Origin of the sequence: Pararobbsia alpina, from assembly GCF_965118125.1 — a bacterium.
Taxonomy (GTDB): Bacteria; Pseudomonadota; Gammaproteobacteria; order Burkholderiales; family Burkholderiaceae; genus Pararobbsia; species Pararobbsia alpina_A.
This window is the reverse complement of record NZ_OZ221288.1, coordinates 2,421,019-2,478,433: the sequence shown is the minus strand read 5'-3', so window position 1 is coordinate 2,478,433 and position 57,415 is coordinate 2,421,019. Positions and strand designations below refer to the sequence as shown.

The following is a 57,415-nucleotide window of genomic DNA, read 5'->3' as shown; positions in this document are numbered from 1 at the left end:
CAGCCTCGGCCAGCACGAGCGCGGCAAGACCATCCTTGACGCTCGTGCGCGCGGGCTTGCCCGTCGCGATCACGTCGAAGAAGTGCGCCATCTCGACGGCGTACGCGGCGCGATACCGTTCGAGGAAGAACGCCTCGGGCAGATCGGTGCCGACCGTCTTGCGTCCGTAAGCCGTGACTTCGGTCGGGCGAACGTTGCCGGCCTGCAGCATGCCGTCGCTGCCCATCACTTCGAAGCGCTGGTCATAGCCATACGCAGCGCGACGCGAGGTGTTGATCTGACAGATACGCCCGCGGCGTGTCGTGATCGTGACCGCGGTCGTGTCGATATCGCCCGCATCTGCAATCGCCGGATCGACCAGGCAGCTGCCGCTTGCATAGACGGTCTGCGCTTCGTCGTCGAGGATCCAGCGGAAGATGTCGAAGTCGTGAATCAGCATGTCCTTGAACACGCCGCCCGAATGCTTGATGTAGTCCACCGGCGGCGGACCCGGATCGCGGCTCGTCACGACGAGCAGCTCGGGCGTGCCGATCTCGCCCGCATCGATACGCGCCTTGAGTGCGGCAAAGGTCGGATCGTAGCGGCGCTGAAAACCGATCAGGCAGGTGACGCCCGCCTTCTCGACGGCCTGCGCGCACGCACGCGCCCGCTCGATCGTCAGGTCGACCGGCTTTTCGCAGAAGATATGCTTGCCCGCTGCCGCGGCGCGCATGATCAGGTCGGCGTGCGTGTCGGTGCTCGAACCGATCACGACGGCCTTGACCGACGGATCGTCGAACACGGTCTGCGCATCGACGACCTTCGCGCCGTGCTTCGTCGCGAGGTCCTGTGCGAACGCTGCGTTGACGTCGACGACGTATTTGAGCGACGCACCCGGCTGTCGCACGAGGTTGCCCGCGTGAATCTTGCCGATACGTCCGGCGCCAAACAATGCAACGTTGACTGCTGCCTCACTCATCGTATCCTCCTGGGTCTCTCATCTCTTCGGGCGCCAGCTCGAGCCGGTAGGCCAGTGCCACAAACAACGCCTGGCACAGGCAGACCGTGCTGGTCAGTGAACGGAATGCAAAAGCGCTGCCTTCCTTGACCGTCAGCAATGCACTCGCATAACGGGCAAGCGGCGACAGCTGGCTGTCGGTAATCACGATTGCCTGCGCACCGTGCATATGCGCCACGCGCACGCACGCCTGCGTTTCCTTGCCATATGGCGTGAAACTGATCGCGATCACGATGTCGTTTTTCTTGATGCTGCGAATCTGCTCGTGAACCATGCCGCCGAAGCCCGAGACCAGATGGACCCGCTTGGCGGTGTGCTGAAGCGCGTAGCTGATGTAGCTCGCGACGCTGAATGATCGGCGCACGCCGATCACGTAGATGTTCTCGGCCTTGACGAGCAGATTGACGGCCGCTTCGAATTGCTCGTCGTCGAAATCGTGCTCGAGCTCGTCGAGACCCGAGCGGCTCGCGGCAATGAATTCACGCGCGAGCGCGCCGCCCGACAGCTTGTTCGGCTTGCCGTCGATCAGCTTGCGAATGCGCTGCTGGTAGCTTTGCGTCGGCGCCGATTGCTCGGCAAACGCCTGCCGGAACACGGCCTGGAAATCGGAGAAACCCGTAAAGCCGAAACGCTGCGCGAAGCGCACGACGGCCGACGGATGCACACCGCACTCCTCGGCGATATCGCTGGTCCGGTCGACCATCACGCTGGCGCGATTCTGCTCGACGTACTTGGCGATATTCCTGAGCTGGCGCGGCAACGTATCGAACTCCTCGGCGATGCGCTTCATCAACGCGTCGATCGCCGCCGAGGTCCGCTCTTGCTCGGCCGTATGGCCCGCGGCGCCTGCCGTGTGCTGCTGCATTCCCACTCCTCCGTATTTGCCCTAACACCGTGGGCGCTTGTCGTAACTGTCGCCTCGACCCGAACGCCTGCAGACCGTTGTCGTGTAGGCAGTATAAGCAACTGTCACGAAAATGGAATGAATTTTCCATTTTGCAGTGCAATGCAATTTTTTTTGCAAAATCCCAAAACGTGCGCTACGCTGATTTCCACTCGGACAGGTCATCGCGATCTGCCCGCGTGACAGATGCACATGCAAAAAAGCAATGAAGCAGCAGTGCAGCAGAAGCGAAGCAGACGAGAAGTAGAAGTGAAGCCGTATCACACACAGGCGAATCACAACAAAGGTGGAGACATGAGACATTCGACAGGCGGTAAGCGCTGGCGTAAGGCATTGAGCACGAGCATCGGCGCCGCATGTATCAGCTTTGCAGCACTCGCGGGCGGTCTCGCAGCAAGCTCGGCAGCCCAGGCCGCCGACGCACATTTCGTGCTGATCAGCCACGCACCCGACTCCGACTCGTGGTGGAACACGATCAAGAACGCAATCAAGCAGGCCGACGAGGATTTCAACGTCGAAACCGACTATCGGAACCCGCCGAACGGCGACCTCGCCGATATGTCGCGCCTGATCGAGCAAGCCGCCGCGCATAACTACGACGGCGTGATCGTGACGATCGCCGACTTCGACGTGCTGAAGAGCTCGATCGGCAAGGTCACGGCCAAGCACATCCCGCTGATCACGATCAATTCGGGTACCGAAGAGCAAAGCGCGCAACTCGGCGCGGTCATGCACGTCGGCCAGCCGGAATACGCAGCGGGCAAGGCCGCGGGCATGAAGGCCAAGGCCGCAGGCGTGACGTCGTTCCTCTGCGTGAACCACTACGCAACGAACCCGGCGTCGTTCGAACGTTGCCGCGGCTTTGCCGAAGCCATCGGCGTCGACTTCAAGTCGTCGACGCTCGATACGGGTGCCGACCCGACGCAGGTGCAGACGAAGGTCAGCGCGTATCTGCGCAATCACCCTGACGTCAAGGGCATCCTGACGCTCGGACCGAACTCGGCTTCGCCGACGATCAAGGCGCTCCAGCAAAGCGGTCAGGCCGGCAAGATCTGGTTTGCGACGTTCGACTTCTCGGATGACATCGCCAAGGCCATTCAGGACGGCACGATCCAGTTCGCGATCGACCAGCAGCCCTACCTGCAAGGCTATATCCCCGTTGCCGTCCTTTCGATCATGAAGAAGGACAAGACGACGGATATCAACAAGATCCGCACCGAGCTGCAGAACAACCCGAAGTTCAAGGCACGTCTGGCCGAGTATGGACTCGAGCCGGTCTATGGGCCGAAGAACATCGGCTCGGGCCCGGGCTTCATCACGAAGGACAACATCGACAAGGTCGTCAAGTTCGCGGGTCAATACCGCTAAGCCGCCAGGCTTCAATGACTTGAACGACGCAGACCGGGCAACACGGACGGGACGAGTCCACCACGATCGTCCCGCTCCGTCCGGTCCGCTTATTCCGGGTACTTCTGCCCGGCATTGCATCCCCCACCCCGTTAATTGCAGCGCTGCACGCATCCGCGCATTCCGCAACACGTAGAGGAGAAGTCATGGGCGTCCTTTCTCATCGCGCACGCCACGCGCACGAGTCGACCGAAGCGAATGGAGCGGAAGCTCCGGCCGGCGCCACCGCCGGCAGGTCCGATGAACGGGTTCGCAAGGAAACCTGGTTCAGTACCCTGCTCGGCCGCCCCGAATTTGCCGCGATTTCCGGCGCCGTGCTGGTCTTTATCGTGTTCGTGCTCGCCGCAGGCAGCTCGGGCATGTTCGCCCTCGACGGGGTCATGAACTGGTCGCAGGTCGCTGCGTACCTGGGCGTGCTCGCTGTCGGCGCCTGTCTGCTGATGATTGCCGGAGAGTTCGACCTGTCGATCGGCTCGATGATCGGCTTCGCCGGCATGATGGTGGCCATTCCGTCCGTCTATTGGCACTGGCCAATTTCGCTCGCGATCCTCTTCGCGTTCGCCGGCTCCATGGCGCTCGGCGCGCTCAACGGCTATCTCGTGATCAAGACGAAGCTGCCTTCGTTCATCGTCACGCTGGCCTTCCTGTTTATCCTGCGCGGCCTCACGCTCGCGTTGTCGATACTGTTCTCCGATCGCACGATCATCTCGGGCGTCGGCGACATTGCAGCCGCTGACCCGATCGCAAACTTCCTGTTCAAGGGCGTCGCGCTCCACGGCTTCTTCCAGTGGCTCGGCCACATTGGCCTCGTCAAACTGCTCGACAACGGAGAACCGCTGGTGCCGGGCATTCCGAAAGTCCTGCTCTGGTGGGCCCTGATGGCGATCTGCGGTGCATTCACGCTTGCCAAGACGCGCTTCGGCAACTGGATCTTCGCTGTCGGCGGCGATCAGGTCGCAGCCAAGAACGTCGGTGTGCCGGTTCGCCGCGTCAAGATCTCGCTGTTCGTGCTGACCGCATTCTGCGCGTGCCTCTTCGCTGTGCTGCAGGTCTGCGATATCGGTTCGGCTGCGGCGGATCGCGGCTTGCTCAAGGAATTCGAAGCGATCATCGCCGCGGTCATCGGCGGCGCGCTGCTCACGGGCGGCTACGGTTCGGTGGTCGGCGCCTGCTTCGGCGCACTGATCTTCGGCGTCGTGCAGATCGGCATCACCTATACCAACGTCGATTCCGACTGGTTCGGCGTGTTTCTCGGCGTGATGCTGCTGCTCGCCGTGATCTTCAACAACTACATCCGTCGCCGCGTCGCGGAATCGAAGTAACAGGGAGACGACGATGAACACGACGACTTCAAAAGACGATTACATCCTCGAACTCGACCACGTCAGCAAGTTTTTCGGCAAGGTCATTGCGCTCAAGGACGTCACCCTCAAGCTGCGCCGCGGCGAAGTGCATTGCCTGCTCGGCGACAACGGCGCGGGCAAGTCGACCCTGATCAAGACGCTCGCGGGTGTCTGGACGCCGAACGAAGGCCAATACCTCGTCGACGGCAAACCCGTGAACTTCGATTCGCCGAAGGACGCACTCGATATCGGCATCGCGACTGTCTATCAGGACCTTGCACTCGTGCCGCTGCTGTCGGTCGCGCGCAATTTCTTTATGGGCCGCGAGCCGCAAAAGAAGCTGTTCGGTTTTCTCAATGTGATGGACCTCGATCTGTGCGCGACGACCGCACGCGCCAAGCTCGCCGAAATGGGCATCAATGTGCGTGACGCGCATCAGGCAATCGGCACGATGAGCGGCGGCGAGCGTCAGTGTCTGGCCATTGCCCGCGCGATCCACTTCGGCGCACGCGTGCTGATTCTCGATGAACCGACGGCGGCACTCGGCGTCAAGCAAAGCTTCAACGTGCTCAAGCTCATTCACCTCGCGCGAGCAAAAGGCATCTCGGTGATCTTCATCACGCACAACGTGCACCATGCCTACCCGATCGGCGACACGTTCACGCTGCTCAATCGCGGCCGCTCGATGGGCAGCTTCGCGAAAACGGACATCAGCAAGAACGAAGTGCTCGACATGATGGCGGGCGGTGCCGAAATGCAGCAGATGATGAGCGAGCTCGAGGACGTCACGGTCTAGCCAGGGAGTCACAATGAATCACCCAAACAGTCGTTTTGCATCGGGGCGTGAGCACGATCTGATCTGTATCGGCCGGCTCGCCGTCGATCTCTATGCACAGCAAGTCGGGGCGCGCCTCGAAGATGTCACGAGCTTTGCCAAGTACCTGGGCGGGTCGTCGGCCAATATCGCATTCGGCGCGGCGCGCCTGGGCCTCAAGTCGGCGATGCTCACGCGGGTCGGCGATGATCATATGGGGCGCTTCCTGACGGAGTCGCTCGAACGTGAAGGCTGCGACACGCGGCACGTGGTCGTCGACAAGCAGCGGCTTACCGCGCTCGTGCTGCTCGGCCTCAAGGATCGCGATACGTTCCCGCTCGTGTTCTATCGCGACAATTGCGCCGACATGGCGTTCGACGTCGCCGATGTCGATGAAGACTTCATCGCATCGAGCCGCGCGCTGTTGATCACCGGCACGCACCTGTCGACGCAAAAGGTACTGGCAGCGAGCACAAAAGCACTCGAAGCCGCGCGCCGTCATAACGTGCGCACGGTGCTCGACATCGACTACCGCCCGGTGCTGTGGGGTCTGACGGGCAAGGCCGACGGCGAAACGCGCTTTATCGCCAATGACGATGTGACGGCCCACTTGCTGCGCGTGCTGCCGATGTTCGATCTCGTGATCGGCACCGAAGAGGAATTCCGCATTGCCGGTGGTGGAGGCGACGATCTGATTGCGTCACTGCGCAAGGTCCGCGAAGTCACGCGCGCGACGCTCGTCGTCAAGCGCGGCGCGCTGGGCTGCAGCGTCATTGAAGGCGCGGTGCCCGCGAAGATCGACGATGCGCCGACCTTCGGCGGCGTACAGGTCGAAGTGCTCAACGTGCTCGGAGCGGGCGACGCATTCGCCTCGGGTTTTCTGTCGGGCTGGCTGCGCGACAAGTCGTATGCCGACTGCGCCTCGGTCGCCAATGCCTGCGGCGCGCTCGTCGTCTCGCGTCATGCATGCGCACCGGCCATGCCGACGCCGACCGAACTCGACTATTTCCTCGGCAAGGCCAAGGAAGATCCGGACGCGATGCGGCGTCCCGATCGCGACGCCACGCTCGCACGCCTGCATCGTGTGACCGTGCCGCGTCCGCAGTGGGATGAATTGTTCGTGTTCGCGTTCGATCATCGGAGCCAGATGTTCGAGATCGCGCGCGAAACGGGTTGCGACGAACGCCGCATCGAAACGCTCAAGCAATTGTTTGTCGAAGCGGTGGCAGAAACCGAGAAGGCACCGAACAACGCCGGCCATATGGGGCTGCTGTGCGACGGACGCTATGGCCAGGACGCGCTCAACGCCGCTACCGGGCGCGGCTGGTGGATCGGCCGTCCGATCGAGTTTCCGGGCTCGTCGCCGCTGGTCTTCGAAGGCGGACGTTCGGTCGGCACTACGCTGCTCGACTGGCCGCGCGAACACACGATCAAGTGCCTCGTGCACTACCACCCCGACGAGCCGTTCGAAACGCGGCTCGAGCAGGAGCAGCAGATTCGCGCGCTGTACGACGCCGCTCAGGCAAGCGGCCATGAGCTGCTGCTCGAGGTCATTCCGCCCAAGCACCTGCGCCAGGGTCCGGATGTCGTGTACCGGGCGCTCAAGCGCCTCTACAACCTCGGCATCTATCCGGAGTGGTGGAAGCTCGAGCCGATGCCCGCCGAAAACTGGAAGGCCATCGACGCGCTCATCGCCGAACGCGATCCGTATTGCCGTGGTGTCGTGCTGCTCGGCCTGAGTCAGCCCGTCGACGTGCTCGCCGAAGGCTTCCGCGACGCGGCCGCATCGACCCAATGCAAGGGCTTTATGGTCGGACGCACGATCTTCGGCGAACCCACCCGCGCATGGATGGCGGGTGAGATCGACGATGCGACGCTGAAAGCGCGCGTGCGTGAGATATTCGAATCCCTGATCGAACACTGGCGCGCGGCGCGCCATACACCGGCTGCCAAGCCGGCGGTCGCCAAAGATACGGAGCGCGTGGTATGAGCGAAACCATTGAATATGCACGTTCGGTCGCGCTGCATTCGACAACGGATGCGCGCGGCAAATCGGGCAAGACGGTCACCCTGACCGCCGCGCAGGCTCTCGTGCGCTATCTCGCGGCGCTGCGCGTCATGGGTGACGACGGCACGCCCGAGCCGCTGTTTGGCGGTGTATTCGCGATCTTCGGGCACGGCAACGTCGCCGCGCTCGGCGAAGCGCTCTATCGCTATCGCGAGTCGATTCCGACGCTGCGTGCCCATAACGAGCAGGCGATGGCGCATGCAGCGATCGCGTATGCGAAGGCCAATTTCCGCCGTCGCATGATGGCGGTGACCACGTCGATTGGCCCCGGCGCCACGAATCTCGTCACGGCTGCCGCACTGGCTCACGTGAATCGCCTGCCGGTGCTCCTGTTGCCCGGCGATATCTTTGTCTCGCGCGCACCCGATCCGGTGCTTCAGCAAGTCGAAGACGCGCAGGATGGCGGCATCTCGGCCAACGACTGCCTGCGGCCCGTGTCGCGTTACTTCGATCGCATCGTGCACCCGGCGCAATTGCTGACCGCGTTGCCGCGCGCGATCTCGACGCTGACGGATCCCGCCCAGTGCGGCCCCGTCACGCTTGCCCTGCCGCAGGATGTGCAGGCCACGGCGTACGACTACCCCGAAAGCTTTTTCGAGCCGCGCCTGGTCGAGTTCCGCGCGACACCGCCCGACGCGAGCGAACTGCATGCGGCGGTCGAGGTGATTCGTCAGGCAGAGCGCCCGTTGCTCGTCGCCGGTGGCGGTGTGCTGTATAGCAAGGCCGGTCAGGCATTGACCGCGCTTGCCGCGAAATACGGCATCCCCGTCGCCGAAACGCAGGCCGGCAAGAGTTCGGTCAAGTGGAACGATCCGCTGAACCTCGGTTCGATCGGCGTGACAGGCTCTCCGGCCGCGAACGATCTCGCACGCGAGGCCGATGTCGTGATTGCCGTCGGCACACGGCTTTCGGACTTCACGACGGGATCGAACAGTCTGTTCCTTCAGGCACGCGTGATCGGCATCAATGCGCTGGTCGGCGATGCGCTCAAGCACGACGGCCTGCCGCTGATTGCCGACGCGCGTGTCGCGCTCGAGACGCTGATCGATAGCCTGTCGGGCTGGAAGCCCGCAGAAACCTGGACCCGTCGTGCACGCGATGCCGCGGCTCACTGGGTCGCTCAGGTCGACACGCTGACCGCGGGCAAGGAAAAGCGCCTGCCGTACGATGCCGATGTCATCGGTGCGATCCAGCGCTCGACGCCGGACTCGCCCGCCAACGATATCGTCGTGTGCGCAGCTGGAACACTGCCTGCGGAGCTCCACAAGCTGTGGCGCGCAGGCGCACCGGGTGCCTATCACGTTGAATACGGCTATTCGTGCATGGGGTACGAGATCGCCGGTGCGGTCGGCGTCAAGCTCGCACGGCCTGAACGCGAAGTCATCGCGACCGTCGGTGACGGCAGCTATCTGATGATGAACAGCGAAATCGCCTCGTCGATCGCGCTGGGCGCAAAGCTCATCATCGTGGTGCTCGACAACCGTGGATATGGCTGTATCAACCGGCTCCAGCAGTCGTGTGGATCTCCGTCGTTCAACAATCTGCTCGATGATGAAGCCCCTCATGTCGACTTCGCGCTTCACGCGCGCTCGCTCGGCGCGGAGTCGGAGCACGTCGACGATATCGCGGGCCTCGAAGCCGCCATGCTCCGTGCGCGCGCGTCCCGTCGCACGTATGTGATCAGCATCGATACAGATCCGGCGAAGACCACGGACGATGGCGGCTGGTGGTGGGAAGTCGCCGTGCCCGAAGTGTCGGACCGCGAAGCGGTGCGCGAGGCGCGCGCCGCCTATGAACAAGGCAAAACGCAGCAGAAGGAGCGTCATTGATGAGCGCGACTCAAACCGCACGTCCGGTCGGCCGCACGACCGGCAATCCCGAAGACTTCAACGTCCGTATCGGCGTGAACCCGCTGTCATGGATGAACGACGACCTGCCTTCGCTCGGTGGTGAAACGCCGCTGTCGGTCGCGTTGACCGAAGGCAAGCAGATCGGCTATCAGGGCTTCGAGCTCGGCAACAAGTTTCCGCGTGAACCCAAGGCGCTGAACGCACTGCTGAACGACTACGATCTCTCGCTCGTGTCGGGCTGGTATTCGGGGCGTCTTGCGCAGCGTTCGGCTCAGGAAGAGATCGACGCGGTCGGGCCGCACCTCGATCTGCTGGCCAAATGCGGCGCGACGGTCATGGTCTACGGTGAAGTCGCCGATTCGATTCAAGGCTCGCCGGTGCCGCTGTCGAAGCGCCCGCGGTTCTTGCGCGACGAGCAATGGGAAACCTATGTGGAGCGTCTTAACGCGTTTGCCGCGCATACGCTCAAGCATGGCGTGCGTGTCGCCTACCACCACCATATGGGTGCGTATGTCGAGGCGCCCGCGGATATCGATCGCCTGATGTCGCTGACGAACGACGATGTGGGCTTGCTGTTCGACACCGGTCACGTGACGTTCGGCGGCGGTGATCCGCTTGCCGTGCTCGACAAGCATATTGCGCGGGTCTGCCACGTTCACTGCAAGGATGTACGTCCCTCGGTGATCCGTCAGGCGCGCAATGCCGATTGGACCTTCCTGCAGTCGGTGATCAACGGCGCGTTCACGGTGCCCGGAGATGGCGCAGTCGATTTCGAGTCGGTGATCGGCAAGCTTGCGAAGCACGGCTACCAGGGGTGGCTCGTTGTCGAAGCCGAGCAGGACCCGGCGGTCGCACCGAGTTACCAGTATGCGGATCTCGGTTTCCGCACGCTGCGTGATTTATCGAAACATGCCGCTGATGCAAGCGTGCACGCTATTTGATGACTGAGGCATTCAAATGAGTTTGCTCGTCAAAGCTTCACAGGCCGATCGTCAGATCGTGCAGGTCACACCCGCCTCCGCTGGCTGGCGTTTTGTGGGTTTCTCCGCGTATCGCCTCTCACCGGGTGCTTCGCCGGATGCAGGACTCGATTTGTTTTTTGCCGATCGAGAAATGTGTGTGGTGGTGCTGACCGGGAAGGTTTCGATCGAAGCCGGTGGTCAGCGCTGGTCGGCGATTGGCGACCGGAATTCCGTGTTCGACGATGTGTCGCCGTACGCGCTGTATGCGCCTCCGGGCACGAAGGTCAGGGTCACGGCAGCAGGCACCGGCGCGCCGGCCGAGGTGGCGGTATGCGATGCCCCAGCGACGGGTCTTTACCCGATGCGCATGATCGAGCCGTCGCAGGTCAAGGCCAGCGTGCGTGGACAAGGCGCGAATACGCGTTACGTCCGCGATATCCTGCCGCAGACTGAAACCGCCGAGTCATTGCTCGTCGTCGAAGTGCGCACGCCGTCGGGGCATTCGTCGAGTTATCCGCCGCATAAGCACGATAACGACAATATCCCGCTTGAGAGTTCGCTCGAGGAAACGTATTACCACCGGCTCAATCCCCCGCAGGGGTTTGCGTTCCAGCGTGTTTATACGGATGAGCGCGATATCGACGAATCGCTGGCCGTTGAAGACCACGACGTCGTGATGGTGCCACGCGGCTACCACCCCGTCGTCGTGCCCTACGGCTACGACTCGTACTACCTGAACGTGATGGCAGGCCCGAAGCGCGTCTGGCACTTCAAGAACGACCCTGCCCACGAGTGGATGCTGGCGGCACGTTGACCGTACCGCAGGCAACTCGGGAACCGCTTCAGTTCCCGGCGACGTCTTCGCTTTCTTCGCCCTCGGTGACGGTTTCGCCGAGGGTGGTGTTGCGTTCGATGAAGGTGACGGGCTCGAGGACGCTGAGCGGTTCGGTGTCGTGGCTCAGCAGCAGTTCGACTGCGGTCTCCGCGAGGTGGGCGACGTCGACGACCACCGTGCTCAGTGACGCATCGCGCGCGGCGGCGCTGTCGTCGAAGCCGACCACGGCGATGTCTTCCGGCACCCGCAGCCCGCGCCGCACGCACACATCGAGCGCGGAAAGCGCTGCCACATCGTTGAATCCGAACACGGCATCGGGCGGCGTTTCGAGCGCGAGGAGCTCCTCCATCGCCACTGCGGCGCCATCCCTGGCATCGAGGCCGGCGGGAATCGTGATTTCGAGCGCGGGATCAAGCGGCAGCCCGGCTTCGAAGTACGCCCGGCGGAAACCCAGCGCACGTTGCGACACCCCGTAGTGCGCCGGTGAACCGCCAATAAACGCAACGCGGCGGAATCCACGCTCGAACAGGTGTTTCATCGCCAGTTCGGCGCCACGCGCGTTGTCGATATTCACGCAGCGGAAACCCGGCGCCCATTGGTCGATCAACACCATCGGACGATTGAGCGCCGCCAGTTTGCGCAAATGCGCATGGTCGACGAGGCCGGTCACGGCAAGCGCATCCGGTGCGTGGCGGCGTAGCTGATCGATCAGGTCTTCGGTCGGATCGAACGCGAGCACCGTCGACGTCACGCCCATGCCGCGACCCGCTCGCTCAATGTTCGACCGCAAGTGCTCGGTGTAGTCCGCACTCGAAAAGCTGGTGTAGTCACGTGGACCGACGAGCGTGAGCCTGCGCACGCGTGTGCGACGCAAGTTGCTGTGATCGTAGCCAAGCTGCTGAGCAACCAGCAATACGCGCCGCCGAGTTGCGTCGGACAGCCCAGGCTGGTTCTTGAGCGCACGTGACACGGTCCCGATCGACACGCGCGCGACTCGCGCGATATCCCGTACAGTGGTTCCCATCTATTACCTGACGACCAAAAAAACCCATAACGACAGCCGGCCACACGGCCCCAGGCTGTTATAGGAAGGTCAATGCGCCAACGGTGAATATTTTTCTGCTCTTAGCGCATAAGCCTCCCTTCATCACAGGTTAACGGCAGATATTGCAAGACTTAAATATGCATAGAGGTATTAGTCAGAAATATTTTTGCAACACGCAATGTTTAGCGATTCAATCGCTCGTTTAACTAAACAATCTGTTGTTTTTAAGTGCCTAATTGCCAATATTAATCATCTGAAATAACGACTTACCAGGTCATTTTTGCCGTTTCGAAATGCGGATGACTTGAAGAACGGCTACGGGCGCAGGACAGGCCCGGGAATGGCGAAAAGGCGGGGCTGGGCACGCCCCGCCGGGGCAGCAGTCAACGCGGCGTCAGCGACACGCCTTATTCATGCGCGTGAGCGTTGAGTTTTTCCTGCAACGCGGCGTCGTAACTCGAATGCACATGTGTCCGTTGTTTATCGGGCCGCGCGTACGTATAGGCCTTGCGCAGCGCCAGCGATCCTTCGTGAAACCCGGACAGGATGAGTTTCTGCTTGTTGTCATACAGCGCGATGTCGCCGATCGCGAAAACGCCGGGCAGCGCGGTTTCGTAGTTGGACGTATCAACCGGAATGCGCCCCGCGCGCGCCCTGAGCGGCCAGCCCGCGAGCGGCCCGAGGTCCGGTACGAGACCGAACAGGGCCACGAGGTCGTCGAAAACGAGTTCGCGATCGCCCTGCAGCGTCTTGACGCGCGCGCCGCTCAATACGCCGTGCGATTCGTGCAGTGCGTCAAGCGTACCCGTGACGATTTCAATTTGACCGGCCTCATGTGCAGCCATCACGGCTTGTGCGGTCGCCGGCGCGGCGCGATAGGCGGTGCGCCGGTGCAGCAGCACGACCTGCTCGGCGATACCGCGCAAGGCCAGCGCCCAGTCGAGCGCCGAATCCCCGCCGCCTGCGATCAGCACGCGGCGACCTCGAAAGCGCTCTGCCTGTCGAACCGCATAATGCAGCCCGCGCCCTTCGAATCGCTCGGCCTCAGGCAGGCCGACGCGCTGCGGCACAAACGCACCGTTGCCCGCCGCGATGAGCACCGCCGCCGCGTTGATGACGCGGCCTTCGCTCGTCGTGAGCTCCCAGCGTTCGCCCGCGCGCTCGAGCGTTTCGGCGCGCTCGCCGAGGTAGATCGGATAACCAAACGGTTCGCATTGCTCGAGCAGCCGGTCGACCAGCTCCTGCGCGGTGCATCGCGGCACGGCAGGGATATCGTAGATCGGCTTGTCGGGGTAAAGCTCCGTGCACTGACCGCCCGGGCGATCGAGCGCATCGATCGTGATGCAGTTCAGCCCGATAACGCCGGCTTCGAACATGGCAAACAAGCCCGCTGGCCCGGCGCCGATGATCGCGACGTCGGTCGATTCGACCGATTCGCCTGCGCTGCTTCCCGCCTTCTGCGGCTCGTTCATGCGTTGCCCATTCCCTGCGTTGACTGCGTTACCCGTATTGCCTGCGTTACCTGCGTTTCCCGCCTGGTTCCGTTGCGCGTCGTGATCCCGTTGCGACATCGTGCTGTTCCGCTCCATCTTTACCGATACATAAGGCCGAGTATGCGCCGCAGCGACGCTCGATGCGTCAGTGCCCTTGCTCGGCACACGTGAATGCACTAGATCCAATACGCGCGCAATGCAATGCGTTTCGCCCCGAGTTGGCCCACGCGGGGCGCCGTGTCAGGATCGCATCCCTGCACCCACCGGTGCACACCGACTGCGGACGTCGCGGCTATCCAGCCCGGCTCGCGCAGCACGGCATGGACGTACGCGCGCTGAAGCGCCTCTCGACCAGGGGACTCAATGCAAAGCCATCATGTGGATGTCGCCATCATCGGCGCGGGCACGGCCGGCCTCGCTGCATATCGCGCGGCACGCGCAGCCGGACAACGTGTGCTGCTGATCGAAGCCGGCAAGCTCGGCACGATGTGCGCCCGAAGTGGCTGCATGCCGTCCAAACTGCTGCTTGCAGCGGCCCACGGCCTGCACGACGCGCAGGCACTGGCTCCACGGGGCATCCAGGGTGGCAAGGAGGTGCGCGCCGACGGCCGGGCCGTCATGGCCTACGTGCGTGCGGAGCGCGACCGCTTCGTCGCCGGCGTCATCGACGATTTGCACGCCTTTCCTGAAGGCACTGTGCTGCGCGGACTGGCCCGTTTCGTTTCCGACCATGTACTGGTCGTCAATCATTCCCACGAAGTCCATGCGCGCAGCGTCGTCATCGCGACCGGCGCTGCACCTTCAATTCCGACCGCGCTCGACGTGTTCGGCGATTTCGCGATCACCAGCGAAGCGATTTTCGAGTGGGACACGCTGCCGCAAAGCGCGGCCGTGCTGGGTGCAGGCCCGGTCGCGCTCGAACTCGGGCAAGCGCTTGCACGCCTCGGCGTGCGCGTGCAGATTTTCGGCCGCAACGGCGACGCCGCGAACCTCACCGATCCCGTTGTCCGCGATGCGCTCGTGCTGACACTGCAGGAAGACATCTACCTCGACACCGATGCCGAGATCCTCGAAATGAAGATGCACGAGGGCAAACCCGCGATTCGCTATCGCGTACTCGACGGCGACGAAGCGACCTCGCGCTTCGATGTGGTGATCGCGGCGACCGGCCGGCAACCCGCGCTCGATCACCTTCAGCTCGAGAACACCACGCTCCGGCTTGATGCCCGCGGCATACCCGAGCACAACCCTGCCACCCTGCAATGCGGCATGAGCTCGATCTTCGTCGCCGGCGATTGCGACGGTACGCGCCCGTGGCTCGCCGACGCGAGTGACGAAGGCACGATTGCCGGCACCAATGCGGCGCGCTACCCCGATATCAAGCGGTATCCGCGCAAGACACCGATGTCCGTCGTGTTCTGCGAGCCGCAGGCGGCCCAGGTTGGCGCTTCCTTTGCATCGCTCGATCCGCGTCGGATTGTGATCGGCGAAGTTGCATTTGCGAATCAGGGACGCAGCCGCATCATGCGGCGCAATCACGGCAAGCTTCGCATCTATGCGGACGGCGACACGGGCCGCGTGCTCGGGGCGGAAGGCTGCGGCCCGGATATCGAGCATCTCGCGCACTTGATTGCCTGGGGCGTGCAGCTCGAACTCACGATCGATCAAATGATTGCGATGCCCTACTACCACCCGGTCGTCGAAGAAGGCCTGCGCAGCGCACTGCTGCACGCGCGCAAGCAACTGGGAGCGCGCCGGCCCTTGCCCGAACTGCTGTTTGCCACGACATTCCACGCATAAGTGCGCCGTGATGCGCGATATGGCTCATGAGCCATACAGAAAAAATAAACTCCACCTATACTTTGAGCGCCCTTACCTTGAGCGCTCTTCCGGCTCGATATCCGCAGGGCCCACGCGCTACACGCCGGCACAACATATCGACATCCGCGACCGGATGTTTACTTCACGGCACGCAAGTCTTTCTCTCGACTCCTAACCAGAACGAAGGACGGGCCTCTTATGCTCAAACACACTCTGAGTGCCATCACCGCGCTGAGCGTCGCCGCCGCAGCTGCCATGCTGCCCGCGACCGTGCGCGCCGACGACGACAGCTTCGCGCAGGGCGACAATGGTTCGCACGGTCGTCATGTGAAGGTCATGATCATCTCGATGTTCGGACCCGAAGGTCAGGTCTGGCTCGACAATCTCGGGCCCTGGCAGCAGATCACCGTGCCGGGTCTCTCTCCCGACTATCCGACCGTGTCGTGCAATCGCCAGGACGTCTGCGTGATGACGACGGGCATGGGGCACGCGAACGCGGCCGCGTCGTTGATGGCACTGACGTTCTCGCCCAAATTCGACCTGCGCAAGACCTATTTCATGATCGCCGGTATTGCGGGGATCGATCCTCAGCAAGGCACCGTCGGCTCCGCCGCGTGGGCGAAATGGCTTGTCGACTTCGGCATTCAATGGGAAATCGACGGACGTGAAATTCCTCCGGGCTGGACCACCGGTTATCTGGGGATCAACACAACCAGCCCGACGCAAAAGCCGCCGCTCGACTATCGGACTGAAGTGTTCCAGCTGAACGGCAAGCTCGCCGATATCGCGTACGGATTGTCGAAACACGTGACGCTGACCGACGATGCGCAGGCGATTGCTGCGCGCGCGAAATATCCGAATGCGCCGGCGAACCTGCCACCGACGGTGATCCAGTGCGACACACTCGCGGGCGATACCTGGTGGTCGGGCAACGACCTCGGCCAGCGCGCGCGAGACTGGACCAAGATTCTGACGGACAACAAGGGCACATACTGCACGACGCAGCAGGAAGACAATGCGACGTATGAGGCGCTCACGCGCGCCGCCACGGTCAATCGCGTCGATCTGAGCCGTGTCGCCGCGTTACGTGCAGGTTCGGATTTCGATCGGCCCTATCCAGGACAGTCCGCCTCGGACAATCTTCTGAACTACGCCTCACAGGGCGGCTTCACGATCGCGATTCAGAATCTTTATCTGACAGGCAATCCGCTCGTTCAGGACATCGTGAATCATTGGAGCGAGTGGAAGGATGGAGTGCCGCGCCGGTAAGCGGCAAGACGATCGGCCTGTTGTTCTGGTCGATGCGAAATCGTCGTGACGCGTTGCTGCGGATAGCCACACCATCCACAGCAACGCTCGCGACAACACACCGCCCATTCGTCAGCGCCTATGCCCCTTCGCCTGACCACATGACTCACGCACGATCAACGGCACCTCGCTCGTCGAATGCAACGTCGACGGGCGTTCGCCCGCGATGAGGCGTACAAGAAGATTCGAGGCCTCGCACCCCTGTTCATACGGCGACGTTCGGATCGTCGTCAAAGGCGGCGACGCATAAGCGGCGAGTGGAATATCGTCGTAGCCAACGACCGCCACGTCTCCGGGCACATCGAGTCCCGCCTCGCGAAGCGCCGCGATTGCACCGAAGGCGATGGTGTCGTTACCCGCGAAAAGCGCCGTCAACGATCGTTCGCGTTCAAGCATGCCTTTCATGCCTTCGTAGCCACTCTGAGCGCTGAAGTTTGCGAAGGCGATGAGCGTGTTGTCCATCTCGACGCCAAACTCACGCAGTGCATCGCGATAGCCGTATAGACGTTCGCTGACGCCGTGATATTCGTTCGGCGCGAAGCCGATATGCGCGACACGACGATGGCCGAGCGCAAGCAGATGACGCGTCGCCACGCGTGCAGCTTCGCGCGTATCGACGTCAATACTGTAGATTCCGGCGTGCTCGTCGAGGTTCGATCCGAGCACGACAAGCGGGAACCCTTCGGCGGCCAGATGCGCGAGATGCACGTCTTCGCTGCGCGGCACGTTGAGCACGATCAATCCGTCGATGCGACGGCTATCGACGAGATCGAGAAACCCCCCGGGCCGCCCCGCTTCGACCATCGGCTCGAACAACACCTTGTAGCCGTGCGAGTGGCACGTCTCGTTGACGCCCGCGAGCATGCGCGGGATGAACGCGTCGACCCTCAGATGCTCATTGTGCGGCACGACCAGCGCGACCGTGCGCGTCGCTCCGCTCACGAGTGAGCGTGCGGCGGCGTTGGGCACATAGCCTAGCTGACGCGCAGCGAGCAACACTCGCTCGCGCGTTTCTTCGCTGATGCCCATCTGTGGCACATCGTTGAGCACGAACGAAACCGTCGTGCGCGATACGCCTGCGAGTTTCGCAACCTGACTGCTGGTCACGCGCGGTGTCGTTTTAGGTCGATTCAATGGCGAGTCCACGGCAAATTCGCTGCAAGGCCGACCAGGCCCGACCTTGCTCCATGCGATCCGCGCCGCATCCGTGCGCGCCTGCGACGGCAGTCACTCTCAAGCCGCCAGCCCGATTCGCTCCGCTCTCGTCAGGCTTTCGGGCAGCCGGTCGCGATGGGCTTCGAGCAAATCGTCCACCAATGAAACGATCTGCTCGATATCGAGCTCGGCCGCCGTGTGCGGATCGAGCATCGCCGCATGATAGACGTGTTCCCGCCGCCCTGTCAGCGCCGCTTCGACGGTCAACTCCTGGACACCGATATTCGTGCGCATCAGCGCAGCCAGCTGAGGCGGAAGCGCGCCGATGCGCGTCGGCTGCACGCCATTCGCATCGACCAGGCACGGCACCTCGACGCAGCAGCCCTGCGGCAAGTTGTCGATCAGGCCCGTGTTGGGCACGTTGCCGTAGATCACCTTCGGCTCGCCCGTTTCGATCGCACGGATAATCGTCGCGCCGTATTCGACCGAACGCCGGATCGTACGCAGGCCTTCGAGATGACGCACGGCGCCGTCGTGACGTTTGTCCATGACCTTGATGCCGCTCGAGAGCAACGCCGCACGCAGGGCCTCGGGATCCTGTGAACCCGGATTGCGAAGCTCTTTATCGATGAACTCCCACGACGCTTCATAGACCTGGCAACGGCCTGGATACTCGTCGAGCGGGATGTTGTACTTCTCCAGCAGTTCCTCTCGGCCGCGCTTGATGAACCAGGGCACGTACTCGCTGAAGTGCTCGCTCGATTCAGTCGGAAAGTACCCGAGCCGATTCAGCATTTCATAACGCACCCGGTTCCAGTCCGGCACACGTCCTTCCTTACGCACGCGACGCAGCTCCGGATACAGGTCCTGTCCATTGCGCTCGAACTTCAGATAGAACGCCATGTGATTGATGCCGGCGCACGTATAGTGAATCTCGTCGAACGGCACACCGAGATCTTCAGCGAGTTCGGCAGCGGTGCCCTGCACGCTATGACAGAGACCCACCGTGCGGATCGACGACGCGCGATTCATCGCCCAGCATACGATCGCCATCGGATTCACGTAGTTCAGATGCACGACATCGGGACACAGGCGCTCCATGTCGGACAGCATGTCGAGCATGACGGGAATGGTGCGCAGGCCGCGCATGATGCCACCGATGCCCAGCGTATCGCCGATGGTTTGCTCGAGACCGTATCGCTTCGGGATATCGAAGTCGATCACCGTGCTCGGCTTGTAACCACCGACTTGAATCATATTGAGCGCATAGTCCGCGCCGTCGAGCGCCCACGCGCGATCCGTCGTCGCAACGATGCGCGGGCTGATGCCGAGATGACTCGCAACACGATGCGCGACGAGCTCCGACAAGCCGAGCCGCTTCTCGTCGATGTCGTAAAGCGCGATCTCCGCGTCCGCCAGTTCGGGGTACGCGAGGATATCGCCGAGCAGATTGCGGGCGAATACCGTGCTGCCTGCGCCGATCAATGTGATCTTGACGGGCCGTTTCGATGCCATGAGAAAGTTCTCCGTTGCGTGTAGTGAGGTGCGAGCCTAGTGCTGCGCCACTTCATTGACCTTGGCGTTCGCTTCCTTGAGTGCCGTTGCCGCATCAGCCTGGCCGAGCAGGATCGATTCGATTGTCGCGTTCATGATCGAGTCGATCTGGGCACCGCCCTTGGCGATCGGCGGCTGGAACGTCGTGGCTTTGGTCATATCGAGGAAAGCCTGGGTATCGATGCCGCGTTTCGCGTGAGCATCGACGGCGAGCTGGTCGAGCTGACGGATGGCCGGGAACACGACGCCACGCTGGCCAACGATCGTCTGGCAGCTCGTGGAGCCAAGGAATTTGACCCACTTCCACGACTCTTCCTTGTGCTTGCTGCCGCTCCAGATCGAATCGGCGAGGCCGTTGAACATCGTCGCGCGTCCGTTGGGCCCTTGCGGAAGCACTGCGTAGCCCACATCGAACTTCGCGTTCTCGGCGTACCAGTTCACCATCCACGAGCCGTCGGCGACCATGGCCGTCTTGCCCGCGGCGAACAGGGCCTGGTTGCCGAGCTTGCTCGCCTCGTCAAAGCGCGCGGAATAGCCCTTCTTGCTGAGATTCGCGATCCATTGCAAGGTGCGCGCGAGACGCGGATCGTCGTAGTGATAGTGCGTCGTCCACGGGCCATCGTTGAACTTGAAGCCTTCGGACACAGCGAACGGACTCCATTCACTCTGTCCCATCATGCCGCCGGTCGTTGCGATCTGATAGCCGCGGACCTTCACGTGCTGCGCATCGAACTTCGGTGAGTCCCCTCGATTGCCGTTGTCATCGACACTCAGCTTCGCAATCGCGTTCTGGAACGTGCCGCCGTCGCGATCGTTCCACGTCCAGCCCGGTATCGTCGACGGGTCGATGCCCGCGTCCTTGACCATCTGCTTGTTATAGACGAGCACGATCGTGTCCCAGTCTTTAGGCAAGCCGTATTGATGACCGTCCTTCGCCCAGTTCGTCAGCAAGGTCGGGTAGTAGCCGTCGGTCGAAACCTTGTCGCGCTGAATGTACGGTGTGAGATCGACGAGCTGTCCGTTGGTGACCATCTCCGGATACTTCATCAGGTGATTGGTGATCACATCGGGCGCGGTGCCTGAGACGAATTGCGTCGTCAGCGCAGTCCAATAGTCGGCCCAGCCGACCTGCGAGATCTTGATGTGGATATCCGGGTTTTCTTTTTCGAATTGCACGGCGCAGGCCTGGTATGCGGGACGCTGATTGGCATCCCACAGTACATATTTGATTTCGACCGGACCGGCTTGCGCGGCGGTCGCGAATACAGTGCATGCCGCTGCGGCGCCAACGGCCGCGGCCAGCATCGGGAGTCGCATGCGAACTGGAAAAAGGCTTTTCATCGGGGTGTCTCCGTTTGGCGTCTTCAACGCCTTGTGGACGGCCTTGTATCAGGCCTTGAAATAAATCTTGCTCACTTGCCTCCGCTGAACTGAACGGATTCCACGACGCGCCGGCCAAAAGCAATCAGCAGGGCCAGGGTGGGCAGCACCGTCAGAAAGGCGGCGGCCATGAGACCCGTCCAGTCAGGCGCGCCCTGAGGGGTCTGCGATTTAAAGGCTTGAAGCGCAACGGTCAGCACCTGCATGTCGTCACCGTTCGCGACAATGAACGGCCAGAAGAACTCGTTCCATGCGTTGATGCCCGACAGGATCGCGACCGTCGCGAGCGGCGTCGCGCTGATCGGCAGCACGATGCGCCAGAAGATCGCGAAATACGATGCACCGTCGAGTCGCGCGGCCTCTTCGAGTTCATACGGAATCGACAGAAAGAATTGTCGAAGGAAGAAGATCGAAAACGCCGACACCAGGCAGAACGGCGCGACCATGCCCGCGTATGTGTTGAGCCAGCCCAGGTCCTTGATCAGGATGAAGTTCGGAATGAACAGGACGATGTTCGGCAGCATCATCGACAGCAGAAACAGCGCGAAGAGCGGTTTTTTCCCGCGAAAACGCAGGCGTGCGAAGGCATAAGCGGCCATGGCGCTGAACACGACCTGCCCTGCGACGACGACTCCGGCGAAGACGAACGAGTTGAGCAGCGACTGAGAGAAGTTGATCTCGCTGCCGGAGCCGCCGTCGGCGAGCGCTGCATCACCCGTCACAAAACCCAATACGCGACGGAAGTTGTCGAGCGTGAAAGAAGGCGGCATCAACGCACCGGCCGACGAGTAGAGATCACGCGTCGGCGTGAGCGCGGTGCGCAGCACAATCCAGAGAGGGATCACGGTAATCGCGATCATGGCCGCAAGCGCGCACCAGGCGAGGCAGCGCCCCACACTCCAGTGCTTGCCGGCCTGCGCGCCGATCGCACCGTGAGGTTCACCGCTCAGTACATCAGTCGTCACGTCAGACATTGCTCGCTCCTCAGGCATCGTTCGCCAGGGCGTGGTTCGTTGGGGCGTGGTTCGTTGGGGCGCGGTTCGCTTTCACGTGGCTCGCTTACGCAAGATCGGTGCGGGCGGGTCAAGCGTAGGCAAGGTCCGCTCAGGCAAGGTCGGACTCCCCCGCTCTGAACACGCGCATCTGTACCGCCGTATAGACGATCATGATCAGCAGCAGAGCCATGGACATCGCGGACGCGTAGCCCATCTTGTAGAACTTGAATGCGTTCTCGTAGATGTAATAGACGATCACGCGCGTCGATTCGGCGGGGCCCCCATTCGTCGTGACCGCGACCGTATCGAAGATCTGGAACGAGCCCGTGATGCTCGTCACGAGCACAAAGACCATCACCGGACGTAGCAGCGGCAATGTGATGCGACGGAACATCTGCCATTCACTCGCTCCGTCGAGCGCGGCCGCCTCGTACAGGCTGCGGGGAATGCCCTGCATGCCCGCGAGAAACAACAACGAGACCATGCCCATGTAGCGCCAGATATTGACGGCAGCGACGGTCGCCAGCGCCTCCACCGGTGAGCCGAAGAAAGACTGGTTTGCGATGCCCAGCGCATGAAGCCAGGCATTGACCCAACCCAGAATCGGGTCGAGCAGCCAGACCCACATCAGTGCGACCAGCACGTTTGACAGCAGATACGGCAACAGCAGGATCGCGCGGATCGAAATGGCGCGAATCAGCCGATCCATCAGCGAGGCGAGCAACAGGCCCAGCACGGTCTGCAGCGGGATGTTGAACAACACGTAGTACGCAGACAGCTTGAGCGCGTGCCAGAACTTGCCGTCTTCGAGCATGGCCCGATAGTTGTCGAGACCTACAGGGCGAGGCGGCGACATCAGGTTCCAGTCGCTTGCGCTGATGCCGATCGCGCGGATCGCCGGGATCAGATAGAACACGACGAGCCCAACCAACGACGGCAGGATCAGCAGCCAGGCGGTCGCTGCCTCGGGGTTGCCGAACCAGCGGATTCGACGTTTCGGGAATCCGGCTGCCTGTTCGTCGGCTGTCTGGACCGTCGCCATGCTGTCCCTCCGCAGACTACTAACTCGTGTTAGTAACGTATTCAAAAAAAGACGCCAACTGTGAATGACGTCACGCAACGGAGCAAATTCAATGCAAGAAACAAGCGAGCATCACCCACTCCGATCTGAAGGCTATCGATTGCGCGTCTCACCTAACTCGCGTTAGCAGATTAGACAAAGTTCGCGATGCGATCAACCCGTGATCGCCCCGTAGTTTCCCTAACGCGCCACTCCTGCGAACCGACCTTTGCGGTGTACATACCGACGTCAACTCGTACCAACCGCGTCGAACATCGCTCGCGAAAGCGAGTCGCGTCGGCCATGACTTCCGGGTGCCATTGCCGATAATCGATCAGGCAACAGAATCGTGAATCACGCCGATGGCCTCGTCGTTGCCTGCGCGATCCACCCCTTGAGATCGAACGCGTCATCGCTGACTTGCTGCTGCGTAGGATGCAGGTCGCCCGCGAGCAGTTTGCGCGCGAGCATGTGCTCCTGGGGCCGATTGACGCTGTCGACCGCAAGCAGCGCATCGCCGCGAAAATAGAACAACGAAAACTTGCGGGCCTCCAGCGATCCGCGCAAGGCATAGTGAGTCCAGCCGGTGTTGAGGCCAGCCATCTGAAGCTTGAGGTCGTACTGATCGGACCAGAACCACGGCACCGCGCGATACGGCTCGAGTCGACCGACGATCGTGGCGGCCGCGGTCTTCGCCATATCGTTCGCGTTTTGCACGGACTCGATGCGCAGCGCGCTCGCATCGGTCGCGTCGGTCGCGGAACCATGCGGAACAAACGAAGCGCAGTCTCCCGCAGCGACGATCGCCGGATCGCTCGTGCGTGCGTAGGCATCCACGGCGACCCCGCCACCCGGAGTGCTTGCCATGCGCAAGCCGCAGGATTGAGCCAACTCGACGTTCGGCACGACCCCGATGCCGACAACAACAAGGTCACACGACAATCGAGCACCATCGTCAAGTTCGATCGTATCGATGTGGCCCGCGCGCGCATGGAGCGCAGCGACCTTGCGATTCAATCTGAATTGCACCCCTTGCGCCGTGTGGGCTTCAAGGACAAACGTCGAAAGCGGCTCTGACGCGACACGCGCGAGCACACGCGATTCGGCCTCGACGACGGTGACTTCCGCGCCCGACTGGCGCAGCGAGGCCGCGACTTCGAGGCCGATATAGCCCCCGCCGATCACCACGACCGATCGCGCTGTCCGGCTCGCTTCGGCAAGCCGTCTTGCGTCTGCGAGATCGCGCAAATAGAACGCACCTTCAATCGCCAGCGTGCGCACGCGTGCTCCGGTCGTCAGCGCAAGATGGTCGTAGCGCAGCGACGTCCCGTCGTGCAACACCACCTCACGACGATCCCGGTCGATCCGTGTCACACGTGTCGACGGCCGCCATTCGACGCGCTCCTCGTCGAAGAATGCGGGCGAGCGCAAGGGCAAACGCGCCTCGGCAAACTGCCCGGTCAGGAAAGACTTCGAAAGCGGCGGACGTTGATACGGCGCGTCAGGCTCTTCGCCCAGCAGCACGATTCGCCCGTCGAATCCATACTCGCGCGCCGACGCGGCAAGCTGCGTCCCCGCATACGACGCTCCGATGATCACCAGCGTGGGCTTCATGACCTTACCCTTGTCTCGATGGAATTCGCACGACCAGCCCGGCGGTGTCGGGGGTCACGACGATCTGGCAGCTGAGCCGGCTTTCGGGCCGTCGTTCATCGGCGACGCCGTCGAGCATATCGAGCTCTTCGGCTTCCGCGGGCGCGAGCGTCGCGCTTGACGCATCGTCGACATAGACGTGGCACGTCGCGCACGACAGGCAGCCTCCGCATTCGGCGTCGATGCCACGCACATTGTGCTGTATCGCGGCCTCCATCACGCTGGTGCCGATGGGAATATCGATCTCGCGACGGCTGTCGTCGCGAAGAATATAAGTAACGATGGGCATCACAGTTCCTTCACACTATTTCTACGAGTGGGGCTAAAACGTGTCGAAATACTCGCGATGTTCCCACTCGGTGACTTCGAGGTTGAAGCGCTGGATCTCGGCGTCCTTGAGCTTGCAGAAGTAGTCGACAAACGCGTCGCCGAAGCCTTTGCGCAAACACGTGTCCGCGCGCAGCGCGGTGATCGCGTCACTCAACGTGCGCGGCAGTGCGTCGGCCTGCGTCTCGTATGGCACGTCGGCCGACGCCGGCGGCATGAGCTTGCGGCGGATGCCGTCGAGCCCCGCAAGCACTTGTGAGCCGAAATACAGATAGGGATTCGCCGTGGGTTCTCCGACCCGGTTTTCCAGCCGCGTCGCCGGGTCATTCACCCCGCCGAGCACGCGCACCATCACGCCGCGGTTGTCGCATCCCCAGTTCGCGCGATCCGGCGCGTTCGAATACGGCCGATAGCGCTTGTAGCCGTTGATGGTCGGCGTCGACAACGCCGTCGCGCCCTGCGCGTGGGCCAGCAATCCGGCGAGATAGTGACGGCCGATGTCGGAAAGCGGTGTATCCGCGACATCCTCGCGCATAAACACATTCTTGCGACTCTCCCTATCGATCAGCGACTGATGAAGGTGCCACCCGCTCGACACGACGTTCGGGATTTTCGGCCGGCACATAAACGTCGCGTGATAGCCGTGACGCTGGCACACCTGTTTGACGGCGCTGCGAAACAAGACCATGTCGTCGGCGCTGCGCATGCCTTCAGCCGGCGCGAACGTGAACTCGAACTGGCTGGGACCGTATTCGATTTCAAGCGAGCGCACGCCAAGCCCGAGACCGTCGATATGCGTGCGCAGCAGTTCCATAACGTCGTCGACCGCGTCGTACCGCAGCTCGGTCAGATATTGATACCCATGCGTCAACAGATCGACATCAGGCGGCTCGCCGGGCTGGCCCGCATGCTCAGGCTTCATGCGCGGGTCGGTGACCCGGAAAACATGAAACTCGACTTCGAGCCCGGAGACGAACGTGAAACCTTCGTCCGCGAGATCCGCCAGGGCACGACGGAACAGATGCCGCGTGGCGAACGGCACCGGCTGGCCCGTTGCGAAACACACGTCGCAGAGCACCCATCCCGTGTGCGGTGCCCATGGCAACACGCGAAACGTTTCGGGGTCGGCGATCATCAATGTGTCGCCGGCGCCCTGCATCTCGGGCATGCCGAAACCACCCCCCGCGCTGTAGACGGGAAAGACGCTCCGATGCGAGGTGTCCTTGGCAAACAGCGTCGACGTCAGCGTCACACCGCTTTTGAAGGCCTTGATCGCTTCGTCGACAACCAGCGTCTTGCCGCGCAACAGGCCGTGCTGATCGGGAAACGAGAAGCGCACCACGCGCACATCGCTGGCCTTCAGGCGCTCGAGCACCGCGTGATAGGCCGTCCATTGCGAGTCGGTCCACAGACCGTGAGTTTCAACGAATGACATGTTCGTGTGTGGCGCAAGACGCGTCGCATGACGGTCCCGCGCACTCCGTGTGAAGAGTGAAGATGCGTGGGTCAGCGATCACGCGCGCGGTGCTTGCCATGGCGCGGCATCGCGGCGTTTGATATCGGACTCCTTCCAGTACGCATCCCACCCTTCGGCCGGACCGATGCCGTCGATCGACGCAGGGCCGGTCAATCGGGATGCCTCTTCGGCATCGAGGACCATCAGCGTGCGTTCGCCCGCTTGCGCCTTTTCGATCGCGTCAATCAGGAGACGCCGGTACGCGATGATGCCCTTATCCGTGGTGCCCAGATGTTCGCGCGTGCGGTCCTGAATCGGACCTTGCGACTCGACGGCCCACTGGTCATGCACGTTGATGTCGAAACCCATGCCCGTGTAGGTCTCCTTGAGCTGCTCATCAAGACTGAAACCGTACTGGTTACGCTTGTTGCGGCGCGACGTGTAGTCGGGCAGTTCGTAGAGCTCGAGACGCTGCTCGCGCATCTGTGCCTTGTTGGTCGGCGCGCCGAAGCTCGTGAAGATCGCGTACCAGTAGCAGTGATGGTCATCGACCGGCACGTGCCATTGCGTGATGGTCATCTCCGAACTCATCGGGATCACAAACGCTTGCGGGAACACGACGTTGGTCACGCGCACATGGGTTTGCGTCTCGCTGATCGCGCGCCGGGCGATCAATCGCAGCCCGTAGTCGGTAGAGCCAACCTGGATATCCGGGGTTTCGTATTCGCGCAGGACTTGTGTGATGGGCATCGTCGAGTCGGCCGACGCGCCGCGAAACTGCTTGCCGTAGCTGTCGCTCACATCCTCGTCTTCAAAGAACCGGTGCAGAAACGATGCGTGCGCCGGATCGATGCCGACTTCGAGCGCCTGCAGCCAGTTGCATTCGAACAATCCCTTGAATGCAAACGTGTACTCACCGGGCGCCGCAAAACAATCGAAGTTCGGAAAGGCCGGGGGTTCGCCCTTTCCGATGTAGGCGAACAGGATGCCGCTACGCTCGACGACCGGGTATGCGCTCTGCCGGACCTTCTTGCACAGCGTGCTGCCCACGGGTTCGCCGGGTGTGGACAGGCAGGTGCCGTTCACGTCGAACAACCAGCCATGAAACGCGCAACGCACGCCACCCGCTTCGAGCCGACCGGCTGCGAGATCCGCGCCGCGATGCGGACAGTCGCGATCGAGCATGCCGTAGCGGCCCTGTTCGTCACGGAAGACGACGAAGTCCTGCCCCATCAGGCGCACCGCGCGGATGGGGCGCGCAACGGGCAATTCATCGACCAGCGCGACCGGTTGCCAGTACTGGCGCAGTAACCCGCCGGCGGGCGTACCCGGTCCGACGCGCGTGATCAGGTCGTTTTGCTGGGAACTCATCATGGCTCTATCTCCGCATGGGAAGGGACGGTGACCGTGTCTCAATGCATGCAGAACGACGGCCTATGAATGCAGAGATTAGATGTTGGAATTCAATTTCGCAATGACTGCATGCAAACTAATGTTCACGACAACCTTTGCCAACTTACTTTCGATGTCTGAATAATCAACATATGTATTTGTTTTTATGCATATTTAGTCGTCATATCGGTGTTTTCACCAAGTTCCAGTGGAAAGTAGCGGAGATGGTGATTTGATGTGTTTTGCATGCAATCAAGTACATTGTTGAGGATTTCACGCACCGAACGAGCGTGCGTCCGCTAGAATTCCGACATACGCGTCGCCGGATCACTGACGCCGTCGCGAATCACCCCTTCGCAGCTTGCAGCCCTGACGGGACGCTGGAGACAACCATGGAATCCCAACAAGAGCGCGTGCTCGTTCAACTACGCGACCTGATCCTCAAGGGCGCATTCGCACCGGGTGAGCGTCTCGCGGAAGTCGCATTGGCCGAGCGGCTCGAGGCGTCGCGTACGCCCGTGCGCCTCGCGCTGGCCAGCCTTGACCAGGAAGGACTCGTCGAACCTTCGCCCGCCGGCGGTTATGTCATGCGGCGAATCACGTCGGCGGAGATCACGGATGCGATCGCGGTACGCGGGCACCTCGAAGGGATGGCGGCCCGGCTTGTGGCCGAACACGGGGTGCCGCGGCAGCTATCGATCGCGTTGAACGAATGCCTGCGCGCGGGAGATCGGCTGCTCGCCAAGACCGAGCTCGATCTCGACGACTATGCGGGCTACACCGATATGAACAACCGGTTTCACAAGCTGTTCGTCGAGGGGTCGGGCAATGCCGCGTTGATCCGTGCGATCGACGTCAACAACCGCCTGCCGTTCGCCGCGGCAAGCGCGATGCTGCCGATGCAGTCCGCGCTCGAGGAAGGGCGCCAGTGGCTGATCATTGCGCATCAGCAGCATCACAGCCTGGTGCAAGCGATGGAGCGCGGCGAAGGCACGCGTGCGCAATCGCTCGCGACCGAACACGTGCAGATCGCTCAACGTAACCTGACGTACGCACTCGAACGTCCGGAGGTGTATAGGAAGCTTGCGCCCGCGTTGCAGCTCGTGTCGGAAGCGATTCTGTAGAGCGAAGGCCGACGGCTTCGAACGCAAGCTTTCGGGCTTTCGGGCTTTCGGGCTTTCGGGCTTTCGGGCTTTCGGGCTTTCGGGCTTTCGGGCTTTCGGGCTTTCGAGCTTTCGAGCTTCCGAGCCCCGGGTTTCCCAGGCGCTTCAGGGACGACGTTTGGACCACATACGCCGCTCCGACGTGCCGGGTGACTCAGTCCAGAAACTCGGAAGCCTTGCGGCGAAGCGCCGCGCTGAAGTCATCGAGCCAGCCAATCGACAACCGCCAGCTTTGCCAATAGAGGTCGACGTCGAAGGGCCGCCCCTCCGACAGCTCGACGAGCGCGCCCGTCTTCAGATGCGGCGAGATCATTCGTTCCGGGCACATGCCCCAGCCCATGCCCGCCACACACGCACGCTCGAAGCCCTCGACGTGAGGAATCCAGTGCCGCGGCGGTTCGATCTCGGCGCGTGTGATGCGGCGGATAAAGCGCTGCTGCAATTCGTCCTTCGGATTGAAATCGACGCACGGCGCGACGCGAAGCGTGTCCCGTTTCACGCCATCCGCGAAATAGCGCTCGAAGAACGCCGGCGAACACACGGCCCGATACCGCATGCGCCCGAGCCTCACGGAGCGGCAGCCTTGTACGGGCTCGGCCAGCGTCGTGATCGCACCTTGCACGCTGCCGTCACGAATGCGCTGAACGGTATGGTCCTGATCGTCGATCACGATATCGAGCAGCATGCGGCGCTCGGTACAAAACTCCGCCACCGCATCGATAAACCACGTCCCTACACTGTCGTCGTTGACGGCCACTCGCAACGTCGGCCATTCCGCCGGTAGCGTATTCGATGACAGGCGAGCGGTCGGCATCTGGCCGCCGAGTTCGGACTCGAGCATCTGAACCCGCTCCGTATGCCTGCACAGCAGCGCGCCGGACGGCGTGGCAACGCAAGGCTGGCCACGCGTGACGAGCACGCTGCCGACACGCTCTTCAAGCAGTTTCACGCGCTGCGATACGGCCGACGGCGTCACATTGAGCGCGCGCGCCGCGCGGCCAAAAGATCCGTGCGTGACCACCGCGGCCAGCGCCTCGAGCAAGGCGTAGTCGAGCATTAGATTTGCTTAACTCGGTTAAGGAGATTGAGATTTTCTGATGCGACGATTCGCGGCAGACTACGCCCATTCGAAGTCTCCGTCCAGCTTCAGACTGTCTACACCATGAATCAAATCGCTTTCCTGCACGGCGCTGCGCTGTGCGCTTCGCTGATCGTCACCATCGGTGCGCAGAATGCCTATGTGCTCCGGCAAGGCATCCTGCGTTCGCATGTCGCCAAGATCGTCGTGCTGTGCACCTTGTCGGACTTTGCCCTGATCGCGGCGGGCGTCGGCGGCGCTTCGGCATTGATGACGCAGTATCCGCGGTTCGTCCACGTGATGCTGTACGTGGGGCTCGCTTATCTGCTGTGGTTCGGTGTGATGGCGTGGCGTCGCGCGCTCAAGCGGGGTCACGACGTCCTCGGCGACACGCAGCAAAGCGAAGCAACGGGATCGGCTCAGTCTCCCGTTCGCGCCTTGCCGATCATCCTGACGACCCTTGCCCTGACATGGCTCAACCCTCATGTGTACCTCGACACGTTCCTGCTGATCGGAACCGCGGGGGCGCGTGAGCCCGAGGGCGCGCGCGTGGCATTCGCCGCTGGCGCGATGGGCGTCAGCGCGATCTGGTTTATCGGGCTTGGCTACGGCGCACGCATGCTGGCGCCCCTCTTCCGGCGCGCGACGGCGTGGCGCATTCTCGACGGCGCAATCGGCAGCATGGTCATGCTCGTCGCGTTTTCGCAGCTTCGATAGCGGACCAATCTCGTGTCGTCAACTCTTCCTTATACATGCGCGGATAACCTCTGCGCACACGTCGGCCCAAGTGACGAATCTTGCTAGAGTATTTTAAAAGCCCGTTCGCTGATTCCGTCGCAACGTGCTTAAACGAAAGGTCGTCTCACCAATCGCTCCGGAGCGACGGTCTAAGGAGTGCGTTTGAGCGAATCCACCAACCAGTCGGCCAGTCGCTGTGCGCCGTCGGGAAGCTCAGCATCCGTGCGCCAGCAGAGATAGTAATGACGCCCGTCGTCGAGCTCGTGGTCGAACAGCTTTTTGAGCGCGCCCGCCCCCAACTCCCGCTGGATCAAAGGCTCGCGCAACAACCCCGCACCCAGATCGGCAAGCACGGCATGCAACGTCAATTGCCCGTCCTCGAATAGCGGCCCGACTGCGCGAGGTACATTGCGCACGCCTGCGCCCTGCAGCCAGTTGACCCACGTGCTGCGGTCTTCGTCGTGCACGAGCGGTGCCTTCGCGAGATCGGCCGCTGAACGAAACGGTCCATACCGTTTCGCAAATCGCGGCGTGCACACAGGCACCACCACACCGGAGAGCAACGGCATGCTGGTGTAACCCACCCAATCACCGGTGCCAAAACGGATCGACAGATCCGCCGCGTCGCTGCGGTAGTTGCGGTGATTGGCGTAAAGCACCGTGACGTCCACATCGTCGTTGTCCGACAGAAACGTCTGCAAGCGCGGAATAAACCAGCCCATGCCGAACAACGGTATCAGGCTGATGGTGATCTGCCGGCGTGTCGAACGCTCGCGCACGAATCCCGTTGCACTACGCAGCACCGAGAACGCGGTGCTGATCGAACGATAGTAGTCGCGGCCTTCGTCCGTCAGGATCAGCGCGCGGCCGTCGCGCGCAGTCAGCGGCGTCTGCACGAACGCCTCGAGCACCTGCAACTGGTGACTGACCGCCGACGGACTGATCTCGAGTTCGAGCGCCGCCGCGCGCACCGAACCGCGGCGCGCAAAGGCTTCAAACGCACGCAGCGCGCGCAACGGAGGATCCTCGGTTTGTTCTGTTTTATTCATGTATCAAATTTCATCCACGGCTTTTCCCGAATCGCATCAAAACGATACACCTTAAATATCAACGACTTGATCGCCAACCAACTACAACGCATATGGATCATTCAATTGGTCATTTAGGCATCCAGGTACACAATCATTAACGTTCGATGCACGCGTGACAACACGCAACACCTTTCTACTTCCGCTCACTGGTGCTTCGATGAAAAACCTTCACGCATTCGCAGTTCGCCCGATCGCCGCGGCGCTCGCCGCCGTCCTGTTGACCGCCGGCCTTAATGCATCGGCCGGTGCCGCAGAACCGCGCGTCGTGCTGATTGGTCTCGCCGCGCCGCTGACCGGCGCATCGGCACGGATCGGCAAGGATCTCGAGAACGGCGCACAACTCGCGATCGATGAAGCGAATCGCAATCACCCGACGCTCGACGGACAGCCGGTCACGTATCGTCTCGTCCCCGCCGACGACCAATCCGACCCGCGTACCGCCGTCACGGTCGCGCAGCAGCTCGTCGACCAGCACGTCGTAGGCGTCGTCGGACACTGGAACACCGGCTGCAGTGTGCCTGCCGCGCGCGTCTACCATGACGCCGGCATTCCGGAGCTCGCCCCCGCATCGACGGGACACCAGTACACCCAGCAAGGCTTCGATACCGCATTCCGCGTGATGGGCCACGACGACGGTAGCGGCGCCTACACCGGTGCCTATGCCGTCAAGACGCTCAAGGCGAAACGCATCGTCGTGATCGACGATCGCACATCGTTCGGCAGCGGGCTGGCGACGCAATTCGAAAAAGGTGTCCAAGCCAATGGCGGCACGGTTGTCGATCATCAGTACATCACCGACAAGACCGTCGACTTCAGTGGCGTACTCACCGAAATCAAGTCGAAGCAACCCGATCTGATTTTCCTCGGCGGCATCGATATCGAAGCGGCCCCGCTCGCGCGACGCATGCATCAGCTCGGCATCCACGCGACGCTGCTCGGCGCCGGTGGCTTTGTCAGTCAGACCTTCCTGAAGCTCGCCGGCACGGACGGCGACGGCGTCACTGCGCTGGAACCCGGACTGCCGCTCGAACGCATGCCCGGTGGTCCCGCATTCGATGCGAAGTACCAGGCAAGCTTCCATCAGCCGATCGAGCTGCATGCGCCGTTTGCATACGATGCAACGGCCACGCTGATCGAAGCGATCGGACAAACGAACTCGACCGACCCGCACAAGCTGACGGCGGCACTGCATCAGATCGAGCACAAGGGCATCACGGGCACGATCGCCTTCGACAACGAAGGCAACCTTAAAAACCCCGCTTATACGATTTATCAGGTCCGCGGCGGCAAGTGGGTTGTCGTCGACGTGCTGGGCGGAACGACACAGACGGCATCGAAATGAATCAACATGCTTTAGGCGGTGAGGCGGCTTCGCCCGCTGAGGCCGCTTCATCCGCTGCAGAAGGCGAACTTGGCATCCTGGCGCGCCGCCGGATCGAGGCGCAGATCATCAAACCGATCTACGAGATCCTCAAGCGCGACTTCGGCACGCAACGCGCGCAGGCCGTGATCGCCGAAGCCATCCGCGAGGCCGCCATCGACAGCGGCCGCCAGTTTGCCGAACGCGAACCCGACGGCCCGAGCATTCGCTCGTTTGTCGCGCTGCAGGTGCTCTGGGAAAAAAACGACGCGCTGGATATCGACATCCTTCGCTCGGACGACACGCACTACGACTACGACGTGAAGCGATGCCGCTACGCCGAGATGTATCACGAGATGGGGCTTGGCGAGATCGGGCACTTGCTCAGCTGCGCACGCGACAGTGTCTTTATCGAAGGATACGATCCGCGGGTGACGCTCGAGCGGACCACCACCCTCATGCAAGGTGGCCCACGCTGCGACTTTCGCTATCGGGCGGCCGCGTCGGCCGCTGATGCAGGTCAGTCTACAAGCACCGGGAATGGCGAGGCCGTTCCCTCCACCAAGGCACCACAGCGATGAGCGAATCCACGACGATGTCGGCAACCCGGCGTGTGCCATTGCGCACGGATCTGCGTGTCGACGGCGCCCGGCTCTGGGCTTCGCTCGAACGCATGGCGGAGATCGGCGCGACGCCGCGCGGCGGCGTGTGCCGTCTCGCACTCAGCGAGCTCGATCGCGAAGGCCGCGATCTGTTTGTTCAATGGGCGCGCGACGCAGGCTGCACGATTCGCATCGATCAGATGGGCAATATCTTTGCGCGACGACCCGGGCGCGATCCGGATGCGGCGCCCGTGCTCAGCGGGTCGCATGCCGATACGCAACCTACGGGCGGCCGCTACGACGGGATATATGGTGTGCTGGGCGCGCTGGAGGCCGTGCGTGCGTTGAACGATGCTCAGGTCGTAACGCAGCGGCCCATCGACGTGGTCGTCTGGACCAACGAGGAAGGGTCGCGTTTCGCGCCGGCCATGATCGCGTCCGGCGTGTTTGCGGGCGCGTATCCGCTCGAATACGGGCTGTCGCGCACCGATACGGCAGGGACGACCATCGCCGACGCCTTGACGCAAATCGGCTACAACGGTACGGAGCCCGTCGGTGGCTATCCGATCCATGCAGCCTACGAGCTGCATATCGAGCAAGGCGCGATTCTCGAGCGCGCGGGCAAGACGATCGGCGTGGTCACGGCGGGCCAGGGACAGCGGTGGTACGAGGTCACGCTCACAGGCATCGACGCGCACGCGGGCACCACGCCGATGGATCTGCGACGCGACGCGCTCGCAGGCGCGGCCGAAATCATTGGTCTGGTCGAATCCCTCGGCCAGGGTGCCGCGCCGAATGGCCGCGCGACGGTCGGCATGATCAACGCGCATCCCAACTCGCGCAACACGGTGCCCGGGCGTTGTTTCTTTACGGTGGAGTTCCGACACCCCGAATCAGACACGCTGGCAAAGCTCGACGCCGCGCTACGTGAAGGTGTTACCGCCATCGCGGCAAAGCGTGGCCTGACTGCGCATGTCGAAGCAATTTTCGACTACGCGCCGGTGCCTTTCGCACCCGAGTGCGTCGGCACCGTGCGAAGTGCCGCGCACACGCTTGGCCTGCCCGCGATGGACATCGTATCGGGTGCCGGACACGACGCATGCCACCTCGCACGCATCGCTCCCACCGGCATGATCTTTATCCCGTGCATCGACGGGCTCAGCCATAACGAAGCCGAGGCCATCACCCCGCAGTGGGCTGAAGCAGGAGCAAACGTACTGCTGCAAGCGATCGCGGCGAGTGCGGGCGCTGACGAGCTTTAATGCGCGACGGCTTGCGTCGTACCCTTCCAGACGATGTCGGCGACGTGGATCTTTGAGGGAAGCACTTTCTCCGCATAGAACGCGTCGGCGATCGTCTGCTGGATGCTCGTGATCTCGTCGTCGACCGGCACAATGCCGAAGCGCGAACGACTCAGGAACAAGGTCACGGTCGGCCGGTCGACGCCGATCTGCGACGCGAACAGCTGCACGGCTTCGTCCTGATGCGTCGCCGCCCACTGGTCGCTCTTGGCAACTTCCTCGAAGACGACATGCACAAGGTCAGCGTGCTCCGCGGCAAAAGCCGGCGACCCGAGGAAGAAGCCGTGCGGCTGCACGAGGCCCTGGCCCCAATCGGCGAGTACGCGTGTCGGCACGCTGCGCTGCGCGACTGCGAGGTACGGATCCCAGATCACCCAGGCGTCAACCTTGCCGGCTTCAAAGGCCGCGCGCGCATCGGCAGGCGTCAGCGATACGGGTTGAATGTCACTGATGCGCAGCCCGGCTTTTTCGAGCGAAGCCAGCAACAGATAGTGCGAACTCGAGCCGCGCTGGAATGCAACAGTGTGCCCCTTGAGATCCGCAACGGAATGAATCGGTGAATCAGGTCGCACGAGGATCGCTTCGTTCTGTTTGCCTGCAGGTTCCGCCGCCAGATACAACACGTGTTTTTGCGCGGCCTGCGCGAAGATCGGCGGCGGAGCCCCCGTATACCCCAGATCGATGCTGCCAACGTCCATCGCCTCGATCAGTTGCGGACCGGCGGGGAACTCCGTCCAGCTCACGCTATAGCCCAGCGGTGCAAGCCGCTTCTCGAGGGTGCCCTGCGCTTTGAGCAACGTATACGGTGTGCCCTTCTGATAGCCGATGCGCACGACATGGGTTGCATCGGCCGCATGCGCAGATGCGATGCCCGACACGGCGAGCACCAGTGCCACACCGACAACACGGATCAGGGGAAACAAGGGAAATTTCATCAGGCGCCTCAGGTCTGCCATCAATAAAAGTCTTTGCGAAGATCGATACCCACGTAACGACCCGCATCACGCGGCACCGTAATCAGGACGTAGCCCGAGCCGGTGGCCATGGCGCCGACGTACGACTTGTCGAACAGGTTCTTCGCGATCAGCGCGACGTGCCAGCCGTTTGCGTAGTTCAGGCCGACACTGGCGTTGAAGATGCCATAGGCCCCTTGAATCGTATAGGGCGACTGGCCGATATCGTATTGCTCACGGGTCTGGAAAGCATAGTTGCCATAGAGCTCAAGCTCCGGGCCGATCGGCAATGGCACGCGATAGTCCGCGGACAGATTGGCCTTGAACGTCGGCGAAAACGGCAAGGTCTTGCCGTTGACGTTGCAGTTGCCCTGCGCGCCCACGGGGCACGTGAACGAGTCGATATGCGCATCGGTCAACGCCAGTCCGCCGTTGAAGGTCAGACCGTCGATCGGGCGTGCGCGCGTATCCAGTTCGATACCGCGGGTCGATACGGAACCCGCGTTGATCAGGCGCGTGACAACCTGCCCTGCGACCGTGTCGTAGAAGTTGGCCTGATAGTTCTGATATTTGGTGTAGAACAGCGCGATGTTGGCCACATAACGATGGTCGGCGCTCTGCGTCTTTGCGCCGATCTCGAATGCGTTGGATTTTTCCGGTTTGAGCGCCAGCTCGTCACGCGCCTGCATATTGAAGAACGTATTGAAGGCCGGTCCCTTGTAGCCACGCGAATACGTCGCATAGAGCATCGCCGTCGACGTGAGGTCGAACTCCAGACCCGTGCGGCCCGACAAGCCGTTTGCATCGGTAAAGCCCGATGCCGCGAACGACGGATTGATCCCGGGCACCGCGACCGGCGAACTCGACACCCGCGTTTCGTCATACCCCACAACGTCGTGCGTGACGCGCGCACCGAGAATGGCACGCAAACGTGGCGAGAAATGGATCGTGCCTTCGCCGTACGCCGAATAGCTGTCCGTCAGCGTATTGAAGACCGCGTCGCCATGCGTCGCGTGCAGGGTCGATTCGCCGGGCTCGCATGGGGTCAGGCCTGCGGCCACGTTAGGCAACGTCGACGCTGAGCACGTCACCGCATCGCGCTGATAATTCTCGCGATCCTGCGTATGCATGAAGTAAAGGCCGGCGACGTAGTCGAACCATTGTCCCTTGGGCGACGTGATGCGCAGCTCCTGCGAAACTTGCGTAAAGCCGAGGTCGCCATGGTCCTTGGAACTCGGGATTTGCTCGTAGATCGTCGGTACCCAGGCTTCGTCGGTGACCTGCGTATTGTCCCAGTGCCGCAGGGCGGAGATCGACGTCAACGTGTAGCCGCCGGCGAGCGACCAGTCGATCTGGGCCGAGCCGCCCCAGTTCACGTCGTCGACCCACGGCGAGTCCGTCACATTGATATGTTGATTCGACAGGCTCGCCGTGACAGGCAGCAGTGCCGTGTTGTAGATCGGGTTCGTCACCTTGCCGATCACGCCCGACGCGTACGTGTCGCGCGAATGCATGTAGTCGAACGCAAACGTCGCCTTGAGGTCGGCATTGGGTGTCAGCACGAATTTGGCGCGCACCCCCGTATGGTCGTAGCCGTTGACCTTGTCGTCGTTGAACGCGTTGGTCACGTTGCCGCCGTAGTGACCGACGAGTGCCGTCAACGAACCCGTCAGCACACCGGGCACGATGGTGCCCGAGATGCCTGCACGCACGCGCTGCTCGCCGCCGGAAAAGAACTGCGTGTCGATGTATCCCGTGGTCTCGTGTGACGGATCCTGTGTCACGACGTTGATCACGCCGGCCGATGCATTCTTGCCGAACAGGGTGCCTTGCGGGCCTCGCAACACTTCAACGTGATCGACATCCAGCAGATCGAGCGTGGCTTGCCCGGGGCGCGCATAGACGACACCGTCGACGACGGTCGATACCGAGGGTTCGACACCGGGCGAGGTCGAGTTGGTGCCGACACCGCGAATCGTCAAGGTCGTGTCCTTGCTCGACAACGACGGCTTGAAGGTCAGCGCAGGCACTTCAGTCACCAGCGATTCAATCGAGTTGTTGTAAGCCCGATCCATCTCTGCGCCGCTGACCACTGTCACCGCCACCGGTACCTTTTGTACCGATTCGCTACGCCGCGTCGCCGTGACCACCACGGTCGGCAGAGCGGTGACGCCGGTCTTACCGTCGGACGCAACCGCTGCACCTGAGGCCGGTGATGCCGCTTGGGCTGTCGCTGTTGCTGTCGCTGTCGCCGCGCTTGCGTCCGCGGGGTTGCTGGTTTGTGCGTGCACGACAAACGGCGCGCTCGTCAGCGCTGCGCCAAGGGCAACCGCGGCCCAGGGCGTGTGACGGCGGCGAGAGACGAACGGATACCGAGCGCGCGCCCCCGCGCGCTTGCGAGTGTGTCGATGAATCACGGTGTTTCCCCGGTTGAGTGTTGTTGTGTGGCGATGGGCAGAGCTCACGCAGGAATCGGCCTGCGTGCGGGCGCGGGCCGTGCAAGGCCCAGGTGATCGCGCAATGTGCGACCTTCGTAGTGCGTGCGAAACAGGCCCCGGCGCTGAAGTTCGGGCACGACAAGCGCACAGAAATCGTCGAATCCGCGCGTATATTCGGCGGGCATGACATTGAAGCCGTCCGCCGCGTCGCGCTCGAGCCACTCCTGCATGGCATCGGCCACCGTGACGGCGTCTCCCACGACGCTGAAATGCCCCCGGCCGGCGGCGATGCGCAGGTAGAGCTGCCGGATCGTGAGTTGTTCGTTGCCGGCGAGTGCACTCAGCAGCTTCTGGCGGCTTTGCTGGCCGCTTTGCGTGAGCGGCAAGTCCGGAAGGGGTCCATCGAGGGGAAACGCGCTCAGATCGAAGTTGCCGAGCATGCGTGCGAGCAATGCACGGCCCGCCTCGGGATCGACCAGCGACTGCAACTGCGCATGCCGGTCTTCGGCCTCCTGGCGCGTCTTTGCGACGATCACCGACAGACCGGGCATGATCCTGATCGAATCGCGAGTGCGCCCGGCCGCTTGTGCACGGTCCTTGATGTCGGCGTAAAACGCGCGTGCTGATTCGATCTCGGGATGCGCCGTAAACACCACCTCGGCCGTTTGGGCCGCCAGTTCGCGCCCTGCCGGTGACGCACCGGCTTGCACGACGACGGGGCGTCCCTGCGGCGCGCGCGAAATATTCAGCGGGCCTTTGACGCTGAAGTGCGGGCCTCGATGATCGAGAACGTGAAGTTTGCTTTCGTCGTAGTAGATGCCGCTGTGCTGATCGCGTACGAACGCGTCGTCGTCCCAGCTGTCCCACAGCCCGGTCACGACGTCATGAAACTCACGTGCACGCTCGTATCGCTCGGCGTGCGAGAAATGTGCGGTCCGGCCAAAATTGCCCGCCTCGGCGGCGTTGTCCGAGGTCACGAGATTCCAGCCTGCGCGGCCGCCGCTCAGATGATCGAGCGAGGCAAACTTGCGCGCGACATGGTAGGGCTCGTTGAAGCTCGTGGTTACTGTCGCGATCAGCCCGATACGACTCGTCACCGCGCTCAGTGCCGCGAGCAAAGTCAGCGGTTCGAAGCGGTCAGAACGATTGGCCCGATGCGCACCATGCCCGACGTTGGCCGCCACGCTGTCTGCAATAAACACGGTATCGAAACACGCACGCTCGGCAGTCTGCGCGATCCGGACGAAGAACGGCAGGCTCAAGCCGTCGCGCGGATCGGCGTCAGGCAGTCTCCACGCCGCGAGGTGGTGGCCGGTCTCCATGAGAAAGGCGCCGAGACTGAGCTGGCGCGCATGTCGGGTCATGCTTAAGTCCTTTGCGTTGTGATGTGTGAGTTCGGCGCGTACATTTGGCAATGCGCTGTCACGGTGAACTTCGATGTGCGCTGGTCAAGTTCAATGGTTAGCGCTAACATAGGCACGCAGTCTCACGGCATCGCGACACGTGGTCAAACAATAAAAACGCCTCTCGTTATTCGTCCCCGGACTAAAGACCGGGCATCAAGGAGTCCAGCAGTGAGTGATATGCCCGCGCGCAAGCGCAGGAATTCGGGTCGTGCGACGCTGCAGGATGTCGCTCAGCGGGTTGGCGTCACGTCGATCACGGTGTCGCGCTATTTTCAGCAGCCCTCCCGCGTATCGGCTGAAATGCGCGAGCGCATCGCCACGGCGGTCGCCGAGCTGGGCTATGTGCCGAACCTGGTCGCCGGGAATCTCGCGTCCGCGAAGAGCCGCGTCATCGGCATGGTGATCCCCAACATCTCAGGGCCGATCTTCGCGAACACGATTCAGAGCTTCAGCGATGTGCTGACCGCACACGGCTATCAACTGTTACTCGCGTCGAGCTATTTCTCCGCCGAACTCGAGGAAAATGCGGTAAGGGCGTTTCTAGGCTGGTCCCCTGCGGCGCTTGTCCTGACGAGTCATCATCACTCTGCGGGCACCGAGCGCATGATTGCGCGCACCAAGGTCCCGGTCGTGGAGACCTGGGACTATCAACCCCATCGCGCACCGATGCAGGTGGGTTTCGCGCATCATCAGGTCGGCCGCATGGCGGCGCACTATCTGATCGAGCGTGGCTACCGTCGCATCGCTTTCGTTCAGAACCATGCCGCCGGCGACATCAGTGCGCTCGATCGCCGCGATGGCTATGTCGAAGTGATGAATGCACACGGGCTCAAACCGTGGGTCTTCGTGCCGAAGGCGGAGGCACCGTTCGAGGCCGGCCAGCAGGCGCTCGAAGCGCTGACCGCGCGACGATACCCGGCCGATGCGATTGCATTCGCCAACGATAACCTTGCCGCCGGGGCCTTGCTCGCCGCTCAGCGAGCCGGCATCGACGTGCCGACGCGCTGCGCGATCATGGGTTTTGGTGATTACGCGTTCTCACCGCTGCTGAGTCCGAATCTCACGACGATTCGCCCACCCGCACGGGCCATCGGCGAGATTGCCGCGATGCGGGTTCTGCATCGGCTCGGCGTCGTCGACGACGACACGCAAGCCGGCTTGCCCACAGGTGAACTGGAGTGCGAACTCGTCGCGCGCGAAAGCGCGTGAGTGCCCGGTGAGACTTCGGAGGCGCTCGGGTGATTATCCGGGGCGCCTTCGTCGCCTAGTTCGCCCGACTACATGGCCCTGATGCGGTTCACCAACCCGGCCACGGCCTGGCTCATGAGCTGGCTCGCCGCGCGGCTAGCCGGACGTACCGCGCCCGGGCGATATCAGGCCTTACCCGGCGCCGGCTTCCAGAAGCCGACGCGGCGCGTGTCGATCGCCTGAGGGATGAACCCTGCCGCAAAGAACGTATCGGCAATCGACTGCTGTTCGCCGAAGTTTTGTGCCTCGACGAGGCGCACGGCATAGCTGCGACGACCGTTCGCGCGCTCGACGGTCGCGTCGTCGAGCCCCCAGACCGGCGCGAGCAAATGCGCGGCGTCCTGCGGGTGAGCCTTGACCCAGACACCGGCCGCAACCAGCTGCTCGTAAAGCACGCGCACGACTTCGGGGTGGGCGTCGGCGAAGGGCTTCGAGGCGAGGTAGTAGCGCTGATAGGACGCCAGGCCGGTGCCATCGGAGAGAATGCGCAGACCCGGTTCACGCTCGACGCTGGCCACGTACGGATCCCAGGTGACCCACGCATCGACACGTCCTGTCTCGATCGCCGCGCGACCGTCGGCCGGTGCGAGATAAACGATCTCGACATCCTTCGCCGTCAGACCAGCGCGTTTCAGCGCAGCCAGCAACAGGTAGTGTGCGCCGGCCGCCTTGGCCACAGCGATGCGCTTGCCCTTCAGGTCGGCGAATGATTTCGCTGGCGAGTCCTTCGGCACAATAATGGCCTGCGCCGTGGGCGACGGCGCTTCCTGCGCTACATAGACGAAGTCCGCGTGCGCGGCCTGCGCAAAAATGGGCACGGTGTCGGCCACGTCGGCACTGAAATCCACGGCGTTCGCGTTCAGGGCTTCGGCAAGCGGCAGACCGCTCGCGAACTCGGCCCACTTGATGTGGACGTTGAGGGGCGCGAGCGCTTTCTCGAGCGTGCCCTGCGCCTTGAGCGTCACGATCAGCGTCGACGATTTCTGGTAGCCGATCCGAAGCTCGGTCGCAGCAGGCGCCGCGCTATCCGCGAGCGCGGCGGTACTTGCGCCGAACAACACGGCGCCAAACGTAAGCGAAGCCAATACAGTCTCTAAAAGGCGGCGGCGCCCGTGATTCATTCCGAACATCGTTGATACGTCTCCGTCGAGCGGCAAGCTAAAAGAAAGGTCATGTCGAAGCGGATGCTAGCGGACGTCATGACATGGGCTAAACGACAAAACAACGAATGCATATATCCGAAGGTGGAAAGCGCGCCCCCTTCGCGTCGTTCGCGTGCGGCAATCTGCCGGGACACCGCATGAACAGTGCGCAAGGCGTGCGAAACGGTCATCGGCGGACGAGCGGCTAGACCCCCTGCTCCGCAAGGGCATATGCAAATGACATTCGGATCGTTCACGCGGCGCCGTGGCTGCGAGACACTAAGCCGTTTTAGTGGATTGCCGACGGGCATATCGCGCATGACGCCGCAGACCGAACGAATCGTCCATTGGTTGCTCTCGGGCCTTGAGCTCCAGAGCACGGTGTTTCACGTCGGTCAGTATTGCGGCCGCTGGCAGGCGTCGACCTCGGGACGGGGTCTGGCGAGCTTCCATGTCGTGCTCGAAGGCCGCTGCTGGTTCAAGCGCCCCGATACCGGCGAAAGTATTGCGCTCGAAGCCGGCGACACGGTGTTCCTGTTGCGCGATATCCCGCACGTACTCGCACCCGACCCGGACCGCCTGCTTGCCGGCGCACCGATCGAACGTATCGGCGCGATGGGGCCGCTCGGTACGACCGAGCCCGACGGCACCGGACTCGCTTGCGGCTTCTTTGAGTTCGCGGCGATGCCCGGCGAATTGCTGCTCTCGCTGCTCCCCGACACGCTGATCGTGCGGGCCGGCGACGCATCGTCGGACAGCGCACGTGCCGTGTTCGATCTGATACGAGCCGAAGCACTGCGCGAATCGATCGAGCCTTCGCCCCTGATCGCCCGCCTGACCGAATTACTGTTCTTCTACGCACTGCGAGAGATTGCCGAGCGCGATGATGTCGCCGCAGGTCTGTGGTCTTTGCTCAAGGGACATGAATTCTCCGGCCTCGTGCACGCCCTGATCGAACAACCCGGGCGAGCCTGGTCGACGGACGCGATGGCCGCGCACGCCCATATGTCGCGCGCACGGTTTTTCAAGCGCTTCGTCGAGGCATGCGGTCAGCCACCCGCCCAGTTCCTCACGCTGATTCGCATGAAGGTCGCCACCGAGCTGCTGCGCGACGGCGCCAGCATCCTGGCCACGGCCGAGCACGTCGGATATCAATCGGAGTCGGCCTTCGCACAGGCTTTCAAGCGCGTGACCGGGGCACAACCCGGTGCCTTGCGACGCGGCACCCCCACGGTCGTGCACTGAGTACATCGCGTTGCGGCGTCGTGCGTCGACGCCCGAGACGAATCCGCAGCAATCCGAGACGGCCGCGCATTGCCGGTCATCGCGGCGTCGAGAAGAATGGACAGGTCGAATCTCCATGCCACAGGACCATTCATGAGCCGCCTTCCGCTTCAGACCATCGAATCCGCCCCCGAGGCGAGCCGCCCGTATCTCGAACGCTCGCTCGCGAACAATGGCTTCCTGCCGAACCTTGTCGCGGCGCTCGCGAACGCACCGACCGCGCTTGAAGCGTATCTGACGGTCGGCGAAATCAATTCGCGCAGCGGCCTGACGCTCGCCGAACGCGAAGTCGTCCAGATCACGGCGGCCGCCATCCACGGCTGCGGCTTTTGTGTCGCGGGCCATACGGCCGTGGTGCTCAAGAAGGCCAAGCTTGCGTCTGAACTCGTCGAAGGCATCCGGTCCCGGGACACCCTCGACGACGCGCGGCTGAATGCCGTCGCACGATTCACCGAAGCCGTGATCGCCACGCGTGGCGCGGTTGAAGACGCGGCACTCGACGCGTTTCATGCTGCCGGCTACTCCGACGCCGCTGCGCTGGAAGTCGTGCTCGGCGTGAGCCTGGCGACGCTGTGCAACTTTGCAAACAACCTGTCGAAGAATCCGCTCAATCCCGAACTCAAGGCCTACGAGTGGACGCCGGCCACCCAAGCGGCATGACGACAACGCTCTCGACGCTGGATCCGGCGCTGATCCAATGGCTCGAGACGCATGCGCAAGGTCTCGATGAAGGGACGACGCTGCCTGCGGCGCTACTGCCCGTGCTGGGGCGCGCAGGCGTATTTTCAGTCGGCGTGCCGCATTCGATGAACGGTTCAGGCGGCTCGATCGCCGACGCCATTCTTAGCGTGGCCAGCATCGCAACGCATTCGCTGACGGCCGCGTTTGTCACGTGGGGACATCGCACCTTTATCGAATACCTGCTGCATAGCCCGAATGCCGCACTGCGCGAACAGTGGTTGCCATCGTTGCTCGACGGCAGCCATGCAGGCGCGACGGGCCTGTCGAATGCGATGAAATACCTGGGCGGGATCGAGTCGCTGCAAATTCATGCAGCGGACACGGAACACGGCCTCGTCGTCAACGGCAAGCTGCCGTGGGTCACGAATCTTCGACCGGAGGGCTTTCTGGTTGCCGCGGTGGCCGAACGAGGAAGCGGCAAGGACCCTGTCATCCTCGCGATCGCACACGACGCGCCAGGCGTTGTGCGGAGTGCCGACCTCGACCTGATCGCGATGCGATCGAGCAACACCGCCGCGGTCGATCTCGTCGACGTACCGCTCGACCGCGCCTCGATCATCGACGAGGACGCCTTGCGCTTCCTCGCACACGTGCGCCCTGCGTTTCTGGGTCTGCAATGCGGTCTGTCGATCGGTCTCACCCGGCGTTGTCTCAACGAGGCACGCCAGGCCGCCAATGTGCTTGCCGACGAGATTGAAGAGATCGAGCAGCGATTGGCGACTGCGACCCGACATCTTGTCGAAGGGGTCAGCGCCCATACCTATCGGGCACACGCTGCGCCGCTGTTCGAACTGCGCATCGAGCTTGCCGAGCTCGCCTCCGGCGCGGCATCGCTTGAAATTCAGGCCACAGGAGGACGCGGCTATCTGCACAATCAACCACGCGCGGTCGTGAATGCAACGTCGACGCGCAGCGAAACGCCCTCGCACGAAATCGGCGCGGCACGGCGTTGGCGCGAAACTGCGTTCATTCCGATCGTCACACCGAGCCTGACGCAGCTCAAGGCCCAGCTTGCGCGGCATCGCGCGGGAACCGCTGCATGATCGCCCCCCTGCTCCAGGCGCGCGACATACGCGTGCGCTACGCGGGCGAAGTCTCACGCACGAGTCGTGCGCGACCTGGCGCCGCCCTGGATCACGCGCGACGACACGTTCGAAACGTGCTCGACGGCGTGGATCTGAGCGTCCCGCAGGCACAGATCGTCTCGCTACTGGGACCGAGCGGTTGCGGCAAATCGAGCCTGCTGCGCGTCCTTGCGGGACTCCAGCACCCACTGTCCGGTACCGTGTCGATCGCAGGCACGACGTTCGAGGCGCCGCGAGCGGATATTGCCGTCGCATTCCAGGACCCTTGCTTGCTGCCGTGGCTCGACGTTGCGCGCAACGTCGGCTTCGGACTCGATTTCAAACACCAGCCCCGGAGTACGCAGGTCGAACGACGCGCGCGTATCGAGGCCGTGCTCGAAGAAGTCGGACTGCTCCATGCGCACGATGCACGTCCTTCGCAGCTCTCGGGCGGCATGGCGCAACGTGTTGCGCTGGCGCGCTGTCTGGCTCGCGAACCCCGCGTGCTGCTGCTCGACGAACCGTTTGGCGCGCTCGACGAAGCGACTCGCGCCGAAATGCAGCAGTTGCTGTTACGGATCGTGCGTCATGTCCGCACGGCGACCGTGCTCGTGACGCACGATATCGACGAGGCGCTGTGCGTCTCGGACCGCATCGTATTGCTCGGCATGAACGGCCGTGAAGCGGCCAGCTGGACACTCGACGAAACGACGCCGCGCGACTCCGCAGGCCCGGAATACATGCGCTTGCGCGACACGATCTGGCGCGCGCTGCACGCAGCGCGTGTCGCCGATGCTTCCGCCCCCTCCCACACTGCCTGACGACTACTCTGCTTATGTGCGACGTTCCGATGAATCGCCGTGACTGGCTCAAACTTGCGGCACTGTTCACCGCGGCCGGCGCCGCTCCGCTGCTCGGCATGCTCAACGCTCGCGCGGCCAGCGAGCCCGATGCCCCTGTGCGCATTGGCTATCTGCCGATCACCGATGCGGCGCCCCTGCTTGCGGCCCATCACAACGGTTACTTCGCCGATGCGGGCCTGAATGTCGAAAAACCCACCCTGTTGCGCAGCTGGGCGCAGCTTGTCGAAGCCTTTCTTTCAGGTCAGGTCAACGTCGTGCATCTGCTGTCGCCGATGACCCTCTGGGCGCGGTACGGCAGTCGCGCTCCGGCGCGCGTCGTCGCATGGAATCACGTCAACGGTTCGGCGCTGACCGTGACACCTGACATCAACACGGTGCGTGACCTTGGCGGCAAGACGGTCGCTGTGCCGTTCTGGTATTCGATTCACAATGTCGTGGTCCAGCAGATGCTTCGCGATGCGGGGCTCAAGCCCGTGCTCAAGCGCACGGATACGATCGCGAGCGACGAGGTCAATCTGATCGTAATGGCGCCGAGCGACATGCCCCCGGCACTGGCTGCGAAGCAAATCTCGGGTTACATCGTCGCGGAACCCTTCAACGCCGCCGCCGAGTCGCTCAACATCGGCAAGGTGTTGCGCTTCACCGGTGACGTCTGGAAGAACCATGCGTGCTGCACCGTCTTCATGCATCAGGCCGACCTCGACAATCGTCCGGAGTGGTCGCAGAAGGTCGTCGACGCCATCGTTCGCGCTCAACTCTGGAGCCGCGCACATCCCGAAGAACTGGCGCACCTCTTGTCGAAGGACGGCCCGGACCGCTACACGCCGCACACGGCTCAGCTCCTGACGCGTGTGCTCGCCCCGGCGCCTTCCGAAGAAGGCCGCTACCTTGCCGATGGCGCCATTCGGCACGCTGACTGGCATCAGAAGCGCATCGACTTCCAGCCGTACCCGTATCCGAGCTATACCGAGGAACTCGTGCGCCGCCTGAAGTCGACGCAGGTCGACGGCAACGCTACCTTCCTCGCGAACCTAGATCCCGTTGCCACGTCCCGGGATCTTGTCGACGATCGGTTCGTGCGCAAGAGCATCACCGCGAACGGCGGACTGCAGGCATTCGGGCAGCCCGACGGATTCGAGCGCAAGGAGGTCGTCGTTGTCTGAGTCGCTGTCTGAGTCGCTATCGGAATCGCCCCCCGTCCGACAACCGGCGCTGGGGTCGGCAGGCGTGCGTGAGCAGGCTACGCAAGATCGCGCGCCCGGTGCGGAGACAACGTCGCGCCTGCCCCGCAGACGGATCCGTGCGCCGCTCGGCCTGGCGGGTCTTGTCCTGACGGTGTTCGTCTGGTGGGCTGGCATACACGGCTTCACGGAAGCCGGCAGTCTGGCGCGCGCGTTCGCACCCGACGCGGCACTGTCCGCGCTCGTACCGCTCGTACGAGACGACCATCTGCTCCTGCATGTGCTCGTGAGCCTCAAGCGTGTGGCGATCGGCATGGTGTGGGCCATCGTCGCCGGCGTGCCGGTCGGCCTGCTCGTCGGGCGCTTCCGGACAATCGATCGCATGCTGACGCCCGCGTTTCAGTTTCTGCGCATGATCTCGCCGTTGTCGTGGATGCCGATCGCCGTGATGTCGCTTGGCGTGGGCGATCGATCGGTCTACTTTCTGCTCGCCTTCGCAGCCGTGTGGCCGATCATCATGAACACGGCATCGGGTGTCACGGAGCTCGATCCACGGTGGATCCAGCTCGGACGCAGCCTCGCTGCGACACGGTTCGAGATGCTGGTCCGCATTTACCTGCCGGGCATCGCTGCTCATCTGCTGACAGGCCTGCGCCTGGCTACCGGCATTCTCTGGATCGTGCTCGTTCCCGCCGAGATGCTCGGCGTCAGCGCCGGGCTCGGGTATCTGATTCTCGACACACGCGATCGCCTCGCCTATTCGGAGCTGACCGCGACGATTCTTGTGATCGGCGTGATCGGCTTTGCGATCGACGCGTCGCTGCGCGCGCTGTATCAACGATTCGTGCGCTAAGACCCATGAAAAAAAAGGCGCGCCGACCGCGGCGCGCCTTGTTGCTTCTGTGAACCGCTCCCGCTACTTGCGTGCGAGACGCCGGATGACATCCAGAAACCGGTCAACCTCTTCCGTCGTGTTGTAGAACGCGAGAGACGGACGCACCGTGGCCTCAAGCCCGAACCGACGAAGAATCGGCTGCGCGCAATGGTGTCCGGCACGTACGGCGATGCCTTCTTCATTGAGCGCCTGACCGACCTCTTCGGTCGTGTAGCCCTTGAGCACGAACGACAGCACGCTGGCCTTGTCGCGTGCCGTACCCACCGGGCGGACTCCGTCGATGGCACACAGACGCACGCTCGCATACTCGAGCAGCTCGTGTTCGTAGCGCGCGATATTCGCCAGGCCGATCCGCGATACATAGTCGAGCGCGGCCGCAAGGCCGGCTGCGTCAGCGATGTTGCCGGTGCCCGCCTCGAAGCGATTCGGCGCGGGCTGGAACACGGTGCGCTCGAACGTCACGTCGGCAATCATGTTGCCGCCACCTTGCCACGGCGGCATCGCATCGAGAATCGCGCGCTTGCCGTAGACGACACCGATCCCGGTCGGCCCGAATATCTTGTGTCCCGAGAACACAAAGAAATCCGCGTCGATCGCCTGAACGTCGACGGCCATATGCGAGACCGACTGCGCGCCGTCGACAAGCGCAACGGCCCCTGCGCGATGCGCGAGGTCGACGATCTCCTTGACGGGCACCACCGTGCCGAGCGCGTTCGAGACTTGCGTGACGGCGACGATCTTCGTGCGGTCGTTGAGCAAACACGAATACGCGTCGAGCAAGACCTGGCCCGAATCGTCGACAGGAATCACGCGAATCGTGGCGCCCTTCTCTGCGGCAAGCTGCTGCCACGGCACGATGTTCGCGTGATGTTCAAGATGCGAGACGATGATCTCGTCGCCTGGCCCGATGTTCTGCACACCCCATGACTTCGCGATCAGATTGATTGCCTCGGTCGTGCCGCGCACGAAGACGATCTCGTCGGAAGACGATGCACCGATAAACCGGCGTACCGTATCGCGAGCCGCCTCATACGCATCCGTCGCGCGACCCGCCAGCGCGTGGGCGGCCCGATGGATGTTCGAGTTCTCATGCGCATAGAAATATGCAAGGCGATCGATCACGCACTGCGGCTTGTGCGTCGTGGCCGCGTTGTCGAACCAGACGAGTTGCCGGCCGTTGATGCGCTCCTGCAGGATCGGAAAGTCGCGTCGCACGGCGTGCACGTCGAAAGCGGGATGCAGCGGGCGAGAAGCAGGCGCAACACTGTCGAGGAAGTAGTAACTGGGCGTGCCCGCTCCCGTCAGCACACGACTGCCCGGTGCGTCAACGCGACGCTCGAAAGTATCGACGACGCGTGGCACGCCGAGTGCCTGTGCGCCATAGCGCCCGTCCATCGCGGGCGCTACGCTGACTACCTGATCGGGCAATCGATTTTGCGCCTCGGCGTGCGGCACCAAAGCGGGCGCACGGTTGCCCAGTGACAGCACATGCGTGGGCGAAGACGGCAACAGGTTGGAGCCTGCGACTTTGCCCTGAGGCAGTGCGAGGCCCGGCACACCCGTGCCTGCGCCTCCCGGCCCCGCGAGCGGCGAACCCGGAGGTACGGGATTCGTCGACGACGGGATAGCAGGCGCGGCTGCATCAAGCTCGGCCAACGGGCTGCCGGGCACACCACCGGCCTTGGCTGGCGTGCCTGGCAACGCTGCGAAGAACGCGTTGGCGAGGCGCGCCAGCGTATCCGCATCCGGCAGCCCTGCCGGAGCAGCCTGGCCCGTCAACAGCCCCGCGTCGGGATTACTTGTAGGTATCGGCATAGTCGTGGTACTTGCCAATTTCAACGTCGTCGAGCACCGCGAGTGCGTCCGGCGTATGCACCGCGAGCGAGCAATACAGCGAGATCAGGTACGAAGCGATCGCCTGATTGTTGATGCCCATAAAGCGCACTGACAGCCCCGGACCCTGTTCGCCGGCCACGCCCGGCTGATAGAGACCCACGACACCCTGCCGCTTGTCGCCCACGCGCAGCAAGAGGATCTTCGTCTTGCCGTCGTCGACCGGCACCTTGTCCGACGGAATCAGCGGAATGCCACGCCACGTGAGGAATTGCGAACCGAACAGGCTCGTCGTCGGCGGCGGTACGCCACGGCGTGTGCATTCACGACCAAAGGCAGCGATGGCGAGCGGATGCGTGAGGAAGAACGCAGGCTCTTTCCAGACCTTGGTCAGCAATTCGTCGAGATCGTCGGGCGTCGGCGCGCCTGTCAGCGTGAAAACACGCTGCTCTTCCGCGACGCTGGCGAGCAAGCCGTAGTCGGGATTGTTGATCAGCTCGCTTTCCTGGTTCTCCTTGACCGTCTCGATGGTCAGTCGCAGTTGCTCTTTGATCTGATCGTGCGGACTGCTGTAGAGATCCGATACGCGAGTGTGTACCTCGAGCACGGTGCTCACCGCATTAAGAAAGTATTCGCGCGGATTTTCTTCGTAAGGGACAAACGTTGTCGGCAGCGTGCCTTCGCTTTCACGCTGCGTGCAGGCAACACGGACGGCCTCGGGGTTCTTGACCTGGTTGAGTCGATAGATACCTGCCTCGACCGGCACCCATTGCAGCAGGTGGGTCAGCCATCGCGGTGTGATGGTGGCAAGTTGCGGGACGGTTTTCGTTGCGTTCGCTAGTTGCCGCGCTGCGATGTCGCCGAGTGCGGTCTGCCCTTCAGAAGCCATCTGCTACCCCCATTCGATATGAAAAAAAGAGAATTGCTTATCTGCGTACGGCATTATGAAAACGGCAATATCGACCTTCAACATGCTATAGACGGCATTATTTGAGGGCGTGAGCACATGCCGGGGCAGCGCCGATTGAAAGCAATCGGCCGGCAGGTGGGTGACCTACGGCTATAGGTCTTAAAGGTCTTAGACGTCTTAAGCGTCTTAAGCGTCTTAAGCGTCTTAAGCGTCGTTAGCCAGCGCAGCAGCAGGCGGCTTGCCTTGAGCAGGACCCGGCAGCGGCGCCACGTTGAGCAGTTCGGGCAGAGAAAGACTGAGCGCGTGAGCGATCTTGTCGACCGTCACGACCGACGCAATCACGCTGCCTCGCTCGACCTCGCCAATGTACGAGCGATTGAGTCCGGCGCGCTCGGCAAGCTGCTCCTGCGACCATTGACGTGCTTCGCGCAACGCGCGAACACGGCGGCCGATCTGGTGAACGAGCGTCGTCATGGCAGTGCAACCGCAGCCGGCACACGCGCGGCATCACGCGAGGACGCTTGCGTGACATGCGCCCCCGGCGCCACGTCGTCGACGAGCCAGACGTTGCCTCCGATGACGGCTCCCCGGCCAATGCGCACACGACCGAGCACGGTGGCGCCCGCGTAGACGACGACGTCGTCTTCGACGATCGGATGCCGCGCAAGCCCCTTTTCGAGGTGGCCGTCCGCATCTTTGGGAAACCGCTTGGCACCGAGTGTCACGGCCTGATAGAGACGCACACGCTCGCCGAGCACGGCAGTCTCGCCGATGACGACGCCGGTACCGTGGTCGATAAAGAAGCTGGCTCCGATCTGCGCACCCGGGTGGATATCGATACCGGTCTGCGCATGCGAAAGCTCGGACAGCATGCGTGCGAGCAATGGCAGGCGAAGCCGGTAAAGTTCGTGCGCGAGCCGGTGATGGATCATCGCGAGCACGCCGGGGTAGCACAGCAGCACTTCGTCGACGCTGCCCGCCGCGGGGTCGCCGTGATAGGCCGCGAGCACATCGCTATCGAGCAGGCGCCGCACGTCCGGCAGACGATGCGCGAAGGCACGAATCCGCGTGATCGCATCGTCGCGGTCATACGCGGCACCCGCTGCGTCTCTGCGGTGCTTGTATTGAAGTTCGAGTTCGGCTTGCGCGAGCAAGGCATGCATCGCCGAATCGAGCGAATGCGCGATATAGAGGTTTTCGCTTTCCTGACGCAGATCCGGCGGACCCAGGCGCATCGGAAAGAGCACGCCCTTGAGCGTGTCGACGATGCCGCCCAGCGCGTCGCGTGAGGGCAAATCGCGTCCGCCCGGCTCAAGCAAGCGGCGTTGGTCTTCACGCCACTGCTCGCGTACCGCCTGAAGCGAGCGCACAACGCCGTCGAGTTCAAAAGCCGACATTCCACTGACTCCCGAGCGAGGCCCGGTTGTCACCGGGCAACGGCGCTTGATAAAGGTGCGCGAATCGCTGTGACCCCTTCAGGCTCGAAGGCTTCGCGCACCGTGCTTGAGTTACTGCTGCGTCCAGGGCAAGGCGTATGCACGCCAACCGCCCGCATGGCCACGCTGCTGCTTGTCGTCGAGCTCCCCTTCGAAACCTTCGAGCACGTTGAATACGTGCGCAAAGCCTGCCTTGGTCGCCGCTTCGGCCGCGAGCGACGAACGATTGCCGCTTCGGCACAGCAACAGCACGACCTTGTCCTTTCCCGTCTTCGCTTCGAGTTCGCGCACAAATCTCGGATTGCGCGTGAGGCTCGTGCCCGTTGCCCAGGCGACGTGAATGCTGTCGGGCACCTGTCCGACGAACACGCGCTCTTCGTTCGTGCGCACGTCGACGAGTACTGCTTCGCGCGCGCTGACGAGCGACCACGCCTGCTGCGGTGAAACACTGCCCGCATAAGGCAGGCCCGCTGAGCGCGCGATGCTGCGCGCTGTCTCCAGTGCTTCGTGATGGATGTTTTGTTGTGTTGCCAGCGTCATCGAATCTCTCCTGCATCAAGTGATCTGATGGCCTGACATCGAATTCGTCTGCCCAGGCGGCGCCCGCCGTCTATAGCCATCAAGAGACACTATGCGTGCGATGCCGGTCGGCGCAGAACCAATTAATTGTCATTTTCAAATCGCCACCACCGAAATGCGCGTCGCGCGCGCACAAACAGGCCGTTGTCCACGCCCCCATTAACGGCCTTTCTACTACCTGAGTCGGGACGCGTACACGCTCTTCTCGACCAGAGGGTCTCCCCAAAGGGCTGAACAAAACAGACACCAATCCCGCCTCCAAGATAACCATCCATCGTTTTCTTATTAGCCGGCGAAGGCGCGCGCACATAGGATGGTCAGTCCGGCCCGGATTCCGCGCACTGCTTTTTTAACCCCTATAGTCAGAGGATTCATGTCCACTCAATCGGTCGCTCACGCGCGATGGTCTCCGCGGCAGGGTGCCGCCCTGATGTATGCCGCGATAGTTGGCCTGGCCAGTCTCTTCCATCCGGGTTCGTCCGCAGGGGCGACGCTCGACGAGATCAAACAGCGCGGCTATCTGACCGTCGTCACGGAGGACGACTTCAGGCCCTTTGAATTCGTGCAGGACGGCAAGCCCACCGGCTTCGACAACGAGCTGGTTGCAAAGCTCAAGGCGCGAGGCCCCATCGACGTTCGGCAACAGATCATTCCCTTTACCGGCCTGCTTGCCGGTGTGGTCAGTGGCAAATACGACGCGGCGACAACCGGACTGCTCATTACCAAGGAGCGTCAACAGTCGCTCGACTTCACCACACCGATCGCCGAAGCAACGATTTACTACGTCAAGCGGAAGGGAGACAAGCGAATCAACAAAGTCGCCGATCTCAACGGACTGACCATTGGCGTTCAGGCGGGCAGTGCCATGTATCAGCGCTTGCCCGAGCTTGAGAAACTGCTGGCCGCTTCGGGCGGAAAACTCGGCAAGATCGTCCAGTACACGTCGTATCCCGAGGCGTACCAGGATCTCGCGCTCGGGCGCACGGACTACGTTGTCAACAATATCGTGGGGCTCAATACGCTGATCAAGGAAAAGGGCGATGTCTTCGAAATCGGGCAACCGGTGTCGAGCAAGACATACGTCGCATGGGGCGTAGCGAAAGGCAACACGACACTGCTCAAGTATCTGAACGACTTCCTGGCCGAGGAGCGCAAGAACGGCGATATCGCGAAGCTTCAGCAGCAGTGGTTCGGAACGACGTTCCCAGATCCTCCCGAACATTTCGTCTCCGAGTACTGACACTGCCGCAACGCCACTGTGGAGATTTTCGGAGTCAAGGCCCTCATGTCCGGCGCCGCGATCACGCTCGGACTTTGCGTGTTGGCCATCGTTACGGGCTTCCTGTTAGGGGGAGCGCTTGGCGTCCTTCGCTGGCTCCGGCTTCCGGGGCTGGATCGCGTACTTGCGACTTATGTCAGCCTGGTTCGCGCGACACCGTTGCTGACACTGGCCCTCGTCGTATTCTTTCTGGTGCCGGCGACCACGGGCTATGACATGCCCGCTGCGTTCGCAGCGGTCATTTCGATGTCCGTCAATACGTCGGCATTCAATTGCGAAATCTGGCGCGCGGGGCTCGACGATTTTCCGCGAGGACAAATCGAAGCGGCTCGCGCGGCCGGCATGCGGCGGGGCCTCTTGCTTCGGCGGATCATGCTGCCGCAAGTCATACGCAGCCATCTTGCTCCACTCGTCAACGAAATGACGGTGCTCATTAAAAACAGTCCAGCCATTTCGGTGATCGGCATCGTCGACCTGACCCGCGCTGCGGTTCGGGTTGGCGCTGATACCTATCGGCCGTTGCCGCCGCTCATGGGGGCACTACTGATCTACCTGATCATCGTCTTTGCATTGGTCAGGCTGCAACGGCGTCTCGACCGGCAGTCGGCAGCAAGGCACGCTCCATGAATCACGGCCTCGACGTCATCTGGATCCACAGGAGCGAACTGCTCGCCGGCCTCCTGAGTACCACTGCGCTCTCTGCACTGTCCGCAGCGTGCTCGCTCGTTACCGGCACTGTGCTGTCGACCGTCCTGATGTCGCGGCAGCGCGTTCCCGCATCCATGGCGCGCGTTTTCGTCGACCTGATGCGGTGCACGCCGTTTTTGCTTCTGGTCTATGTGATCTACTACGGGCTGCCGTCGTTTGGTATCCGGCTCGATAACATATCAGCCGGATTCTTCGGCCTGGTGATCTACAACACCGCTTACGTGGCGGAAATCCTCCGGGCGGGATGGGCCAACCGTCCGCGCGAAGAGCTTGAGGCAGGCCACGCGTTCGGATTTCATGGTGTCCAACTCGTGCGGCGACTCGTGCTGCCACCCGTCTTCTATTCCTCGGCACCCATGCTGGGCAACCAGTTTATCCAGATCGTCAAGGACAGCTCGTTCCTGACCATCATCGCGGTTCCGGAACTGACCTATGCGGCGAACAACATTCAGTCGAACCACTACATTCCGTTCGCTGCGTTCATTGCCGCCGTGTTGCTGTACTGGATCGTATGCTCGGCGATCGAACTCATCGTTTCCGCCATGCGCCGTGTATCGGAGCAATATCAATGAGTGCCGCTACGCTTGAACTTTCCGAGGCATCGTCAACGATTGGCTTCGCCCGCAAAACGGTGCTCGATCTGCGCGACGTGACCAAGCGCTACAACGGTCACACGGTTCTCGATTCAGTCAGTCTCGACCTTGCCGAAGGTGAAACGGTCTGCATCCTCGGTCCTTCCGGGTCCGGCAAGTCGACGCTGTTGCGATGCATCAACTGGCTTGAAGCCCCCGACGAAGGTTCCGTGCATCTCCTTGGTCGGCAAGTCGGCGTGAGGGAGAACGGCAAGCCGATGAGTGACCGGGAACTCGCTTCGATCCGTACGCAAATCGGCATGGTGTTCCAGCACTATGCGCTCTGGCCGCATCTGACCGTCGTTGAAAACGTGATGGAAGCACCGCTTTACGTACAACGCCGCCCACGCGCTGAAGTGCGTGAACAAGCCGAGCAGTTGCTCGAACAGGTCGGGCTTCTCGACAAGCGCAACGTCTATCCGGCGCGGCTTTCCGGCGGTCAACGACAGCGTGTCGGGATCGCGCGGGCGCTCGCGACGCGTCCAAAGCTGATGCTCTTCGACGAACCGACGAGCGCGCTCGACCCCGAACGCGTCGATGACGTCCTGCGAATCGTCCGGGATCTCGCCGGGCAGGGCATGACGATGATCGTGGTCACGCACGAAATGAGTTTTGCGCGCCGCAGCGCGAGCCACATCGTGTTCATGGACAATGGGAAAGTCGTCGAAGCCGGCGAACCACAAGCGTTCTTCGCGAGCCCGCAAACCGAGCGCGCGCGAAACTTCCTGTTCAACGATTCAACACGACTTCCCCCACACCATGAATGGTCGGACACCACCGAACCCCTCTGAGGCAAACAGCACCGCGAATCGCCTCGCAGTCGAGCGCATCGTCGCGGCGAAGCCCGTGCTCGTCGGTTGCGAGCGCGCGTCGGGCGCACTGGGCCTCGGCGAGGGCGAACTGGGTCATGCCGGCCCACCGTTCTCTGACTACGACGAGATTCCTCCGGCGGTGCTCAATGCGCTGACCGGCGCTGCCCTCCATGAGCGCTGGGCCGACACACGCGAGAAGGCACGCAGCATGATCGAGCGCGGTGAGATCAGGCTGCGCTCGAATCACGATCTCGGCACAGTATCTCCCATGGCAGGTGTCGTGCGTCCGAGCCAGACGGTGATGCGCATCGAAGATCGCAACGCAGACGGCGTAACGCATGCAACGCTCGCTGAAGCCGGCCGTCTCGTGTTGCGTTTCGGCTTCTATGACGACAACGTCGCAACCGGTCTCGACTATCTTGATCGTGTCGTCGGGCCGTCAATCGAAAAAGCGCTGCCTGCCGGCGGCCTGGAAGTGTTGCCCTGTGTCGCCAACGGCGTAGCCCTTGGCGACGACGTCCATCAGCGTAACGTGGGCGGCATGTTCGACTTCGTACGACAGCTCCCCGGGCTCGACAACATGGTCAGGGCCTGGCTGCTCGACAATCCTCAACATTTCCTGAACTACGCCATGGCATCCGCCAAGCTCGCGCTCGACCGGGCGCGCGATATTCCGGGGTCGAGCATCGTCACCGCGATCTCGCGCAACGGGTCCGTGTGCGGAGTACGGCTGGCCGGCACGGGCTCCCAGTGGTTCACCGCACCGGCCACCACGCCGGACGGTGAGTTTTTCGCGCCCCATACCCGCAGCGACGCGCACGCCGACCTCGGCGACAGCGCCATCATGGAGGCCTACGGA

50 protein-coding genes (2 of these 50 running past the window's edge) are annotated in these 57,415 nt (G+C 62.5%); 26 read left to right on the top strand and 24 right to left on the bottom strand.

Annotation, left to right across the window (positions count from 1 at the left end; all coding sequences use genetic code 11):
- A protein-coding gene (gene iolG / locus ACMFWR_RS29105) for an inositol 2-dehydrogenase (protein ID WP_413195843.1) crosses the window boundary here: on the bottom strand, window positions 1-958 show its 5' portion. The gene continues 101 nt to the left of window position 1, outside the view; only the first 958 of its 1,059 coding nucleotides appear in the window; the start codon lies at window positions 956-958; its stop codon lies beyond the left edge, outside the window.
- The gene (locus ACMFWR_RS29100; RefSeq protein ID WP_413197380.1) at window positions 951-1,787 is read right to left on the bottom strand and encodes a MurR/RpiR family transcriptional regulator; all 837 of its coding nucleotides are present in this window, start codon (window positions 1,785-1,787) and stop codon (window positions 951-953) included. The genes iolG and ACMFWR_RS29100 overlap by 8 nt, the downstream gene beginning before the upstream one ends.
- Before the next feature lie 408 nt (window positions 1,788-2,195).
- On the opposite strand from ACMFWR_RS29100, the gene ACMFWR_RS29095 reads away from it, so the two are divergent.
- From ACMFWR_RS29095 to iolB, 7 genes are all read left to right on the top strand, one after another.
- The gene (locus ACMFWR_RS29095; protein ID WP_413195842.1) at window positions 2,196-3,269 is read left to right on the top strand and encodes a sugar ABC transporter substrate-binding protein; all 1,074 of its coding nucleotides are present in this window, start codon (window positions 2,196-2,198) and stop codon (window positions 3,267-3,269) included.
- 185 nt (window positions 3,270-3,454) lie between these two features.
- Window positions 3,455-4,630, top strand: a complete 1,176-nt coding sequence (locus ACMFWR_RS29090) for an ABC transporter permease (RefSeq protein ID WP_413195841.1) — start codon at window positions 3,455-3,457, stop codon at window positions 4,628-4,630.
- A gap of 13 nt (window positions 4,631-4,643) precedes the next feature.
- The gene (locus ACMFWR_RS29085; protein WP_413195840.1) at window positions 4,644-5,447 is read left to right on the top strand and encodes an ATP-binding cassette domain-containing protein; all 804 of its coding nucleotides are present in this window, start codon (window positions 4,644-4,646) and stop codon (window positions 5,445-5,447) included.
- 13 nt (window positions 5,448-5,460) lie between these two features.
- Complete coding sequence (locus ACMFWR_RS29080) at window positions 5,461-7,455, top strand: bifunctional 5-dehydro-2-deoxygluconokinase/5-dehydro-2-deoxyphosphogluconate aldolase (RefSeq protein WP_413195839.1); 1,995 nt, start codon at window positions 5,461-5,463, stop codon at window positions 7,453-7,455.
- Window positions 7,452-9,362: a 3D-(3,5/4)-trihydroxycyclohexane-1,2-dione acylhydrolase (decyclizing) gene (gene iolD / locus ACMFWR_RS29075; protein ID WP_413195838.1), complete on the top strand. Its 1,911-nt coding sequence runs from the start codon at window positions 7,452-7,454 to the stop codon at window positions 9,360-9,362. Before ACMFWR_RS29080 ends, iolD begins: the two co-directional genes overlap by 4 nt.
- On the top strand, window positions 9,362-10,324 hold the full coding sequence (gene iolE, locus ACMFWR_RS29070; RefSeq protein WP_413195837.1) for a myo-inosose-2 dehydratase: 963 nt from the start codon (window positions 9,362-9,364) through the stop codon (window positions 10,322-10,324). Before iolD ends, iolE begins: the two co-directional genes overlap by 1 nt.
- Window positions 10,325-10,340: 16 nt before the next feature.
- On the top strand, window positions 10,341-11,159 hold the full coding sequence (iolB, locus tag ACMFWR_RS29065; protein WP_413195836.1) for a 5-deoxy-glucuronate isomerase: 819 nt from the start codon (window positions 10,341-10,343) through the stop codon (window positions 11,157-11,159).
- Window positions 11,160-11,187: 28 nt separating this feature from the next.
- Here iolB and ACMFWR_RS29060 read toward each other — a convergent pair whose 3' ends face one another.
- The gene (locus tag ACMFWR_RS29060) at window positions 11,188-12,204 is read right to left on the bottom strand and encodes a LacI family DNA-binding transcriptional regulator (protein ID WP_413195835.1); all 1,017 of its coding nucleotides are present in this window, start codon (window positions 12,202-12,204) and stop codon (window positions 11,188-11,190) included.
- A 428-nt stretch (window positions 12,205-12,632) separates the two neighbouring features.
- Window positions 12,633-13,697 (bottom strand): NAD(P)/FAD-dependent oxidoreductase, encoded by a 1,065-nt coding sequence (locus ACMFWR_RS29055; RefSeq protein ID WP_413197379.1) that lies wholly within the window; start codon window positions 13,695-13,697, stop codon window positions 12,633-12,635.
- Between the two features lie 384 nt (window positions 13,698-14,081).
- Between ACMFWR_RS29055 and ACMFWR_RS29050 the strand changes: the two genes are divergently transcribed.
- Together ACMFWR_RS29050 and ACMFWR_RS29045 are read left to right on the top strand one after the other, a co-directional pair.
- Window positions 14,082-15,518 (top strand): dihydrolipoyl dehydrogenase, encoded by a 1,437-nt coding sequence (locus tag ACMFWR_RS29050; RefSeq protein ID WP_413195834.1) that lies wholly within the window; start codon window positions 14,082-14,084, stop codon window positions 15,516-15,518.
- Window positions 15,519-15,737: 219 nt separating this feature from the next.
- Complete coding sequence (locus tag ACMFWR_RS29045; RefSeq protein WP_413195833.1) at window positions 15,738-16,808, top strand: purine-nucleoside phosphorylase; 1,071 nt, start codon at window positions 15,738-15,740, stop codon at window positions 16,806-16,808.
- Window positions 16,809-16,919: 111 nt separating this feature from the next.
- Here the strand turns inward: ACMFWR_RS29045 and ACMFWR_RS29040 are convergent, their stop codons facing one another.
- The 9 genes from ACMFWR_RS29040 to ACMFWR_RS29000 form a co-directional block, all read right to left on the bottom strand.
- Window positions 16,920-17,981, bottom strand: a complete 1,062-nt coding sequence (locus ACMFWR_RS29040) for a LacI family DNA-binding transcriptional regulator (protein WP_413195832.1) — start codon at window positions 17,979-17,981, stop codon at window positions 16,920-16,922.
- A 99-nt stretch (window positions 17,982-18,080) separates the two neighbouring features.
- Window positions 18,081-19,517 (bottom strand): alpha-glucosidase/alpha-galactosidase, encoded by a 1,437-nt coding sequence (locus ACMFWR_RS29035; RefSeq protein WP_413195831.1) that lies wholly within the window; start codon window positions 19,515-19,517, stop codon window positions 18,081-18,083.
- 36 nt (window positions 19,518-19,553) lie between these two features.
- Window positions 19,554-20,897, bottom strand: a complete 1,344-nt coding sequence (locus ACMFWR_RS29030; protein ID WP_413195830.1) for an ABC transporter substrate-binding protein — start codon at window positions 20,895-20,897, stop codon at window positions 19,554-19,556.
- A gap of 71 nt (window positions 20,898-20,968) precedes the next feature.
- Window positions 20,969-21,910 carry a carbohydrate ABC transporter permease gene (locus tag ACMFWR_RS29025; RefSeq protein WP_413195829.1) on the bottom strand — a complete coding sequence of 314 codons (942 nt, stop codon included), beginning with the start codon at window positions 21,908-21,910 and terminating at the stop codon, window positions 20,969-20,971.
- A gap of 130 nt (window positions 21,911-22,040) precedes the next feature.
- Entirely contained in the window at window positions 22,041-22,973 is a 933-nt protein-coding gene (locus tag ACMFWR_RS29020) for a carbohydrate ABC transporter permease (protein WP_413195828.1), read from the bottom strand.
- A 372-nt stretch (window positions 22,974-23,345) separates the two neighbouring features.
- Window positions 23,346-24,605 (bottom strand): NAD(P)/FAD-dependent oxidoreductase, encoded by a 1,260-nt coding sequence (locus ACMFWR_RS29015; RefSeq protein WP_413195827.1) that lies wholly within the window; start codon window positions 24,603-24,605, stop codon window positions 23,346-23,348.
- 4 nt (window positions 24,606-24,609) lie between these two features.
- Entirely contained in the window at window positions 24,610-24,933 is a 324-nt protein-coding gene (locus ACMFWR_RS29010; protein WP_413195826.1) for a 2Fe-2S iron-sulfur cluster-binding protein, read from the bottom strand.
- A gap of 33 nt (window positions 24,934-24,966) precedes the next feature.
- Window positions 24,967-26,406, bottom strand: a complete 1,440-nt coding sequence (locus ACMFWR_RS29005; protein WP_413195825.1) for a glutamine synthetase family protein — start codon at window positions 26,404-26,406, stop codon at window positions 24,967-24,969.
- A 78-nt stretch (window positions 26,407-26,484) separates the two neighbouring features.
- Complete coding sequence (locus ACMFWR_RS29000) at window positions 26,485-27,801, bottom strand: Rieske 2Fe-2S domain-containing protein (RefSeq protein WP_413195824.1); 1,317 nt, start codon at window positions 27,799-27,801, stop codon at window positions 26,485-26,487.
- A gap of 410 nt (window positions 27,802-28,211) precedes the next feature.
- Between ACMFWR_RS29000 and ACMFWR_RS28995 the strand changes: the two genes are divergently transcribed.
- Window positions 28,212-28,943, top strand: coding sequence for a GntR family transcriptional regulator (locus tag ACMFWR_RS28995; protein WP_413195823.1), 732 nt, complete (start codon window positions 28,212-28,214; stop codon window positions 28,941-28,943).
- A 193-nt stretch (window positions 28,944-29,136) separates the two neighbouring features.
- Here the strand turns inward: ACMFWR_RS28995 and ACMFWR_RS28990 are convergent, their stop codons facing one another.
- Complete coding sequence (locus ACMFWR_RS28990) at window positions 29,137-30,039, bottom strand: LysR family transcriptional regulator ArgP (RefSeq protein ID WP_413195822.1); 903 nt, start codon at window positions 30,037-30,039, stop codon at window positions 29,137-29,139.
- A 105-nt stretch (window positions 30,040-30,144) separates the two neighbouring features.
- Here ACMFWR_RS28990 and ACMFWR_RS28985 point away from each other — a divergent pair, with 105 nt between their 5' ends.
- A complete protein-coding gene (locus ACMFWR_RS28985) occupies window positions 30,145-30,777 on the top strand; it encodes a LysE/ArgO family amino acid transporter (protein WP_413195821.1) in 633 nt (210 codons plus the stop codon).
- Window positions 30,778-30,947: 170 nt separating this feature from the next.
- On the opposite strand, the gene ACMFWR_RS28980 is transcribed toward ACMFWR_RS28985, so the two are convergent.
- Complete coding sequence (locus tag ACMFWR_RS28980; RefSeq protein WP_413195820.1) at window positions 30,948-31,847, bottom strand: LysR substrate-binding domain-containing protein; 900 nt, start codon at window positions 31,845-31,847, stop codon at window positions 30,948-30,950.
- Between the two features lie 199 nt (window positions 31,848-32,046).
- Between ACMFWR_RS28980 and ACMFWR_RS28975 the strand changes: the two genes are divergently transcribed.
- The 3 genes from ACMFWR_RS28975 to ACMFWR_RS28965 are packed head-to-tail and all read left to right on the top strand — an operon-like array spanning window position 32,047 to window position 35,113.
- A complete protein-coding gene (locus ACMFWR_RS28975) occupies window positions 32,047-33,231 on the top strand; it encodes a branched-chain amino acid ABC transporter substrate-binding protein (protein ID WP_413195819.1) in 1,185 nt (394 codons plus the stop codon).
- Window positions 33,228-33,830, top strand: a complete 603-nt coding sequence (locus tag ACMFWR_RS28970; protein WP_413195818.1) for an L-2-amino-thiazoline-4-carboxylic acid hydrolase — start codon at window positions 33,228-33,230, stop codon at window positions 33,828-33,830. Before ACMFWR_RS28975 ends, ACMFWR_RS28970 begins: the two co-directional genes overlap by 4 nt.
- On the top strand, window positions 33,827-35,113 hold the full coding sequence (locus ACMFWR_RS28965; protein ID WP_413195817.1) for a Zn-dependent hydrolase: 1,287 nt from the start codon (window positions 33,827-33,829) through the stop codon (window positions 35,111-35,113). Before ACMFWR_RS28970 ends, ACMFWR_RS28965 begins: the two co-directional genes overlap by 4 nt.
- Here the strand turns inward: ACMFWR_RS28965 and ACMFWR_RS28960 are convergent.
- The 3 genes from ACMFWR_RS28960 to ACMFWR_RS28950 are packed head-to-tail and all read right to left on the bottom strand — an operon-like array spanning window position 35,110 to window position 39,907.
- The gene (locus tag ACMFWR_RS28960; RefSeq protein WP_413195816.1) at window positions 35,110-36,087 is read right to left on the bottom strand and encodes a sulfonate ABC transporter substrate-binding protein; all 978 of its coding nucleotides are present in this window, start codon (window positions 36,085-36,087) and stop codon (window positions 35,110-35,112) included. The two genes, ACMFWR_RS28965 and ACMFWR_RS28960, sit on opposite strands and share 4 nt — an antisense overlap.
- A 20-nt stretch (window positions 36,088-36,107) precedes the next feature.
- On the bottom strand, window positions 36,108-38,522 hold the full coding sequence (locus ACMFWR_RS28955) for a TonB-dependent receptor (RefSeq protein WP_413195815.1): 2,415 nt from the start codon (window positions 38,520-38,522) through the stop codon (window positions 36,108-36,110).
- A 44-nt stretch (window positions 38,523-38,566) separates the two neighbouring features.
- Window positions 38,567-39,907, bottom strand: a complete 1,341-nt coding sequence (locus ACMFWR_RS28950; protein WP_413195814.1) for an LLM class flavin-dependent oxidoreductase — start codon at window positions 39,905-39,907, stop codon at window positions 38,567-38,569.
- 219 nt (window positions 39,908-40,126) lie between these two features.
- On the opposite strand from ACMFWR_RS28950, the gene ACMFWR_RS28945 reads away from it, so the two are divergent.
- The gene (locus tag ACMFWR_RS28945) at window positions 40,127-41,158 is read left to right on the top strand and encodes a LacI family DNA-binding transcriptional regulator (protein WP_413197378.1); all 1,032 of its coding nucleotides are present in this window, start codon (window positions 40,127-40,129) and stop codon (window positions 41,156-41,158) included.
- A 164-nt stretch (window positions 41,159-41,322) separates the two neighbouring features.
- Here ACMFWR_RS28945 and ACMFWR_RS28940 read toward each other — a convergent pair whose 3' ends face one another.
- Complete coding sequence (locus tag ACMFWR_RS28940) at window positions 41,323-42,327, bottom strand: aliphatic sulfonate ABC transporter substrate-binding protein (RefSeq protein ID WP_413195813.1); 1,005 nt, start codon at window positions 42,325-42,327, stop codon at window positions 41,323-41,325.
- A 330-nt stretch (window positions 42,328-42,657) separates the two neighbouring features.
- On the opposite strand from ACMFWR_RS28940, the gene ACMFWR_RS28935 reads away from it, so the two are divergent.
- From ACMFWR_RS28935 to ACMFWR_RS28910, 6 genes are all read left to right on the top strand, one after another.
- Window positions 42,658-43,584, top strand: coding sequence for an AraC family transcriptional regulator (locus tag ACMFWR_RS28935; protein ID WP_413195812.1), 927 nt, complete (start codon window positions 42,658-42,660; stop codon window positions 43,582-43,584).
- A gap of 132 nt (window positions 43,585-43,716) precedes the next feature.
- Complete coding sequence (locus tag ACMFWR_RS28930) at window positions 43,717-44,283, top strand: carboxymuconolactone decarboxylase family protein (RefSeq protein WP_413195811.1); 567 nt, start codon at window positions 43,717-43,719, stop codon at window positions 44,281-44,283.
- Window positions 44,280-45,407, top strand: a complete 1,128-nt coding sequence (locus tag ACMFWR_RS28925) for an acyl-CoA dehydrogenase family protein (protein WP_413195810.1) — start codon at window positions 44,280-44,282, stop codon at window positions 45,405-45,407. Before ACMFWR_RS28930 ends, ACMFWR_RS28925 begins: the two co-directional genes overlap by 4 nt.
- Complete coding sequence (locus ACMFWR_RS28920) at window positions 45,404-46,249, top strand: ABC transporter ATP-binding protein (RefSeq protein ID WP_413195809.1); 846 nt, start codon at window positions 45,404-45,406, stop codon at window positions 46,247-46,249. The genes ACMFWR_RS28925 and ACMFWR_RS28920 overlap by 4 nt, the downstream gene beginning before the upstream one ends.
- Window positions 46,250-46,263: 14 nt before the next feature.
- A complete protein-coding gene (locus tag ACMFWR_RS28915; RefSeq protein WP_413195808.1) occupies window positions 46,264-47,454 on the top strand; it encodes an ABC transporter substrate-binding protein in 1,191 nt (396 codons plus the stop codon).
- Between the two features lie 151 nt (window positions 47,455-47,605).
- Window positions 47,606-48,325 carry an ABC transporter permease gene (locus tag ACMFWR_RS28910; protein WP_413197377.1) on the top strand — a complete coding sequence of 240 codons (720 nt, stop codon included), beginning with the start codon at window positions 47,606-47,608 and terminating at the stop codon, window positions 48,323-48,325.
- A 63-nt stretch (window positions 48,326-48,388) separates the two neighbouring features.
- On the opposite strand, the gene ACMFWR_RS28905 is transcribed toward ACMFWR_RS28910, so the two are convergent.
- The 5 genes from ACMFWR_RS28905 to ACMFWR_RS28885 form a co-directional block, all read right to left on the bottom strand.
- A complete protein-coding gene (locus ACMFWR_RS28905; RefSeq protein ID WP_413195807.1) occupies window positions 48,389-50,182 on the bottom strand; it encodes a family 2A encapsulin nanocompartment cargo protein cysteine desulfurase in 1,794 nt (597 codons plus the stop codon).
- Complete coding sequence (locus ACMFWR_RS28900; RefSeq protein WP_413195806.1) at window positions 50,163-51,089, bottom strand: family 2A encapsulin nanocompartment shell protein; 927 nt, start codon at window positions 51,087-51,089, stop codon at window positions 50,163-50,165. The genes ACMFWR_RS28905 and ACMFWR_RS28900 overlap by 20 nt, the downstream gene beginning before the upstream one ends.
- A gap of 225 nt (window positions 51,090-51,314) precedes the next feature.
- The gene (locus tag ACMFWR_RS28895) at window positions 51,315-51,584 is read right to left on the bottom strand and encodes a helix-turn-helix domain-containing protein (RefSeq protein WP_413195805.1); all 270 of its coding nucleotides are present in this window, start codon (window positions 51,582-51,584) and stop codon (window positions 51,315-51,317) included.
- Entirely contained in the window at window positions 51,581-52,507 is a 927-nt protein-coding gene (gene epsC / locus ACMFWR_RS28890; RefSeq protein WP_413195804.1) for a serine O-acetyltransferase EpsC, read from the bottom strand. The genes ACMFWR_RS28895 and epsC overlap by 4 nt, the downstream gene beginning before the upstream one ends.
- 111 nt (window positions 52,508-52,618) lie before the next feature.
- Complete coding sequence (locus ACMFWR_RS28885; protein WP_413195803.1) at window positions 52,619-53,086, bottom strand: rhodanese-like domain-containing protein; 468 nt, start codon at window positions 53,084-53,086, stop codon at window positions 52,619-52,621.
- Between the two features lie 412 nt (window positions 53,087-53,498).
- On the opposite strand from ACMFWR_RS28885, the gene ACMFWR_RS28880 reads away from it, so the two are divergent.
- The 5 genes in view from ACMFWR_RS28880 to ACMFWR_RS28860 are tightly spaced (at most 45 nt apart) and all read left to right on the top strand, a layout consistent with a single transcriptional unit that may run on beyond the window.
- Complete coding sequence (locus ACMFWR_RS28880) at window positions 53,499-54,365, top strand: transporter substrate-binding domain-containing protein (protein ID WP_413195802.1); 867 nt, start codon at window positions 53,499-53,501, stop codon at window positions 54,363-54,365.
- Between the two features lie 45 nt (window positions 54,366-54,410).
- Window positions 54,411-55,031: an amino acid ABC transporter permease gene (locus ACMFWR_RS28875; protein WP_413195801.1), complete on the top strand. Its 621-nt coding sequence runs from the start codon at window positions 54,411-54,413 to the stop codon at window positions 55,029-55,031.
- Window positions 55,028-55,684 (top strand): amino acid ABC transporter permease, encoded by a 657-nt coding sequence (locus ACMFWR_RS28870; RefSeq protein WP_413195800.1) that lies wholly within the window; start codon window positions 55,028-55,030, stop codon window positions 55,682-55,684. The genes ACMFWR_RS28875 and ACMFWR_RS28870 overlap by 4 nt, the downstream gene beginning before the upstream one ends.
- Entirely contained in the window at window positions 55,681-56,535 is an 855-nt protein-coding gene (locus ACMFWR_RS28865) for an amino acid ABC transporter ATP-binding protein (protein ID WP_413195799.1), read from the top strand. Before ACMFWR_RS28870 ends, ACMFWR_RS28865 begins: the two co-directional genes overlap by 4 nt.
- On the top strand, window positions 56,504-57,415 hold the 5' portion of the coding sequence (locus ACMFWR_RS28860) for a DUF1116 domain-containing protein (protein WP_413195798.1). 318 nt of this gene lie beyond the right edge of the window; 912 of the gene's 1,230 nt are visible here — the first part of the coding sequence; its start codon is at window positions 56,504-56,506; the stop codon falls past the right edge of the window. The genes ACMFWR_RS28865 and ACMFWR_RS28860 overlap by 32 nt, the downstream gene beginning before the upstream one ends.

Bases quoted from the DNA above. Each gene is read 5' to 3' on its own strand.
- ACMFWR_RS29100 (WP_413197380.1), bottom strand. From the start codon at position 1,787: ATGAAGCGCATCGCCGAGGAGTTCGATACGTTGCCGCGCCAGCTCAGG.
- ACMFWR_RS29095 (WP_413195842.1), top strand. From the start codon at position 2,196: ATGAGACATTCGACAGGCGGTAAGCGCTGGCGTAAGGCATTGAGCACG.
- ACMFWR_RS29090 (WP_413195841.1), top strand. From the start codon at position 3,455: ATGGGCGTCCTTTCTCATCGCGCACGCCACGCGCACGAGTCGACCGAA.
- ACMFWR_RS29085 (WP_413195840.1), top strand. From the start codon at position 4,644: ATGAACACGACGACTTCAAAAGACGATTACATCCTCGAACTCGACCAC.
- ACMFWR_RS29080 (WP_413195839.1), top strand. From the start codon at position 5,461: ATGAATCACCCAAACAGTCGTTTTGCATCGGGGCGTGAGCACGATCTG.
- iolD (WP_413195838.1), top strand. From the start codon at position 7,452: ATGAGCGAAACCATTGAATATGCACGTTCGGTCGCGCTGCATTCGACA.
- iolE (WP_413195837.1), top strand. From the start codon at position 9,362: ATGAGCGCGACTCAAACCGCACGTCCGGTCGGCCGCACGACCGGCAAT.
- iolB (WP_413195836.1), top strand. From the start codon at position 10,341: ATGAGTTTGCTCGTCAAAGCTTCACAGGCCGATCGTCAGATCGTGCAG.
- ACMFWR_RS29060 (WP_413195835.1), bottom strand. From the start codon at position 12,204: ATGGGAACCACTGTACGGGATATCGCGCGAGTCGCGCGCGTGTCGATC.
- ACMFWR_RS29055 (WP_413197379.1), bottom strand. From the start codon at position 13,697: ATGAACGAGCCGCAGAAGGCGGGAAGCAGCGCAGGCGAATCGGTCGAA.
- ACMFWR_RS29050 (WP_413195834.1), top strand. From the start codon at position 14,082: ATGCAAAGCCATCATGTGGATGTCGCCATCATCGGCGCGGGCACGGCC.
- ACMFWR_RS29045 (WP_413195833.1), top strand. From the start codon at position 15,738: ATGCTCAAACACACTCTGAGTGCCATCACCGCGCTGAGCGTCGCCGCC.
- ACMFWR_RS29035 (WP_413195831.1), bottom strand. From the start codon at position 19,517: ATGGCATCGAAACGGCCCGTCAAGATCACATTGATCGGCGCAGGCAGC.
- ACMFWR_RS29030 (WP_413195830.1), bottom strand. From the start codon at position 20,897: ATGAAAAGCCTTTTTCCAGTTCGCATGCGACTCCCGATGCTGGCCGCG.
- ACMFWR_RS29025 (WP_413195829.1), bottom strand. From the start codon at position 21,910: ATGTCTGACGTGACGACTGATGTACTGAGCGGTGAACCTCACGGTGCG.
- ACMFWR_RS29020 (WP_413195828.1), bottom strand. From the start codon at position 22,973: ATGGCGACGGTCCAGACAGCCGACGAACAGGCAGCCGGATTCCCGAAA.
- ACMFWR_RS29015 (WP_413195827.1), bottom strand. From the start codon at position 24,605: ATGAAGCCCACGCTGGTGATCATCGGAGCGTCGTATGCGGGGACGCAG.
- ACMFWR_RS29010 (WP_413195826.1), bottom strand. From the start codon at position 24,933: ATGCCCATCGTTACTTATATTCTTCGCGACGACAGCCGTCGCGAGATC.
- ACMFWR_RS29005 (WP_413195825.1), bottom strand. From the start codon at position 26,406: ATGTCATTCGTTGAAACTCACGGTCTGTGGACCGACTCGCAATGGACG.
- ACMFWR_RS29000 (WP_413195824.1), bottom strand. From the start codon at position 27,801: ATGATGAGTTCCCAGCAAAACGACCTGATCACGCGCGTCGGACCGGGT.
- ACMFWR_RS28995 (WP_413195823.1), top strand. From the start codon at position 28,212: ATGGAATCCCAACAAGAGCGCGTGCTCGTTCAACTACGCGACCTGATC.
- ACMFWR_RS28990 (WP_413195822.1), bottom strand. From the start codon at position 30,039: ATGCTCGACTACGCCTTGCTCGAGGCGCTGGCCGCGGTGGTCACGCAC.
- ACMFWR_RS28985 (WP_413195821.1), top strand. From the start codon at position 30,145: ATGAATCAAATCGCTTTCCTGCACGGCGCTGCGCTGTGCGCTTCGCTG.
- ACMFWR_RS28980 (WP_413195820.1), bottom strand. From the start codon at position 31,847: ATGAATAAAACAGAACAAACCGAGGATCCTCCGTTGCGCGCGCTGCGT.
- ACMFWR_RS28975 (WP_413195819.1), top strand. From the start codon at position 32,047: ATGAAAAACCTTCACGCATTCGCAGTTCGCCCGATCGCCGCGGCGCTC.
- ACMFWR_RS28970 (WP_413195818.1), top strand. From the start codon at position 33,228: ATGAATCAACATGCTTTAGGCGGTGAGGCGGCTTCGCCCGCTGAGGCC.
- ACMFWR_RS28965 (WP_413195817.1), top strand. From the start codon at position 33,827: ATGAGCGAATCCACGACGATGTCGGCAACCCGGCGTGTGCCATTGCGC.
- ACMFWR_RS28960 (WP_413195816.1), bottom strand. From the start codon at position 36,087: ATGAAATTTCCCTTGTTTCCCCTGATCCGTGTTGTCGGTGTGGCACTG.
- ACMFWR_RS28950 (WP_413195814.1), bottom strand. From the start codon at position 39,907: ATGACCCGACATGCGCGCCAGCTCAGTCTCGGCGCCTTTCTCATGGAG.
- ACMFWR_RS28945 (WP_413197378.1), top strand. From the start codon at position 40,127: ATGCCCGCGCGCAAGCGCAGGAATTCGGGTCGTGCGACGCTGCAGGAT.
- ACMFWR_RS28940 (WP_413195813.1), bottom strand. From the start codon at position 42,327: ATGTTCGGAATGAATCACGGGCGCCGCCGCCTTTTAGAGACTGTATTG.
- ACMFWR_RS28935 (WP_413195812.1), top strand. From the start codon at position 42,658: ATGACGCCGCAGACCGAACGAATCGTCCATTGGTTGCTCTCGGGCCTT.
- ACMFWR_RS28930 (WP_413195811.1), top strand. From the start codon at position 43,717: ATGAGCCGCCTTCCGCTTCAGACCATCGAATCCGCCCCCGAGGCGAGC.
- ACMFWR_RS28925 (WP_413195810.1), top strand. From the start codon at position 44,280: ATGACGACAACGCTCTCGACGCTGGATCCGGCGCTGATCCAATGGCTC.
- ACMFWR_RS28920 (WP_413195809.1), top strand. From the start codon at position 45,404: ATGATCGCCCCCCTGCTCCAGGCGCGCGACATACGCGTGCGCTACGCG.
- ACMFWR_RS28915 (WP_413195808.1), top strand. From the start codon at position 46,264: ATGTGCGACGTTCCGATGAATCGCCGTGACTGGCTCAAACTTGCGGCA.
- ACMFWR_RS28905 (WP_413195807.1), bottom strand. From the start codon at position 50,182: ATGCCGATACCTACAAGTAATCCCGACGCGGGGCTGTTGACGGGCCAG.
- ACMFWR_RS28900 (WP_413195806.1), bottom strand. From the start codon at position 51,089: ATGGCTTCTGAAGGGCAGACCGCACTCGGCGACATCGCAGCGCGGCAA.
- ACMFWR_RS28895 (WP_413195805.1), bottom strand. From the start codon at position 51,584: ATGACGACGCTCGTTCACCAGATCGGCCGCCGTGTTCGCGCGTTGCGC.
- epsC (WP_413195804.1), bottom strand. From the start codon at position 52,507: ATGTCGGCTTTTGAACTCGACGGCGTTGTGCGCTCGCTTCAGGCGGTA.
- ACMFWR_RS28885 (WP_413195803.1), bottom strand. From the start codon at position 53,086: ATGACGCTGGCAACACAACAAAACATCCATCACGAAGCACTGGAGACA.
- ACMFWR_RS28880 (WP_413195802.1), top strand. From the start codon at position 53,499: ATGTCCACTCAATCGGTCGCTCACGCGCGATGGTCTCCGCGGCAGGGT.
- ACMFWR_RS28875 (WP_413195801.1), top strand. From the start codon at position 54,411: ATGTCCGGCGCCGCGATCACGCTCGGACTTTGCGTGTTGGCCATCGTT.
- ACMFWR_RS28870 (WP_413195800.1), top strand. From the start codon at position 55,028: ATGAATCACGGCCTCGACGTCATCTGGATCCACAGGAGCGAACTGCTC.
- ACMFWR_RS28865 (WP_413195799.1), top strand. From the start codon at position 55,681: ATGAGTGCCGCTACGCTTGAACTTTCCGAGGCATCGTCAACGATTGGC.